General features: G+C 70.5%; 48 protein-coding genes and 1 pseudogene (1 of these 49 cut by a window edge). 32 read left to right on the top strand and 17 right to left on the bottom strand.

The features are described 5' to 3' along the window. The first annotated feature begins 31 nt into the window (after positions 1 to 31). Positions 32 to 667, top strand: coding sequence for a suppressor of fused domain protein (locus OG609_RS13800; RefSeq protein WP_327273072.1), 636 nt, complete (start codon positions 32 to 34; stop codon positions 665 to 667). 102 nt (positions 668 to 769) lie between these two features. Here OG609_RS13800 and OG609_RS13795 read toward each other — a convergent pair whose 3' ends face one another. Beyond that, positions 770 to 2002, bottom strand: coding sequence for an MFS transporter (locus OG609_RS13795; RefSeq protein WP_327273071.1), 1233 nt, complete (start codon positions 2000 to 2002; stop codon positions 770 to 772). Between the two features lie 157 nt (positions 2003 to 2159). Between OG609_RS13795 and OG609_RS13790 the strand changes: the two genes are divergently transcribed. The 3 genes from OG609_RS13790 to OG609_RS13780 all read left to right on the top strand — a co-directional run bounded on the left by OG609_RS13790 (position 2160) and on the right by OG609_RS13780 (position 4571). Beyond that, positions 2160 to 2798 carry a DUF6758 family protein gene (locus OG609_RS13790; RefSeq protein WP_114246494.1) on the top strand — a complete coding sequence of 213 codons (639 nt, stop codon included), beginning with the start codon at positions 2160 to 2162 and terminating at the stop codon, positions 2796 to 2798. Positions 2799 to 2925: 127 nt separating this feature from the next. Next, a complete protein-coding gene (locus OG609_RS13785) occupies positions 2926 to 3792 on the top strand; it encodes a PHP domain-containing protein (protein WP_327273070.1) in 867 nt (288 codons plus the stop codon). 173 nt (positions 3793 to 3965) lie between these two features. After that, entirely contained in the window at positions 3966 to 4571 is a 606-nt protein-coding gene (locus OG609_RS13780) for a MarC family protein (protein ID WP_093897497.1), read from the top strand. Between the two features lie 76 nt (positions 4572 to 4647). On the opposite strand, the gene OG609_RS13775 is transcribed toward OG609_RS13780, so the two are convergent. Beyond that, a complete protein-coding gene (locus OG609_RS13775) occupies positions 4648 to 4800 on the bottom strand; it encodes a hypothetical protein (RefSeq protein ID WP_168713692.1) in 153 nt (50 codons plus the stop codon). Positions 4801 to 5021: 221 nt separating this feature from the next. Here OG609_RS13775 and OG609_RS13770 point away from each other — a divergent pair, with 221 nt between their 5' ends. Further along, the gene (locus OG609_RS13770) at positions 5022 to 5909 is read left to right on the top strand and encodes an NYN domain-containing protein (protein WP_093897496.1); all 888 of its coding nucleotides are present in this window, start codon (positions 5022 to 5024) and stop codon (positions 5907 to 5909) included. A 17-nt stretch (positions 5910 to 5926) separates the two neighbouring features. Here the strand turns inward: OG609_RS13770 and OG609_RS13765 are convergent, their stop codons facing one another. Both OG609_RS13765 and OG609_RS13760 read right to left on the bottom strand, forming a co-directional pair. Beyond that, on the bottom strand, positions 5927 to 6775 hold the full coding sequence (locus OG609_RS13765; protein ID WP_327273069.1) for an alpha/beta fold hydrolase: 849 nt from the start codon (positions 6773 to 6775) through the stop codon (positions 5927 to 5929). Between the two features lie 132 nt (positions 6776 to 6907). Further along, a complete protein-coding gene (locus OG609_RS13760; RefSeq protein WP_327273068.1) occupies positions 6908 to 8749 on the bottom strand; it encodes a DEAD/DEAH box helicase in 1842 nt (613 codons plus the stop codon). Between the two features lie 471 nt (positions 8750 to 9220). Here OG609_RS13760 and OG609_RS13755 point away from each other — a divergent pair, with 471 nt between their 5' ends. Continuing rightward, positions 9221 to 9955 (top strand): ferritin-like fold-containing protein, encoded by a 735-nt coding sequence (locus tag OG609_RS13755; protein ID WP_327273067.1) that lies wholly within the window; start codon positions 9221 to 9223, stop codon positions 9953 to 9955. A 53-nt stretch (positions 9956 to 10008) separates the two neighbouring features. Here OG609_RS13755 and OG609_RS13750 read toward each other — a convergent pair whose 3' ends face one another. The 4 genes from OG609_RS13750 to OG609_RS13735 all read right to left on the bottom strand — a co-directional run bounded on the left by OG609_RS13750 (position 10009) and on the right by OG609_RS13735 (position 11894). After that, positions 10009 to 10278, bottom strand: a complete 270-nt coding sequence (locus tag OG609_RS13750; protein ID WP_327273066.1) for a hypothetical protein — start codon at positions 10276 to 10278, stop codon at positions 10009 to 10011. 220 nt (positions 10279 to 10498) lie between these two features. After that, entirely contained in the window at positions 10499 to 10726 is a 228-nt protein-coding gene (locus tag OG609_RS13745) for a DUF3107 domain-containing protein (protein ID WP_218105578.1), read from the bottom strand. 142 nt (positions 10727 to 10868) lie between these two features. Then, positions 10869 to 11510 (bottom strand): TetR/AcrR family transcriptional regulator, encoded by a 642-nt coding sequence (locus OG609_RS13740; protein ID WP_030915445.1) that lies wholly within the window; start codon positions 11508 to 11510, stop codon positions 10869 to 10871. Positions 11511 to 11678: 168 nt separating this feature from the next. Then, positions 11679 to 11894: a hypothetical protein gene (locus OG609_RS13735; RefSeq protein ID WP_327273065.1), complete on the bottom strand. Its 216-nt coding sequence runs from the start codon at positions 11892 to 11894 to the stop codon at positions 11679 to 11681. Between the two features lie 109 nt (positions 11895 to 12003). Here OG609_RS13735 and OG609_RS13730 point away from each other — a divergent pair, with 109 nt between their 5' ends. The 12 genes from OG609_RS13730 to moeZ all read left to right on the top strand — a co-directional run bounded on the left by OG609_RS13730 (position 12004) and on the right by moeZ (position 26995). Beyond that, on the top strand, positions 12004 to 12966 hold the full coding sequence (locus OG609_RS13730; RefSeq protein ID WP_327273064.1) for an alpha/beta fold hydrolase: 963 nt from the start codon (positions 12004 to 12006) through the stop codon (positions 12964 to 12966). 8 nt (positions 12967 to 12974) lie between these two features. After that, on the top strand, positions 12975 to 14231 hold the full coding sequence (locus tag OG609_RS13725) for a DUF3152 domain-containing protein (protein ID WP_327273063.1): 1257 nt from the start codon (positions 12975 to 12977) through the stop codon (positions 14229 to 14231). Between the two features lie 167 nt (positions 14232 to 14398). Beyond that, entirely contained in the window at positions 14399 to 14494 is a 96-nt protein-coding gene (locus tag OG609_RS13720) for an Ms4533A family Cys-rich leader peptide (RefSeq protein ID WP_327273062.1), read from the top strand. Positions 14495 to 14722: 228 nt separating this feature from the next. Then, positions 14723 to 16447 (top strand): ABC transporter substrate-binding protein, encoded by a 1725-nt coding sequence (locus OG609_RS13715; RefSeq protein WP_327273061.1) that lies wholly within the window; start codon positions 14723 to 14725, stop codon positions 16445 to 16447. Positions 16448 to 16449: 2 nt separating this feature from the next. Then, positions 16450 to 17433 (top strand): ABC transporter permease, encoded by a 984-nt coding sequence (locus tag OG609_RS13710; protein WP_327273060.1) that lies wholly within the window; start codon positions 16450 to 16452, stop codon positions 17431 to 17433. Next, entirely contained in the window at positions 17430 to 18419 is a 990-nt protein-coding gene (locus tag OG609_RS13705; RefSeq protein ID WP_327273059.1) for an ABC transporter permease, read from the top strand. Before OG609_RS13710 ends, OG609_RS13705 begins: the two co-directional genes overlap by 4 nt. Beyond that, complete coding sequence (locus tag OG609_RS13700; protein ID WP_327273058.1) at positions 18416 to 20035, top strand: ABC transporter ATP-binding protein; 1620 nt, start codon at positions 18416 to 18418, stop codon at positions 20033 to 20035. The genes OG609_RS13705 and OG609_RS13700 overlap by 4 nt, the downstream gene beginning before the upstream one ends. A gap of 190 nt (positions 20036 to 20225) precedes the next feature. Beyond that, positions 20226 to 22103 carry a DUF3492 domain-containing protein gene (locus tag OG609_RS13695; protein WP_327278041.1) on the top strand — a complete coding sequence of 626 codons (1878 nt, stop codon included), beginning with the start codon at positions 20226 to 20228 and terminating at the stop codon, positions 22101 to 22103. Between the two features lie 265 nt (positions 22104 to 22368). After that, a complete protein-coding gene (locus OG609_RS13690) occupies positions 22369 to 23772 on the top strand; it encodes a hypothetical protein (RefSeq protein WP_442818074.1) in 1404 nt (467 codons plus the stop codon). Positions 23773 to 23954: 182 nt separating this feature from the next. After that, entirely contained in the window at positions 23955 to 24920 is a 966-nt protein-coding gene (locus OG609_RS13685) for an NAD-dependent epimerase/dehydratase family protein (RefSeq protein ID WP_327273057.1), read from the top strand. Continuing rightward, positions 24908 to 25732 carry a spherulation-specific family 4 protein gene (locus OG609_RS13680; protein ID WP_327273056.1) on the top strand — a complete coding sequence of 275 codons (825 nt, stop codon included), beginning with the start codon at positions 24908 to 24910 and terminating at the stop codon, positions 25730 to 25732. The genes OG609_RS13685 and OG609_RS13680 overlap by 13 nt, the downstream gene beginning before the upstream one ends. A gap of 84 nt (positions 25733 to 25816) precedes the next feature. Then, the gene (gene moeZ / locus OG609_RS13675; protein ID WP_114246509.1) at positions 25817 to 26995 is read left to right on the top strand and encodes an adenylyltransferase/sulfurtransferase MoeZ; all 1179 of its coding nucleotides are present in this window, start codon (positions 25817 to 25819) and stop codon (positions 26993 to 26995) included. A 70-nt stretch (positions 26996 to 27065) separates the two neighbouring features. On the opposite strand, the gene OG609_RS13670 is transcribed toward moeZ, so the two are convergent. The 3 genes from OG609_RS13670 to OG609_RS13660 all read right to left on the bottom strand — a co-directional run bounded on the left by OG609_RS13670 (position 27066) and on the right by OG609_RS13660 (position 33250). Continuing rightward, entirely contained in the window at positions 27066 to 28649 is a 1584-nt protein-coding gene (locus OG609_RS13670; RefSeq protein WP_327273055.1) for an alpha/beta hydrolase, read from the bottom strand. Between the two features lie 78 nt (positions 28650 to 28727). Continuing rightward, positions 28728 to 30329 (bottom strand): alpha/beta hydrolase, encoded by a 1602-nt coding sequence (locus tag OG609_RS13665; protein WP_327273054.1) that lies wholly within the window; start codon positions 30327 to 30329, stop codon positions 28728 to 28730. A 140-nt stretch (positions 30330 to 30469) separates the two neighbouring features. After that, positions 30470 to 33250, bottom strand: coding sequence for a lysylphosphatidylglycerol synthase domain-containing protein (locus OG609_RS13660; protein WP_327273053.1), 2781 nt, complete (start codon positions 33248 to 33250; stop codon positions 30470 to 30472). 221 nt (positions 33251 to 33471) lie between these two features. Here OG609_RS13660 and OG609_RS13655 point away from each other — a divergent pair, with 221 nt between their 5' ends. Together OG609_RS13655 and OG609_RS13650 are read left to right on the top strand one after the other, a co-directional pair. Next, the gene (locus OG609_RS13655; protein WP_327273052.1) at positions 33472 to 33897 is read left to right on the top strand and encodes an MGMT family protein; all 426 of its coding nucleotides are present in this window, start codon (positions 33472 to 33474) and stop codon (positions 33895 to 33897) included. 212 nt (positions 33898 to 34109) lie between these two features. Continuing rightward, the gene (locus tag OG609_RS13650; RefSeq protein WP_327273051.1) at positions 34110 to 37556 is read left to right on the top strand and encodes an ATP-dependent helicase; all 3447 of its coding nucleotides are present in this window, start codon (positions 34110 to 34112) and stop codon (positions 37554 to 37556) included. 43 nt (positions 37557 to 37599) lie between these two features. On the opposite strand, the pseudogene OG609_RS13645 reads toward OG609_RS13650, so the two are convergent. Then, positions 37600 to 37755 (bottom strand): annotated as a pseudogene (locus OG609_RS13645) (SAM-dependent methyltransferase); the annotation flags it as partial. Between the two features lie 172 nt (positions 37756 to 37927). Between OG609_RS13645 and OG609_RS13640 the strand changes: the two are divergent. From OG609_RS13640 to nudC, 3 genes are read left to right on the top strand one after another with little or no spacing between them, the layout of a single operon-like run. Then, positions 37928 to 41419 carry an ATP-dependent DNA helicase gene (locus OG609_RS13640; protein ID WP_327273050.1) on the top strand — a complete coding sequence of 1164 codons (3492 nt, stop codon included), beginning with the start codon at positions 37928 to 37930 and terminating at the stop codon, positions 41417 to 41419. A gap of 10 nt (positions 41420 to 41429) precedes the next feature. Further along, positions 41430 to 42824 carry a dipeptidase gene (locus tag OG609_RS13635; protein WP_327273049.1) on the top strand — a complete coding sequence of 465 codons (1395 nt, stop codon included), beginning with the start codon at positions 41430 to 41432 and terminating at the stop codon, positions 42822 to 42824. A 44-nt stretch (positions 42825 to 42868) separates the two neighbouring features. After that, entirely contained in the window at positions 42869 to 43816 is a 948-nt protein-coding gene (nudC, locus tag OG609_RS13630; protein ID WP_266358136.1) for an NAD(+) diphosphatase, read from the top strand. A 99-nt stretch (positions 43817 to 43915) separates the two neighbouring features. Here nudC and OG609_RS13625 read toward each other — a convergent pair whose 3' ends face one another. Continuing rightward, positions 43916 to 44170 carry a mycoredoxin gene (locus OG609_RS13625; protein WP_093897475.1) on the bottom strand — a complete coding sequence of 85 codons (255 nt, stop codon included), beginning with the start codon at positions 44168 to 44170 and terminating at the stop codon, positions 43916 to 43918. A 158-nt stretch (positions 44171 to 44328) separates the two neighbouring features. On the opposite strand from OG609_RS13625, the gene OG609_RS13620 reads away from it, so the two are divergent. The 4 genes from OG609_RS13620 (at position 44329) to OG609_RS13605 (ending at position 47977) form a co-directional block, all read left to right on the top strand. Next, positions 44329 to 46581, top strand: coding sequence for an ATP-dependent DNA helicase UvrD2 (locus OG609_RS13620; RefSeq protein ID WP_327273048.1), 2253 nt, complete (start codon positions 44329 to 44331; stop codon positions 46579 to 46581). A gap of 165 nt (positions 46582 to 46746) precedes the next feature. Further along, complete coding sequence (locus tag OG609_RS13615; protein ID WP_093897473.1) at positions 46747 to 47079, top strand: hypothetical protein; 333 nt, start codon at positions 46747 to 46749, stop codon at positions 47077 to 47079. A 173-nt stretch (positions 47080 to 47252) separates the two neighbouring features. Continuing rightward, entirely contained in the window at positions 47253 to 47621 is a 369-nt protein-coding gene (locus OG609_RS13610) for a WhiB family transcriptional regulator (protein ID WP_327273047.1), read from the top strand. A 32-nt stretch (positions 47622 to 47653) separates the two neighbouring features. Then, positions 47654 to 47977, top strand: coding sequence for a hypothetical protein (locus tag OG609_RS13605; RefSeq protein WP_327278039.1), 324 nt, complete (start codon positions 47654 to 47656; stop codon positions 47975 to 47977). Positions 47978 to 48463: 486 nt separating this feature from the next. Here OG609_RS13605 and OG609_RS13595 read toward each other — a convergent pair whose 3' ends face one another. Together OG609_RS13595 and OG609_RS13590 are read right to left on the bottom strand one after the other, a co-directional pair. After that, positions 48464 to 49858 (bottom strand): ABC1 kinase family protein, encoded by a 1395-nt coding sequence (locus tag OG609_RS13595; protein WP_327273045.1) that lies wholly within the window; start codon positions 49856 to 49858, stop codon positions 48464 to 48466. Positions 49859 to 49899: 41 nt separating this feature from the next. After that, positions 49900 to 51045, bottom strand: a complete 1146-nt coding sequence (locus OG609_RS13590) for a ThiF family adenylyltransferase (RefSeq protein WP_327273044.1) — start codon at positions 51043 to 51045, stop codon at positions 49900 to 49902. Positions 51046 to 51265: 220 nt separating this feature from the next. On the opposite strand from OG609_RS13590, the gene OG609_RS13585 reads away from it, so the two are divergent. The 4 genes from OG609_RS13585 to OG609_RS13570 all read left to right on the top strand — a co-directional run bounded on the left by OG609_RS13585 (position 51266) and on the right by OG609_RS13570 (position 55062). Beyond that, positions 51266 to 51889, top strand: a complete 624-nt coding sequence (locus OG609_RS13585; RefSeq protein ID WP_327273043.1) for a M48 metallopeptidase family protein — start codon at positions 51266 to 51268, stop codon at positions 51887 to 51889. 107 nt (positions 51890 to 51996) lie between these two features. Beyond that, positions 51997 to 53595, top strand: a complete 1599-nt coding sequence (locus OG609_RS13580) for a TerD family protein (protein WP_327273042.1) — start codon at positions 51997 to 51999, stop codon at positions 53593 to 53595. Positions 53596 to 53606: 11 nt separating this feature from the next. Beyond that, positions 53607 to 54287, top strand: coding sequence for an AIM24 family protein (locus OG609_RS13575; RefSeq protein WP_327273041.1), 681 nt, complete (start codon positions 53607 to 53609; stop codon positions 54285 to 54287). A 19-nt stretch (positions 54288 to 54306) separates the two neighbouring features. Then, entirely contained in the window at positions 54307 to 55062 is a 756-nt protein-coding gene (locus OG609_RS13570) for an AIM24 family protein (protein WP_327273040.1), read from the top strand. Positions 55063 to 55144: 82 nt separating this feature from the next. Here OG609_RS13570 and OG609_RS13565 read toward each other — a convergent pair whose 3' ends face one another. Continuing rightward, a complete protein-coding gene (locus OG609_RS13565) occupies positions 55145 to 55690 on the bottom strand; it encodes an NUDIX hydrolase (protein ID WP_327273039.1) in 546 nt (181 codons plus the stop codon). After that, positions 55687 to 57138 (bottom strand): zinc-dependent metalloprotease, encoded by a 1452-nt coding sequence (locus OG609_RS13560; RefSeq protein WP_327273038.1) that lies wholly within the window; start codon positions 57136 to 57138, stop codon positions 55687 to 55689. Before OG609_RS13560 ends, OG609_RS13565 begins: the two co-directional genes overlap by 4 nt. A 192-nt stretch (positions 57139 to 57330) precedes the next feature. On the opposite strand from OG609_RS13560, the gene OG609_RS13555 reads away from it, so the two are divergent. Further along, positions 57331 to 57671, top strand: the 5' end (the start) of a protein-coding gene (locus tag OG609_RS13555) for an SDR family oxidoreductase (protein WP_327273037.1). 802 nt of this gene lie beyond the right edge of the window; only the first 341 of its 1143 coding nucleotides appear in the window; it begins with the start codon at positions 57331 to 57333; the stop codon falls past the right edge of the window.

Here is a 57671-nt window from a genome sequence, read left to right as displayed (position 1 = left end):
GCCCGTTCCATACGCGTCCTATGCTCGCAGGATGGGAGAAATTCTTGCTCTGGTCGAGGCCCGGCTGCTGACGGCCCTCGGCGAACCGGACGCGCGCGCTGCAGTGACGTTTCTCGGGACGGACCGCATCGAGGTGCTCCGCTTCGCCGACCGCGACGTGGTGCGCTACGCCACGCTCGGCATGTCCGCACAGCCGATGGCCGACCCGACCGCGGCCCTCGCGGACCCGGTGAAGGGCCCGCGCGCCGAGCTGGTCCTCTCCGTGCGCGCCGGACTCGCCGACACCGACAAGGTGCTGCGTCCGCTGGCCGTGCTGGCTGCCACCCCGCAGGTCGAGGGGTTGGTCGTGGCGCCCGGCGCCTCGCTGGACCTCGGCGAACCTCTGTGGCCCGGGGCGCCGTTCAGCTCCGTACTGGTTGCCGAGCCGGGCGGTCTGGTCGAGGACCTCGAACTGAATGAGCCTGCGCCGCGCAGCGGCTCCGTGGGGGGCGGTGGTCGGGAGACGGGCGGGCCGATGGAGCCGGTGCGGTTCCTGCCCCTGCTGCCGATGACGCACAACGAGGCCGCGTGGAAGCGGGTCCACGGCGCGCAGGAGCTCCAGGAGCGGTGGCTCTCGCACGGTACGGATCTGCGTGATCCGCGACGTGGCTCCGTGGCGCTGGACTGAGACGTAACACCGGCCGGCTGAGTCATGCCGGGCGTAGGGGAAGCCCCGCCGCGCGGCCAGGAGGGGGAGCCGCGGGCGGGGCAGAACCGGGTTGCGTCGTGGTCAGTTGGCGAAGACTGTGACGCCGTCCTCGCCGGCGTGCTCGGGCTCCAGCTCCGCTGCCTCGTGGGTCAGCGCCGTACGCCGGATCCAGACGACGACCGCACCCACGACGGCCGCGATCGCGGCGACCACGAACGGGATGTGGATGTTGCTCCACTCCTCGATCTTCGGTGCGAGGTACGGGGCGGCGGCCGCGGCGAACCAGCGGACGAAGTTGTAACCCGCGCTCGCCACCGGGCGCGGCGCGTCCGACACACCGAGCGCCAGTTCCGTGTAGACGGTGTTGTTCATGCCGATGAAGGCGCCGGAGACGATCGTGCAGACGATGGCGGTGGTGTGGTTGCCGTATCCCAGGATCACGAGGTCGACGGCGAGCAGCACCAGCGAGGCGCCGAGCACCTTCAGCGACCCGAAGCGCTTCTGCAGCCGCGGGGCGACGAGCACCGAGAAGATCGCGAGCAGCAGACCCCAGGCGAAGAAGACCGCGCCCGACTTGTACGGCGTCATGTTCAGCACGAACGGTGTGAACGCCAGGATCGTGAAGAACGCGTAGTTGTAGAAGAACGCCGAGGTCGCGACGGAGGCCAGGCCGCCGTGGCCGAGCGCCTTGATCGGGTCGAGCAGCGAGGTCTTCCTGGCGGGCTTGGGCTGTTCCTTCAGGAATGCCGTGATGCAGATGAAGCCGATCGCCATCAGCGCGGCCGTGCCGAAGAACGGGTAGCGCCAGCTGGCGTCACCGAGCAGGGCGCCGAGCAGCGGTCCGCAGGCCATGCCGAGACCGAGCGCCGACTCGTAGAGCAGGATCGCCGCCGAGCTGCCGCCGGCCGCCGCACCGACGATCACGGCGAGCGCGGTCGATACGAAGAGCGCGTTGCCCAGCCCCCAGCCGGCCCGGAATCCGACGAGTTCGGCGACGGACGACGAGGTGCCGGAGAGCGCGGCGAAGACGACGACGAGCGCGAGGCCGGTCAGTAGCGTCTTGCGGCCGCCGATCCGGCTGGACACGAAGCCGGTGACGAGCATCGCCACGGCGGTGATCAGGAAGTACGAGGTGAAGAGCAGTGACACCTGGCTCGGCGTCGCCTCCAGGCCCTTGGCGATGGAAGGGAGAATCGGGTCCACCAGGCCGATTCCCATGAATGCGACAACAGAGGCGCCCGCCGTGGCCCAGACGGCCTTCGGCTGGCGCAGGATGCTGCCCGCTCCCTGATCGAACGGATCCTCTCCCTGCATGGGTCTTCTCGCTCTCCACTAGATGGTTGCGTTATACACAGAATAAGTTAGAGGAGCTAATGAATGCAAGTTACATCTAATTCTGCTGGTGGGAGCCACGCTGCGGACGGGTGATCATCCTTGACGCGGCGACGGTCCTGGAGGACCGTTGGACGCTATGAGGGGCGAACCCAGTTGCCCGAAGTGCGGAGGCCGGGTCAGGGCGCCCGGTCTCTTCTCCGACACCTGGCAGTGCGCGGTGCACGGCAGCGTGCAGCCGCTGCAGCCGGTCGTCCCGCCCAGCGTCGAGGCGCTGAGTGTGGTGGTGCAGCGAGCCCAGGTCCCGGTGTGGATGCCCTGGCCGCTGCCGGTGGGCTGGCTGTTCACCGGTGTGGCGAGCGCGGGTGACGACCGCAGTGGCGGTCGCGCCACCGTCGTCGCCTGTTCCGGCCCCGGTCCCGTCGGCGGCATCGGCGAGCTGCTGCTCGTCACCGAGGAACTCGGCGTCGGACTCGGGGCGCGCTACGCCGGGATCGACGGCCTCGACCCCGGCCCGTATCTGCACGTCGACGGCCCGCCGGACGTGAAGATGCTCGCCGCCGGCCGCCCCACCCCGCTCTGGAACGTCAAGGGAGCGCCCGAGGACCGGGCGGTCTTCGCGGGCGAGGCGCGCGGGCTCTGGCTCTGGGCGATCGTCTGGCCCGAGCAGTCGGGGCTTCTGATGTACGACGAGCTGGTGCTCGCCGATCTGCGCGAGGCCGGTGGTGAGATGGACCTCGTACCGTGCGGGGCGCTCACACCGCGCCTGCTCAACTAGGACCTGTCCGGCGGACCGGCTCTGGCACCCCGGGTGCCCGCAGGGCCTTCGGCCCGGCCGGGCACCGCTCGAATGCCGGTTATCCTTGGATGTCCCCTTATCCGGCCCGAGCAGTGGAGTACGCGTCGTGCGCATCGACCTGCACACCCACTCCAGCGCGTCGGACGGTACGGACACCCCCGCCGAGCTGGTGCAGGGTGCAGCCGCTGCAGGCCTCGACGTCGTCGCCCTCACCGACCACGACACCGTGCGCGGCCACGCCGAGGCGATCGCCGCCCTTCCGGAGGGGCTCACTCTCGTCACCGGCGCCGAGCTCTCCTGCCGGATCGACGGCGTGGGCCTGCACATGCTGGCGTACCTCTTCGACCCCGGTGAGCCCGAGCTGGCACGCGAACGCGAGCTGGTACGGGACGACCGGGTGCCGCGCGCCCGGACCATGGTGGGCAAGCTCCAGGCGCTCGGCGTTCCGATCGCATGGGAGCAGGTCGCGAGGATCGCCGGGGACGGATCGGTCGGCAGGCCGCACATCGCCACCGCGCTCGTCGAGCTGGGCGTCGTCGAGACAGTCTCCGACGCCTTCACGCCCGAATGGCTCGCGAACGGCGGACGCGCGTACGCCGAGAAGCACGAACTCGACCCCTTCGACGCGATCCGGCTGGTCAAGGCCGCCGGTGGCGTCACCGTCTTCGCCCACCCGCTCGCCGTCAAGCGCGGCGAGGTGGTGCCCGAGTCGTCGATTGCGCGGCTCGCCGCCGCAGGCCTCGACGGCATCGAGGTCGACCACATGGACCACGACGAGCCGACCAGGGCCAGGCTGCGCGGGCTCGCCCGGGAGCTGGGGCTGCTGACGACCGGGTCCAGCGACTACCACGGCAGCCGCAAGACCGTCGGGCTCGGCGAGTACACCACCGACCCCGAGATCTACGGCGAGATCACCCGGCGCGCCACGGGAGCCTTCCCGGTGCCGGGCGCGGGCGGACCCCGTCCCGCGTAACGACGCACGCGTCGCTGCCGGGGCGTGAAGCCCCTCGCTGCCCTGCCGGACGCGTACCGCCACTCGTCCCACTACTGCGTTCCACTTCTGCGCACCCGGCCGTCAGGCCGCCGTCATGGCTTCGGGGTGCGCTCCTTCAGGCCGTTTCTCGCTCTCTTCTCGCAAGGCTCACTGTGTTCGACGTCGCTGTCTTCGGATCCCTTTTTCTCACGCTTTTTGTGATTATGGATCCCCCCGGGATCACCCCGATCTTTCTTGCCCTCACCGCCGGCCGCCCCGCAAAGATGCAGCGCAGGATGGCGCTGCAGGCGGTGGCCGTCGCCTTCGGTGTGATCGCCGTCTTCGGTGTGCTCGGCCAGCAGATCCTCGACTATCTGCATGTCTCCGTGCCCGCCCTGATGATCGCGGGCGGACTGCTTCTGCTGCTGATCGCGCTCGATCTGCTGACCGGCAAGACCGACGAGCCGACGCAGACCAAGGATGTCAATGTGGCGCTCGTACCGCTGGGCATGCCGCTGCTCGCCGGGCCCGGTGCGATCGTGTCGGTGATCCTTGCGGTGCAGCACGCCGACAGCGTGGGAAGCCAGATCTCGGTCTGGTCGGCGATCATCGCCATGCACATCGTGCTCTGGCTGACCATGCGCTACTCGCTGCTCATCATCCGGGTCATCAAGGACGGCGGTGTCGTGCTGGTGACCAGGCTCGCCGGAATGATGCTCTCCGCCATCGCCGTACAGCAGATCATCAACGGGGTCACCCAGGTCATCCAGAACTCCTGACGGTGCTCGCGGACACCACAGCGCCCCCGTACGGACCTTCCGTACGGGGGCGCTTCTCTTCGAGCGTCGTAATGCGTTACGAAGCCGAGTTTTCGGCCGGGCGGATATAGATGCGCTGGCCTATGGCTGCGGCCTGCTGCACGATCCGGTTGACGGAGGCGGCGTCCACGACGGTGCTGTCCACGGCGGTACCGTCGACATCGTCGAGTCGCATGATCTCGAAGCGCATAAGGCTTCCCTTCGTCCGATCCTCCTGCTGGAGAACTACTGGGAGGACGGGTGACCCGTCCGCAAGGATGAGAGCGCCCGACACCTGTGTCTTGCGCTCCACGAGGTGTACAACGGCTTGCCTCCTGCAAACATTCCCTACGCTAAGGAAATTTTTTGGATGTCTAAGTACCAGCAGGTCACCGAGCGCGATCCGGCTACGAGGCCCACGACGAGGCCCGAATGAACGAGGCAGAGATCCGCGAGCGCCTGGACCGCACCAATGAGCTGCTCCAGCGCGTGCTCGCCGAGGTGTCGAAGACCCCCTCGACCCACGCGATCTTCGTGGACGCGGGCTATGTGTATGCCGCGGCCGGACTGCTCGTCACCGGCACCGAGGACCGCCGCTCCTTCGACCTCGACGCGGAAGGGCTGATCGAGGCCTTCATCGACAAGGCCCGCACGATCTTCGCGGACAGCAGGCTGCTGCGCGTGTACTGGTACGACGGAGCCAGGCGACGCATCCACACCGTCGAGCAGCAGTCCATCGCCGAACTCCCCGACGTCAAGGTCAGACTCGGCAACCTCAACGCCAACAACCAGCAGAAGGGTGTCGACTCACTCATCCGCACCGACCTCGAATCGCTCGCCCGGCACCGCGCCATCAGCGACGCGGCACTGGTCGGCGGTGACGAGGACCTGGTGTCGGCAGTCGAGGCGGCGCAGGGGTACGGGGCCCGGGTGCACCTGTGGGGCATCGAGGCGGGGGAGGGGCGCAACCAGGCCGAACCGCTGCTCTGGGAGGTCGACAGCCAGCGCACCTTCGACTTGGACTTCTGTCGCCCGTACGTCACCAGACGCCCCGTCACCACCTACGAGGACGACACCCCCGCGCCCTCGCGCGAAGACGTCCGCTTCGTCGGTGCGCAGATCGCCGCTGCCTGGCTGGCCGCCCGGGGCCGCGAGTCCCTCGCGGATCTGCTGCCCGGACATCCGTACCTGCCGGGCTCCGTCGACCAGGACCTGCTGGTCGAGGCCGAACGGCTGCTGCAGCACTCGCTGCGCGGCCACGCACATCTGCGGCGGGCGCTGCGTGACGGTTTCTGGCAGCACCTGCAGGCGCAGTACTGAGTTCCGACGCCCGTCGCCTACAGGCTGTCCCAGAAGGAGACGAGCGCGGCCGCCGTCTGTTCCGGACGGTCCGTATTGGGGGAGTGCTCGGCGCCCGCGATCCGGGTATGGCGCGCGCCCAGCCGCTGGGCCATCTCGTCGAGCAGTGGCACCGGCCAGGTGTCGTCGCGCTCGCCGGAGAGCACATGGAGGGGCAGAGGTGCGGCGGCGAGTTCGGCCACCCGGTCCGGCTCGGTCGCCAGCTGGCGGCCGGTGGCGATCAGCTGGGCGGGCTGGTGGCGCAGCCAGCGCCGGCGCAGAGCCTCGCCGTCCGTCGCCGCGTCCTCGGGCGGGTCGAGGGCGCGCATCGCCTCCCACACCTCGGCCATGCTCAGCGTCGCGAGCGCGTCGCCGAGCAGCTTCACCTTGAGCTGCTGGGCCTCGGTGACCTGTGCCGGTCCGGACGACATGAGGGTCAGCGAACGGAACGGCGAGGCGTCCAGCAGCACGGCGGCGCGGGCGATCTGCCCGCCCAGCGAGTGCCCGACCAGATGCACGGGGCCCTCGCCGCCGACGCCGGGAGCGGTGGCCTGCGCGAGCACATCGCGGGCCAACTCGCCCTGTGCGTAGTCCGCTTGACGGGTCGTCCCCTCGGTCTCGTACTGCCCGCGACCGTCCACGGCGACGGTCCGGTATCCGGCGGCACAGAGCGGTTCGAGGAGTGCGATGAAGTCCTCCTTGCTGCCTGTGTAACCGGGCAGCAGGAGGGCGGTACCGCGCGGCGCGGTGCGCGGCGAGGCGTCCAGCACGGCGAAGTCCCCGCGCGCGGTGCGGAGCTGGCGGGCGTGGGCGCAGGCGGGCGGGGCGAAGGTGGGCGGCCGACTCATGGGACGAGGTTATGTCCTCGAACGCCGGACGGGCTTGAGGATGCCCTCAAGCCCGTCTGGCGAAATCAAGCCCCTCAGGCGTTCGAGGAGCGGGGTCCAAGGCGGAGCCCCGGATCAATCAGCGCTCCGTGCTCAGCCCTCGGTCTTGGCGGCAGCCGCACGAGGCGCCCGCCGCCTCCGCGGCTTCGCCTCGCCCTCGGCGGCCGGGGCCTGGGCCACAGCCTCCGTCTTCGGCTTGGCTGCCGCACGGGTGCGGCGACGGGGCTTGGTCTCCGGGTTGGGCTCGGAGATCGGCGCGATCTGGAAGTCGACCTCGTCCTCGGCCGGCTTGATGACGCGGGCGCGGCGACGCGGCTTGGTCACCGTCCTCGCCTCGGGCACCGGCTCGGCGATGGGCGCGATCTGGAAGTCGACCTCGTCCGCGGCCGGCTTCACGACGGCGGCCCGGGTGCGGCGGCGCGGCTTGGTCTCGGTCGCGGGCTCGGCCTCGACCTCGGTCTTCGTGGCGACGGTGGCGGCCGGAGCCTCCACCGTGGTCACAGCGGCCTCGGCTGCGACGTCCGGGGCACCGACGCGGGTACGACGGCGGCGGCGCGGCGTACGCGGCTCCGACGGGGCGTCGTCCACCTCGGTGGACGGGGCCGGCACCGTGGCGGTGGCGGCGGCCTCCTCGACCGCGGAGCCGCCCCGCGTACGACGACGCTGACGCGGCGTACGCGGCGCACGCTCCTCACGGACGGCGGGCGCCGAGGACGCGGCGGAGGACTTGCGACCGCGGCCGCCCGTCTCGCCCAGGTCCTCGATCTCCTCGGCCCGCAGACCCGCACGGGTCCGCTCGGTGCGCGGCAGGACACCCTTGGTGCCGGCCGGGATGTCGAGCTCCTCGAAGAGGTGCGGAGAGGTGGAGTACGTCTCGACCGGGTCAGGGAACTTCAGGTCGAGCGCCTTGTTGATCAGCTGCCAGCGCGGGATGTCGTCCCAGTCGACCAGCGTGATCGCGATGCCCTTGGCGCCCGCACGGCCGGTCCGGCCGATGCGGTGGAGGTAGGTCTTCTCGTCCTCCGGCGACTGATAGTTGATGACGTGGGTCACACCCTCGACATCGATACCGCGGGCCGCCACGTCGGTGCAGACGAGCACGTCCACCTTGCCGTTGCGGAACGCGCGCAGTGCCTGCTCGCGCGCACCCTGGCCGAGGTCGCCGTGGACCGCGCCGGACGCGAAACCGCGCTTCTCCAGCTGCTCGGCGATGTCGGCGGCCGTGCGCTTCGTACGGCAGAAGATCATCGCGAGTCCGCGGCCGTTGGCCTGCAGGATGCGGGAGACCATTTCCGGCTTGTCCATCGAGTGGGCCCGGAAGACATGCTGCGAGATGTTCGCGACGGTCGCGCCCTCATCGTCGGGCGAGGTGGCGCGGATGTGCGTCGGCTGCGACATGTAGCGCCGTGCGAGGCCGATGACGGCGCCCGGCATGGTCGCCGAGAACAGCATCGTCTGCCGCTTCGGCGGAAGCATGGTGATGATCTTCTCGACGTCGGGCAGGAAGCCCAGGTCGAGCATCTCGTCGGCCTCGTCGAGCACGAGTGCGCGGACGTGCGAGAGGTCGAGCTTGCGCTGCCCGGCGAGGTCGAGCAGTCGGCCCGGGGTGCCGACGATCACATCGACGCCCTTCTTCAGGGCCTCGACCTGCGGCTCGTACGCGCGGCCGCCGTAGATGGCGAGAACGCGGACGTTACGCACCTTGCCGGCGGTCAGCAGGTCGTTGGTGACCTGCTGGCAGAGCTCGCGGGTGGGGACGACGACCAGCGCCTGCGGCGCCTCGGTCAGCTGCTCGGGCTCGGCCCGGCCCGCCTCGACGTCCGCGGGGACGGTGACGCGCTCCAGCAGCGGCAGACCGAAACCGAGGGTCTTGCCGGTGCCGGTCTTGGCCTGCCCGATGACATCGGAGCCGGAGAGCGCGACGGGGAGCGTCATCTCCTGGATGGGGAACGGGGACACAATGCCGACGGCCTCAAGGGCCTCGGCCGTCTCGGGAAGAATCCCGAGGTCTCGGAACGTAGTCAGGGTGCTGCCTCTTCTGTGAGACGCGGTCCGAGGCGAACGCTGGGGGTCGTACCGTGCCGGGGTTGGTCATCCGGCCGTGGATGGGCCGGGTGGCGCGGGACCACTGCCGTCGCTCGAGCGCTCGTGCCGCTGAGGGGGCCCCTCATCTGCGGTCGTACGTGGCGTACGCCCCGCGTGGAGGGCTGTCGGGTCGGAGCCGATCGGGCCACCGACCGGGCATCCTCATTCAATTTCGCGCCACCAGCCCAAAATACTGAGTAGACGCAATACCACTGTACCCCGGATTCGCGCATGTGTGTTGGGCGAATTCATCGGAACGGTGTGATGTCACTGGCTGGCCAGGCCCTTCCATCCCCCGTCGGTCGGGCTATTCTGCGGTTCATGGAGACGCCTGACAACGCCAATGAAGCCCCCGTGCTCACCGGAATCGCCGCCCAGGACTGGGCCACGGCATCCGTGGAGCCGCAGTACCGAGCAGCGGTCGTGGACCTGCTGGGAGCACTTGCGTACGGGGAGCTGGCGGCCTTCGAGCGGCTCGCCGAGGACGCCAAACTCGCGCCGACGCTGGCCGACAAGGCGGAGCTGGCAAAGATGGCCTCCGCCGAATTCCATCACTTCGAGCGGCTGACGGACCGGCTGACCGCGATCGAGGTGGAGCCGACGGGCGCGATGGAGCCGTTCGCCAAGGCGCTCGACGACTTCCACCGCCAGACCGCGCCGTCGGACTGGCTGGAGGGCCTGGTCAAGGCCTACGTCGGCGATTCCATCGCCAGCGACTTCTACCGCGAGGTCGCCGCCCGGCTCGACTCGGACACCCGCTCCCTCGTCCTCGCCGTGCTCGACGACACGGGGCACGGCAACTTCGCCGTCGAGAAGGTGCGCGCCGCGATCGAGGCCGACCCGCGTGTCGGTGGGCGGCTCGCGCTGTGGGCGCGCCGGCTGATGGGCGAGGCGCTCTCGCAGGCACAGCGGGTGGTGGCCGACCGCGACGCACTGTCGACGATGCTCGTCGGGGGAGTGGCCGACGGGTTCGACCTGGCGGAGGTCGGGCGGATGTTCTCGCGGATCACCGAGGCGCACACCAAGCGGATGGCCGCGCTCGGGCTCGCCGCGTAGTCGCGGTTTCACCGCGGCCGTCCGGCGTCCGTTCGCGCGGGTGCCGGACGGCTTCAGGCCGCCGCTGATCGGCTCAGGCGGTGGCTACCGGGGCGGACCAGTAGCGAGAGCGTCACGGCCCCGATCAGCACCGCGCCGATCAGCGTGGCCACGGCGTGGTCCGGGCCCAGCACCGAGTGCATGAGAAACGCACCGAACACCGCTCCCAGAGCGCCGGTGGCGAAGACGGCCCGGCGGGACGGGAGCCGGTGCGGCAGCGCGCGGAGCGCCACCCAGGCGAGGGCGAGTCCGAGCACGACGGAGCCGAGGAATTCCAAGATCACAGATGATCACCTCGCGAGTTGCGGGGCGGGTAAAACGGTCGTTAGCGGTACTACCCGAGGGTTGCGGAACGCAACCCTCCTTGAACAGGGTTCGCTCAGGAATCGCCCGGCTGACGGAAACGCGGACGCGGACCGATATAACGGGCCGGAAGAACGGAAAGCGGCCCGGTGGGGAATTCCCACCGGGCCGCTGCCACGGTCACCGCTTCGAGCGTGCTGCCTACAGCGCGCCGAACCCCACGCGGCGCGTGCTCGGCTCGCCGATCTCCACGTACGCGATCCGGTCGGCCGGCACCAGCACCTTGCGGCCCTTCTCGTCCGTGAGGCTGAGCAGCTGCGCCTTACCGGTGAGAGCCTCGGCGACCGTGCTCTCGACCTCTTCGGCGGAAAGCCCGCTCTCCAGAACGATCTCCCGGGGCGTGTGCTGCACCCCGATCTTGACCTCCACGGCTATGTCCCTCCGACGGTCAGTCCCTGCGCGGTGAACCGCGCCGTACGCAGCACACATTAGCCCGCTGAGGGGATCCGCCAGCGGTCGGCGGGCAACGCCCGCAGCGAACACGGGCGCCGGCCGCACCCGGCGGCTTCCGTCAGTGCTGATCGATGCCGTGCAGCGGGAAGCCCGCGATGCCTCGCCAGGCCAGCGAAGTGAGCAGCTGCACCGCCGTGTCCCGGGGAATGGCGGACTGGCTGGAGAGCCAGTAACGGGCGACCACCTGGGAGACACCGCCCAGACCCACCGCGAGCAGCATGGACTCGTCCTTGGACAGTCCCGTGTCACCGGCGATGACGTCGGAGATGGCCTCCGCGCACTGCAGCGATACCCGGTCGACGCGCTCGCGCACCGCGGGCTCATTGGTCAGGTCCGACTCGAAGACCAGCCGGAAGGCGCCGCCCTCGTCCTCGACGTATGCGAAGTACGCGTCCATCGTCGCGGCGACGCGCAGCTTGTTGTCGGTCGTCGACGCCAGCGCCGTACGGACCGCCTGGAGCAGCGACTCGCAGTGCTGGTCGAGCAGGGCCAGATAGAGCTCCAGCTTGCCCGGGAAGTGCTGATAGAGCACCGGCTTGCTGACCCCCGCCCGCTCGGCGATGTCGTCCATCGCGGCGGAGTGGTAACCCTGCGCCACAAATACTTCCTGCGCGGCGCCCAGCAGCTGGTTGCGTCGGGCGCGGCGGGGCAGTCGAGTGCCCCGCGGGCGCGCCGCCTCGGTCTGCTCGATGGCTGTCACGCCGCCTCCCAAATTTGTGATCGGACACAGCCTTTCCATGCACGCTGCGCCGTACAGCCATCGTACTTTTGGGTAACCCGGGTATGCGCGGCGCGGACGCAGAATTTCACGGACCGGACGGCTGCGGTAGCCATAGATTCGTCGACCGATGGGGCAAAGCGGGGCGTATCAGCGGTAATCATCTTCATCCTGTGTGACAACACGAGCCTGCTCCGCCGCATCCGCCTCATTGGCACTGTTCCGGTCGATGTCCGTGAGCGGTTCGTCCTGCCGCTGCTGGAGATCGGCCTGCTGCTCGGCGGCGTCCGCCCGGGGCGTCTCCTGGTCCGGTTCGTCCGGCTGGATGTTCTCGAAGGTCTCCGGGTCGCTGGGGTCGACCGTCATGGTGACTCCCTTCCTTGCTTCGAGCCTAGGAGCTACCCCTGCAAGCCGCTATGCGGTGTGTGACCGCGAACACATGAACCACGGTGTGATCGTCTCGTAACATTGCCGCATGTCTTCGACCGAGCTGCCGGGAGTCCGCGCCGCCACCGCGGTGGCCCCCATGGTGAGCACCGTCAGGGTCGCGGAGGGGGAGAAGCTGCGCTCCGCCGCGCTGCCCGGACTGACGCTGACCGTCCGATCCCGGCCGCCGGAGCGGACCGGGCTGCCGCCCGCGCTCTATGTGCACGGGCTCGGTGGCTCATCGCAGAACTGGTCGGCGCTGATGCCGCTGCTCCAGGACCTGGTGGACGGAGAGGCGGTCGACCTGCCCGGTTTCGGCGACTCGCCGCCGCCGGACGACGGCAACTACTCGGTCACCGGGCATGCCCGTGCCGTGATCCGGTTCCTCGACGCGGGGGAGCGCGGGCCCGTCCATCTGTTCGGCAATTCGCTCGGCGGCGCCGTGGCCACCCGGGTTGCCGCGGTCCGACCCGACCTGGTGCGCACCCTCACCCTCATCTCGCCCGCGCTCCCCGAGATCCGGGTGCAGTGGCCCGCTGTACCGACCGGACTGCTCGCCGTTCCGGGCGTCGCGAGCATGTTCGCCAGGATGACCAGGGACTGGACCGCGGAAGAGCGCACGCGCGGCGTCATGGCACTCTGTTACGGCGATCCGGCGCGCGTCTCCGAATCGGGCTTCCGTGAAGCGGTGGCCGAAATGGAGCGCCGGCTGGAGCTGCCGTACTTCTGGGACGCGATGGCGCGCTCGGCACGTGGCATCGTCGATGCGTACACGCTGGGCGGGCAGCACGGACTGTGGCGCCAGGCCGAGCGGGTGCTCGCGCCGACCCAGCTCGTGTACGGCGGACGGGACCAGCTGGTCTCGTACCGGATGGCACGCAGGGCGTCCGCGGCCTTCCGTGATTCGCGGCTGCTGACACTGCCCGACGCGGGGCACGTGGCGATGATGGAGTACCCGGAGGCGGTCGCCCAGGCCTTCCGGGAGCTGCTCGACGAACGCGGCGGGAGCTGATCCGGGGCGTGGGACGACATAGTCGAAAGGGCCCCAAACCCGCGGGGTCCGATATCGAGGCCGCCGTCGCGAATACAGGCGGTGACCGTGAGGCCATACGTCCGGGGCCCGGCAGTGGGCGGCGCCGGAGGCAGGCCGACACACCGGCCGGTGCGGATGGACACGCCCCGTTCCGGCAGACCGGCCACGTCCGCGGCGGCCACCCCGAACAGCGTGAACCCGGCGGCGGCTGGGGGACCGGGCCGCAGCAGACGGTGCCCCGGCGTGAGCAGCAGGTCGGTACCCGGCCACAGGTACCGGGTCCGCGGCGCGAGTTCGTCGAGGCGTTCGGCACGCCCCCCGCACCCCGTGGGCCTTCCGCCCCGCCGGTGCCGACGGCCGATCCGTACAGCTCGGTCGGCGAGTGGGACGAGCAGCCGCCGCACGGCGACGCCGACGCGCCGACGCCCGCCAAGGACGGCAAGGGCGCCAGGGGCCGTACCTTCACCGGCATCGCGGCCGCCGCGGTGACCACCGTGCTCGCGGTGGTCGTGGCCGGGCAGGTCGCCCACGACGGTGGCGGGACCAGTGCCGCGCAGCCCGCGGGTGTCGACCGGGACGGCACCGACGGCGCCTCTCGCTCGGACGACCGGCCGACCCCGAAGGTGGCGCAGGTCAAGGCTCTTTCGTACGCGGAGAAGATGGCCAAGGCATATCCGCTCTCCCCAAAGCTCCATGGGTCCGGGAAGTTCGAGGCGGTTCCGGGGACGGCGAAGGCCCCGGGCAGGGGCCACAAGTACCGCTACCGGATCGATGTCGAGAAGGGTCTCGGGCTCGACGCCTCGCTCTTTGCCCGTGCCGTCCAGGAGACGCTCAACGACGACCGCAGCTGGGCGCACGCCGGCGCCATGACGTTCGAGCGGATCTCCTCCGGCGACCCCGATTTCGTGATCACCCTGGCCAGTCCAGGAACCACCGGGGACTGGTGCCGGAAGTCGGGTCTGGACACGACCGAGGACAACGTCTCGTGCGACTCCGCGGCGACCGAACGCGTGATGATCAACGCCTACCGCTGGGCGCAGGGGTCGTCGACGTTCGGCCCGGACAAACTCTTCGCCTACCGTCAGATGCTGATCAACCATGAGGTCGGTCACCGGCTGGGGCACGACCATGTGAGTTGTCGCACGCCGGGAGCCCTCGCTCCGGTGATGCAGCAGCAGACGAAGTCCCTGAACATCAACAAGATCAAGTGCCGGCCCAACGCCTGGGTGTATCCGGGCAGTTGAATCAGAAAGGGCCGGGCCGGGGGTGTGCCGGGCCGTCCCGTCGATCGAGGCCGGGCTCCGCCGTCATCTGCCGACCGGGGCGTCCTCACCCGGATGCTGTCCGCATATTGAGATGATCGTCTCATTCTGCGTTGACATCCCCTGGGCGGTGATCCATATTTCTCGGCATGTCACGCAGCCCCGTCACCTCCGAACGCGCCGCCATAGAGCTGGCGCTCATCGGCGTGACCGGGCACAGCGTCGCCGACATCCACTGTTGCTGACGCCTGCCCGAGCGCGCGTCGGCCCTCTGCCCGAGCCCTGAAACGGCCCGGACAACCATGCACGACTGTCGCGCCTGGGCGCACTCCGTCCGCAGGCGCGACAGTTTCAGTGTTCCGGTCATCTTTTTCCATGTGCCGATCGGTTGTGTGCACTCGCTCTCGTTGCTGCCTGCACGGAAATTCCCTCCGTTCTTTTCTCCAGGCAGTACTCCGAGAGGTCACCTTCCGATGCGTCAACCGTCCGTCATATCGCGCCGCGTGGCAGCGGCCGCCGCAGTACTCGTCGTGGCTGCGGGTGCCGCGGCCTGCGGGCCCCAGGACAGCAAGGCCAGCGACGGCAATTCCGGCGCAGCGGGCACGCCCAAGAAGGGCGGCACGCTCACCGTCCTCAACAGCAAGCCGCAGGAGGACTTCGACCCCGCCCGGCTCTACACCTCCGGCGGTGGCAACGTCCCGTCCCTCGTCTTCCGTACGCTCACCACCCGCAACCGGGAGGACGGCGCGGCGGGCGCGAAGGTCGTCCCCGACCTGGCGACCGACCTGGGCACGCCCAGCAAGAACGCCACCGTGTGGACGTACACCCTCAAGGACGGCCTGAAATACGAGGACGGCGCCGCGATCACGAGTGCCGACATCAAGTACGGCATCGAGCGCTCCTTCGCCGCGGAGCTCTCCGGCGGTGCGCCCTACCTGCGCGACTGGCTGATCGGCGGGGCCGACTACCAGGGCCCGTACAAGGACAAGAAGGGCCTCGACTCGATCGAGACGCCCGACGCGAAGACGATCGTCTTCCACCTCAACAAGCCGGAGGGTGAATTCCCCTTCCTGGCCACGCAGACCCAGACGACCCCGGTGCCGAAGGCCAAGGACAAGGGCACCAAGTACGAGGAGCACCCGATCTCCTCGGGGCCGTACAAGGTCGTCAAGAACGAGGGCGACGGCGAGCGCCTCGTCCTGGAGCGCAACCCGCACTGGTCGGCCGCGACCGACGAGGAGCGCAAGGCCTACCCCGACCGGATCGACGTGCGCTCCGGGCTCGACTCCGCCGTCATCAACCAGCGCCTCTCCGCATCGCAGGGCGCCGACGCGGCCGCCGTCACCACCGACACCAACCTGGGCCCCGCCGAGCTTGCCAAGGTCACCGGCGACAAGAAGCTCGCCGCACGCGTCGGCACCGGCCACTTCGGCTACACCAACTACATCGCCTTCAATCCGAAGGTGAAGCCGTTCGACAACCCGAAGGTGCGCCAGGCGATCTCGTACGCCGTCGACCGCTCCTCCGTGGTCAACGCGGCCGGCGGCTCCTCGCTCGCCGAGCCCGCCACCACCTTCCTCCCCGACCAGAAGGCCTTCGGATACACCCCGTACGACCACTTCCCGGCCGGGAAGTCCGGCAACGCTGCCAAGGCCGAGGAACTGCTGAAGGAGGCCGGCTACCCCAAGGGGCTGACCGTCACCCTCACGCACTCCAACGACAAGGACTTCGCCACCAGCCCGGAGATCGCCACCGCGCTCCAGGAGGCGCTGAAGAAGGCCGGCATCACCGTCAAGCTCCGGGGCCTGGAGAGCAACGACTACTCCGACACGGTCTACAACGTGAAGAGTGAGCCCGGCTTCTTCCTCGGCGGCTGGGGTGCCGACTGGCCGTCCGGCGGGCCCTTCTTCGCACCGATCTTCGATGGACGCCAGATCGTCAAGTCCGGCTACAACTTCAACTCCGGCCAGCTGAACGACTCTGCGGTCAACAAGGAGATCGACGAGATCAACAAGCTGACCGACCTGAACGCCGCCGCGAAGCGCTGGGGCGCGCTCGACGAGAAGGTCGGTGAGCAGGCACTGACCGTGCCGCTGTTCCACCCGGTCTACAAGCGCCTGTACGGCGAGTCCATCAAGAACGTCGTGATCAGCGACTGGACCGGTGTGCTCGACATCTCGCAGGTCGCGGTCAAGTAACCATGGCCGAAGCTCTACTGGCCGAGGAGGCGGGGGCCGTCAAGGCCCCCGCCTCCGGGGCCCATCCGTTCTGGCGGCGGCTGCGCGCCCGGCGCGCGGCCCTCGTGGCGGCCGTCGTCGTCGCCCTGCTGGTCCTGATCGCGCTCGCCGCACCGCTGCTCGCGGGCATCGAGGGCCAGGACCCCACCACGTACCACCCGGAACTCGTCGACTCCGCCACCGGCGGGGTGCCGCTCGGCTCCTTCGGCGGGATCAGCGCCGAGCACTGGCTCGGCGTCGAACCGCTCACCGGACGCGACCTGTTCGCACGCGTCGTCCACGGGGCACGGGTCTCGCTCGGCGTCGCGCTCGCCGCCACCCTGCTCCAGGTGATCATCGGGGTCGGCGTCGGCCTCGCGGCCGGGCTCGGCAACCGCTTCGTCGACCAGGCGCTCAGCCGGGTCACCGACGTCGTGGTCGCGTTGCCCGTCATGGTGATCGCGCTCGGCGCGCTCGCCGTCGTCCCCACGAGCTTCCCGCGCCCGGTCCTGATCGCCGTGATCATCGGCCTGGTCGGCTGGTCCGGCATCTCGAAGATCGTGCGCGCCCAGACGCTCGCGCTGAAATCGCTCGACCACGTCTCCGCCGCCCGGCTCAGCGGCTGGGGCTCCTGGCAGATCGCCAAGCGGGAACTGCTGCCCGCGCTGGCCGCGCCCGTCATCACGTACGCCGTGCTGCTCTTCCCGGCCGACATCGTCGTCGAAGCGGCTCTGTCCTTCCTCGGCGTCGGCATCAAGCCGCCCACACCCTCCTGGGGGCAGATGCTCAGCGACGCCGACACCTGGTACCAGGCGGCGCCCACCTATCTGCTGATCCCGGCCCTGCTGCTCTTCGTCACGGTGCTGGCGCTGACCGTCCTCGGTGAGGGCGTACGCACCGCACTCGACCCGCGCGCCGAATCCCGGCTGCGGATCGGCACCGGCCGGAAGAAGGAGACCGACGCATGACGTGGTTTTTGCTCAGGCGCCTCGGCGGGGCGCTCTTCGTGCTGCTCGCGCTCAGCATCGTCGTCTACGCGGCCTTCTACGTCGCCCCCGGCAACGTCGCACAGATCGCCTGCGGTCCGCGCTGCTCGCCCGCGCAGGTGGCACAGGTAAGCGAACAGCTGCACCTGGGCGACCCGTTGTACATGCAGTACGCGCACTTCCTCCAGGGCCTCTTCGCCGGCCGCGACTACTCGACCGGAACCGGGGTGCTGCACTGCCAGGCGCCCTGCCTGGGGCTCTCGTACCAGAGCGACCAGCAGGTCACCGAGCTGATCCTGGCCAAGCTCCCGGCGACCGCCTCGCTCGCCGTCGGCGCCTTCGTGCTGTGGATGCTGCTCGGTGTCGGCACCGGGCTGCTCTCGGTGTGGCGGCGGGGGCGGCTGACCGAGCGCATCCTCACCGGGATCACCCTGGCCGGCATGGCCACGCCGGTCTTCGTCATCGGCCTGCTGCTGATCATCATCCTGGTCACGGCGCTCCAGATCCTGCCGTTCCCGGACTATGTGCCCCTCACCGAGAGCCCCGAGCAGTGGGCCTGGAACCTGCTGCTGCCCTGGATCTCGCTGGCGCTGGTGTCCGCGGCCCCGTACGCCCGGATGACCCGGGCCTCGATGCTGGAGACCCTGGCCGAGGACCATGTGCGCACCTTCAGGGCGTACGGGGTCAGCGAGCGGGCGCTCGTCGGGCGGCACGCGCTGCGCGGTGCGCTGGCGCCGGTGATCGCGCTCGGCGCACTGGACATCGGCTCGATGTTCGGCGGCGCCGTACTCACCGAATCCCTCTTCGGGATCCCGGGGGTCGGCCGCGAACTCGTCGACGCCGTGAAGCACGTGGACCTTCCGGTGGTCGTCGGTCTGGTGCTCGTCACCGGATTCTTCGTCGTCCTTGCCAATGCCGTCGCGGACATTCTGCAGGCGATGGCCGACCGACGGGTGGTGCTGGCATGAGCCTGGTCGAAGTCTCCGATCTCTCGATCTCGTTCGGTGACGTACGAGCGGTGGAGAAGCTGTCGTTCTCACTGGAGGCCGGCGGCGCACTCGGCGTCGTCGGTGAGTCCGGCTCCGGCAAGAGTGCGTCGGCGTACGCCCTGCTCGGACTGCACCGGGGGACCGGGGCCCGGGTCGGCGGCTCGATCCGGGTCGCCGGGGTGGACGTGACCGCGGCGGACGACGCGGAACTGCGCGCCCTGCGGGGCGCGAAGGCGGCGATGGTCTTCCAGGACCCGTTGTCCTCGCTGGACCCGTACTACGCGGTGGGCGACCAGATCGCCCAGGTGTACCGGGTCCACAACCGGGCCTCCCGGCGGGTGGCGCGGGCCCGGGCCGTCGAGGTGCTGGACCGGGTCGGGATTCCCGACGCGATACGGCGCTCCCGGTCCCGGCCGCACGAGTTCTCCGGCGGGATGCGGCAGCGGGCACTGATCGCGATGGCCCTGGCCTGCGAACCCCAGCTGCTGATCGCCGACGAGCCGACGACCGCCCTGGACGTCACCGTCCAGGCCCAGATCCTGGATCTGCTGCACAATCTGCGGCGGGAGACGGGCATGGGGTTGCTGCTGGTCACGCATGACGTGGGCGTGGCGGCCGAATCGGTCGACGAGGTACTGGTCATGCAGTCGGGGCGGGCGGTGGAACGGGGGCCGGTGGGCGAGGTGCTCGTGGCGCCGCGCGAGCCGTACACGCAGGCGCTGCTGGCGGCGGTGCCACGCATTCCGGCCCGCCCGGCGGCCTCGGACGACAAGCCGGCCGCGGGCGAGGGCGAGGCATCGGTCGATGGTGAGGAACTCGTCGGGAGTGAGCCGCTTGTCGAGGCCGTCGACGTCCGGCAGGTGTTCGGCAGGGGCAAGTCCGCCCTCGCCGCTGTCGACGGTGTCTCCCTCACAGTCCGGCGCGGCGAAACCCTCGGCATCGTCGGCGAGAGCGGCAGCGGAAAGACCACCCTCGGGCGGATGCTCGTAGGACTGCTGGAGCCCACCTCCGGGCGGCTCACCCGCCGGGCCCGGGTGCAGATGGTCTTCCAGGACCCCGTCTCCTCCCTCAACCCGCGACGCTCGATCGGTGAATCGGTCGCCGACCCGCTGCGGGCTTCCGGGGAGCGCGACGAGGTCGTGATCCGGGCCCGGGTACGGGATCTGCTGAAGCGGGTCGGGCTCGACCCCGAGCAGTACGACCGCTACCCGCACGAGTTCAGCGGCGGACAGCGCCAGCGCGTCGGGATCGCACGGGCGCTGGCCGCCGAGCCGGAACTGATCGTCTGCGACGAGGCCGTCTCCGCACTCGATGTGACGACCCAGGCCCAGGTGACCGCCCTGCTGGCGCAGTTGCAGCGGGAGCTGGGGCTCGCCCTGGTCTTCATCGCGCACGACCTCGCCGTCGTACGGCAGGTCAGCGACCGGGTCGCCGTCATGCGGCGGGGCCGGATCGTCGAGGAGGGTGAGGTGGACCAGGTGTACGGAGACCCCCGGGACCCGTACACCAAGCAGCTCCTGGCGGCCGTTCCCGCGCTCGATCCGGCGCTCGCGGCAGTGCGCCGCGCAGCCCGCAAGGAACTGGCCGCAGCCTGACCGTGCGTGACCGGCCACTCCCATAGCGCGACAGAACGCCACCGGGGTGGGAAAGTTACGACGGTTCACCCCTTTCGGTGGCGCGACGGACAACCGTCCGTCGCGCCACCGGCGTATCCGCTTACGGTCGTCCCGCTGTGAGTCGCCGTTCCAACGGTGGCCGACCACAAGGGAGATCGGGGGTGTGCTCGTGCGGATCGGACTCCTCACCGACGGTGGTTATCCGTATGCGACCGGTGAGTCCAGACTCTGGTGCGACCGTCTGGTGCGCGGACTCTCGCAGCACGAGTTCGATCTCTTCGCGCTCAGCCGCTCCGCCGAACAGGAAGCGCAGGGCTGGGTCCAGCTTCCGGCAGAGGTCAGCCGGGTACGGACGGCGCCGCTGTGGACGACCGACGAGGACATCCTGGGCACCCACGCCTCCAAGGGGCTGCTCGCCCGGATGGTGACGGGCGGGGGCGGACGCTCGTACGGACGGCGCGAACGACAGCGCTTCACCGCGTACTTCACGGCTCTCGCGGCCTCTGTCTGCACGGCGGATACGACGAGCGGCGAGGACGATGCCGCAGGCGCAGGCGCAGGCGCAGGCGCAGGCGCGAGCGCGAGGCCGAGCGGGGGCGGGGGCGCGGGCTTCGGCGAACGGAGCGAAGACGGGCGTACAGGGCGTACGACCGCCGGCGTCGCGGACACGCAGTTCACGGAGGGCCTGTACGGCCTGGCCGAACTGGCCCGCGAACACGGGGGGCTCCCAGCGGCGCTCCGCTCCGAAACCGCCGTACGCATGCTCGAAGCCGCCTGCCGTGCCCCGGGCACCGGGCGCACCGTCCAGACCGCCACCGTCCCCGACTTCCTCGCCTTCGCCCGGGAACTCGACCGGGTACTGCGCCCGCTCTCCCTCGACTGGTACGACGAGGAGAGCCTCGGCGCGGTCGACCTCTGCCACGCCACATCCGGTGGTGCCGCGGCGCTGCCGGGGCTGCTGGCCAAACGCTTCTTCGGGGTACCCCTGCTGGTCACCGAGCACGGCGTGCAACTGCGGGCGCACTACCTCGCAGCGGCCGACACCCCCCTGAGCGCGCCGGTGCGCGCCCTGCTCTCCAACTTCCACGGACGGCTCGCCACCGAGGTGTACCGGCAGGCCGCGATCGTCACCCCCGGCAACACCCACGCCCGCCGCTGGCAGGAACGGTGCGGCGCCGAGCGCGAGAAGCTGCGCACAGTCCACCCTGGCATGGAGTCCGGCAGGTTCACGGCCCTGGGGGAGAGCGGCGACAGCGGTCCCGACGACACGCTGGTCTGGGTCGGCCGGATCGAGCCCGCCAAGGACCTGATCGCGCTGCTGCACGCCTTCGCGGAGGTGCGGAAGGCCGAACCGGACGCCCGGCTGCGGATCATCGGCGCTCCGGCCCAGGGCCCGGAAGGCAGCACCTATCTCGCGCACTGCCGGGCGCTCGCCGCCCAGCTGTTCCCCGACGAGGCCACGGATGCACACGCCGTCGGCGACAACCCGGTCTCCTTCGAGGACATCGGAGGAGCCGAGGTGCCGGATCTGTCGGAGGCCTATGCGGCGGGCGGGGTCGTCGTCCTCTCCAGCGTTGTCGAAGGCTTCCCCATCAGCCTCGTCGAGGCGATGTTCTGCGGCCGGGCCACGGTGTCGACGGACGTCGGCGCGGTGGTCGAAGTCATCGGCGGTACCGGGCTCGTGGTGCCCCCGCGCAATCCCCGGGCGCTCGCCGACGCCTGCCTCGCACTGCTGCGCGACCCCGAGCGCCGCGCGCGGCTCGGAGCGGCGGCGCGCGCCCGCGCGCTCGAACTCTTCACCGTCGAACAGAACCTCGCGGCATTTCGCGGCATCTACCTGGAGCTGATCTCGCACGCCCCGGTGCGAAGGGAGGCAGACACGGTGAATGCCGACGGCGAACCGCGCCCGTTCGCCACCCCGCCCGAGGCGCATGTCCAGGGCCCGTGGACGGCCTCGGGCCCCGCCCCGGCAGGCGCGGTCGACCGCACACCCAGCTGGGCCGCCGTCTGCGCGGGAGCTCGGGGAGCGGGTGGCGGCGATGTGTGAACAGCAACAGGGAACAGCCGGGCGGGGCCGCAGCGGCGGGCCGGGACGGCCCGACGCAGTCGGCGACGATCACGGAGGAATCACCATGGGCGGCCCGACCGAGGTGCCCGACGCACCCGCCACACCGACCACCGGCGGAAGCTGGGACCTCCGCTCGTGGGCGCTCGTCTCCGAGACCCTCGGCTCCGAGATCTCGGAGCCGGTGTGGGGCTCGCCGGACCCGGACCAGGCAGCGGTGGCGGCAGCTGCGGGCGAGCCCGTGGGCGTGCCGGACGATGCCGCCCGGAACGAGGCTTCTCGGGTCGTCGAGGCCGGTGACGTATCGGCCGAGGCCGGTCGCCCCCTTACGGCTCCGGACGCCGAGCCCGCCTCCGCACCGAAAGCCACAGAGAAAGCAGCCCCGGAAGAAGCGGCCACAGAGAAAGCGGCCACGGAGAAAGCCACCCCGGAGAACACCGCCGCAGAGCAGGTTCCCGCAGAGCAGACCTTCGCGGAGCGGACCTCCGCAGAGAGGGCCGCGACTCCCCGCGCCCCCGAGATCGCGCGCGCAGCTCCGGCGCGCAAGCTCAACGCCTCGCGCCGCGGTCCCGCCGACCCCGTGAAATCGCTGATGCACCGCCATCGCGAGCTGTGCGAGCGGGCCGTCGATCCGCTGGAGATCGCCGCCGGGCTCGAAGCCCATGGCGTCACCGACCGCGCCGCCGCCCGCTACCGGCACCGCGATGTCTTCTCGCTCGCCGAGGAGCTCTTCGCCCGGGTACCCGCCGTGACGGGCGAGCCCGCGACAGCGCTCCGCGCGACGGAGCGCGACACCGAGACACGCGCCGCCTGGTCGCTCCGCGCACTGGTGCCGGGCGCGGCCTGCATCGCGACCGCCGGCGCACTGAGGGTTACCGAGGGGGTGCTCGGAGGCCAGGGACGGCTTGCGATCGCCCTCATCGGAGCGCTCGTCGGCATTGTCGGACTCGCCCTCAGCCTGCGCAGCGGCCCCCTGCGCGCCGAAGGCCGGTCCTCGGGCCCCGCCCATGTGTACGGCTGCTGGCTCCTCGGCTATGTCCTGTACGGCGAAGCACTGCTCGACCAGGTACTCAGCGGCGGCCCCGAAGGCCCCTGGACGCTCACCCCCGCACCGCTGCTGGGGCTGGCCCTCTCCGTCGCCCCGGCCGCTTGGTGCGCGCACCTCTTCTCCGTACACGCACACCGCAAACTCATCGTCAGCCGCGCACTGGAGGAGTTCGCCGCAGGTGTGCGCCCCCTGCTGTTCGGAGCCGTCGCACTCCACCTGTGCGTCCTCGCCGGGCTGCTCTACGTCGCGCATCTGGGGTACGGGGGCGGCGGCGCCTTCGTCGGGGCGGCCGCGCTCGGTGTGCTGCTCCTGCTGGCCCGGCTGCTGACCGTGCACGGCTTCCCGGAACCCGCCGCCGTCGGACTCGCCGCCGCCTGCGTCCTCGAAGCGCTGGCACCCGCACTGGTCCTGGCCGGGCGGCTGCCCGGTCTGCACTTCCTCGCCCGTCCCGTCGACGCCCTTGTCATGGCGGCCGGCACCGGAGCCGTACCCGCCGTCGCCTGTGGCGCAGCCGCGCTCGGGCTGCTGATCAGCGCCACTGTCGCCCTCTCCCGGGCATCCGCCCACACCACACCCGGTGACGAAACCCGCACCACCGCGTAACCCGCGCGACCGAAGCCGCACCACCGATCCACCCCCACATACGAACCACCCGCACGCCCCCCGCGGAGCCGACGTTGCGGGTCCTTTCCCCGTACCGCACCACACTTCCTGAAGGAGACACCGGACATGACCCCCCAATCCCCCGCACCGGCAGCCCGCCGTCGGCACCGAGGGGGCGCGCGATGAGGGTGCTGCTGCTCGGAGCCAACGGATTCCTCGGCCGGTTCGTGGCCGACCGCCTCCTCGCCGACCCCGCCGTGCACCTCACGGCGCTCGGCCGCGGCGACGACGCCGACGTGCGGTTCGACCTCGCCGGCGGCAGCCCCGGCGCGCTGACCCGCTTCCTGGACGCCGTCCACCCCGGAGTCGTCGTCAACTGCGCGGGCGCCACCCGCGGTGGGGCCCGCGATCTGACCCGCCACAACACCGTCGCCGTCGCCACCGTCTGCGAGGCAATGCGACGCAGCGGCTGTACGGCCCGTCTCGTCCAGGTCGGCTGTTCGTCGGAGTACGGGCCCTCGCAGCCCGGCTCATCGACCGCGGAGGACGCAATTCCGCGCCCCGGCGGCCCGTACGGCGTCAGCAAGCTCGCAGCCACCGAACTCGTCCTCGGCTCCGGCCTCGACGCGGTCGTACTGCGGGTCTTCTCCCCGGTCGGCCCCGGCACCCCGGCCGGTTCCCCGCTCGGCAGGCTCGCCGAGGCGATGCGCCGGGCCATGCAGTCCGGCGACGGCGAGCTGAAGCTCAGCGGCCTCGGAGTGCAGCGCGACTTCGTCGACGTACGCGATGTCGCGCGCGCCGTGCACGCCGCCTCTCTCTCCGCCGCGCAGGGCGTCGTCAACATCGGCACCGGCCGCGCCGTGCGGCTCCGGGACGCGGCCGCCGTCCTTGCCAGGGTCGCCGGATACGCGGGCGCACTCCACGAACTCGACGCGCCCCCGCCCCGGCTGCCCATCGGCGCCCCGCGCACCTCCACCGAGTCGGTCATCGAGCATCTCTCGGCGACCCCCTCCCCGTACCCGGACGGCTGCGGTGCCTGGCAGCAGGCCGACGTCCGCACCGCCAGGGACCGGCTCGGCTGGCGCCCCCGGATCAATCTGGAGGAGTCCCTCGCCGACATCTGGATGGAGGCGGCGTGCCGTATCTGACCTCCACCGAGACCGCCCGCCGGACCAGCGGGGCCGAACAACTCGGCTTCGGCGTCCCCGGTTACGCGCATCCGCTGCTCGCCCCCACCGAATGGGCCGAGCTCGCCCGCCCCGGCACCCCGCTGCACTGGGCGGTCCTCAACATCGACAACGGCCCCGGCGCCCGCCCCGACCCGCACTGTCTGGAGGCCGCGGGCCGGCTCCGCAACGCGCGGGAGCGGGCCGTGCACGGCGAGGTCCCGCAGGACTCCATCCGGGCGGCGGGCGGCCGGCTGCTCGGCCACCTCGATCTGGCCTTCGGCAGCCGCTCTTTCGGGGAGCTGATCAGCGACGCGCAGTCCTTCCTCGACTGGTACCGCGTCGACGGCTTCTATCTCGGCCGATGCCCGGCCGGGCGTGCCGACCTCGCGGCGGTGCGCCGTCTCACCAGCACACTCGCCACGCTTCTCGAGCACGGCGACTACGGGGAGGAGCACGGGCTGCTGGTGCTGGGCCTGGGCACCCATCCGCATCCGGGCTATGCCGAGGCCGCCGACCAGCTGGTCACCTTCTGCGGACCGTGGACCGACTACCGCTGGTCGCAGGTGGCGGAGTGGACCGCCGCCTATCCGCCGGAGAGGTTCGCGCACTTCGTCCACGGCGTTCCGCGTACCCACCTCGAAGAGGCCATGCGCATCGCCCGCTGGCAGGGCGCGGGCACGATCTTCTTCACGGACCGGGACAGCCGGCACGGACAAATGGACCCGTTCGCGGCGCTGCCCAGGTACTGGGACGAAATCGTCTCGCGGATCGGACCTGGTATCTCGGAATGAGGAGGGGCGTGGCAGTGTTACGGGTGAACAACCGTACGTAGATGAAGTACGTAGAAACCGACCACCTGCATTGTTGAGGTTCCTGTGTCGCTGCCACCCCTGGTCGAGCCAGCTGCTGAGCTCACCGTCGACGAGGTCCGCAGGTACTCCCGCCACCTGATCATCCCGGATGTCGGGATGGACGGACAGAAGCGGCTGAAGAACGCAAAGGTGCTCTGTGTCGGCGCCGGCGGTCTCGGTTCGCCGGCCCTGATGTACCTGGCCGCCGCCGGTGTCGGCACGCTCGGCATCGTGGAGTTCGACGAGGTCGACGAGTCGAACCTGCAGCGCCAGATCATCCACAGCCAGGCCGACATCGGTCGCTCCAAGGCCGAGTCCGCCAAGGACTCGGTGCTGGGCATCAACCCGTACGTGAATGTGGTCCTTCACGAGGAGCGGCTCGAAGCCGACAACGTGATGGACATCTTCGCCCAGTACGACCTGATCGTGGACGGCACGGACAACTTCGCCACCCGCTATCTGGTCAACGACGCAGCCGTACTGCTGAACAAGCCGTACATCTGGGGCTCGATCTACCGGTTCGACGGCCAGGCGTCCGTCTTCTGGTCCGAGCACGGCCCCTGCTACCGCTGCCTCTACCCGGAGCCGCCCCCGCCGGGCATGGTCCCCTCCTGCGCCGAGGGCGGCGTGCTCGGGGTTCTCTGCGCCTCGGTCGGCTCCATCCAGGTCACGGAGGCCATCAAGCTGCTCGCCGGTATCGGCGACCCGCTGGTCGGCCGACTGATGATCTACGACGCCCTGGAGATGCAGTACCGCCAGGTCAAGGTCCGCAAGGACCCCGACTGCGCGGTCTGCGGCGAGAACCCGACCGTCACCGAGCTCATCGACTACGAGGCCTTCTGCGGCGTCGTGTCCGAGGAGGCCCAGGAGGCGGCGCTCGGCTCCACGATCACTCCCAAGCAGCTCAAGGAGTGGATCGACGCGGACGAGAAGATCGAGATCATCGACGTCCGTGAGCCGAACGAGTTCGAGATCGTCTCGATCCCCGGCGCCCGGCTGATCCCGAAGAACGAGTTCCTGATGGGCAACGCCCTCCAGGACCTCCCGCAGGACAAGCGCATCGTCCTGCACTGCAAGACCGGTGTCCGCAGCGCCGAGGTCCTCGCAGTTCTCAAGTCGGCGGGCTTCGCCGACGCGGTGCACGTGGGCGGCGGCGTGATCGGCTGGGTCAACCAGATCGAGCCCGAGAAGCCGGTGTACTAAACGCTCAGCATGCCGAAGGGGCCGGTCCGCGCACTGCGGACCGGCCCCTTCGGCATGCACACGTCCCGTGTCACGAGCAGGTCTTGCCGTCCGCCGGGACCTTCCCTTCGAGGAAGTACGCGTTCACGGTCGACGTCACACATGTGCTCTCGCCGTACGCGCCGTGCCCCTCACCCTTGTTGGTGAGCATGATGCCGACGCCCTTGCCCAGCTCGTCCGCCATCTTCTGCGCACCCTCGTACGGCGTCGCCGGGTCACCGGTCGTACCGACCACCAGGATCGGACCGGCGCCCGGAGCGCTCGCCTCCGGGGTGTCGTGCTCACCCTTCACCGGCCACTCGGCACACCAGCCGGCCGTGTCCCACGCCAGGAACGGGCCGAAGACCGGGGACAGCTTCCGGAACTCGGGCAGCATGGCCCTGGCCTCGGCCGCCGTCGGCCGGAGCTTGCTGTCCGCGCAGGAGATGGCGCGCTGCGAGTGGTTCTGGGTGTCGTAGTGCCCCTTCTCGTCACGGCCGTTGTACGCGTCGGCCAGCTGGAGCAGTGTGTTGCCGGTGCCGCTCTTCTCGGCCTCGTCCAGCGCCTGGGTCAGATACGGCCAGCTGCTCCTGGAGTAGAGCGGCATGACGATGCCGGTGGTGGCAAGCGACTCGTTGAGCTCGCGGCCCGAGGTGGTCGGCAGCGGCTTCTTGTCGATCCGTTCCAGCAGCCGGGCGATGCGCTGCGTGCCCGCCTTCGGGTCCTGGCCGCGGTCCTTGAGGTAGTTCTCCAGCGCCCGCTGGAAGCCGGTCGCCTGGTTGCGGGCGTGCCCGATCGTGTCCGCGGTCGGGTCGACGACGGCGTCCAGGACGGTCCGGCCGACGTTCTTGGGGAAGAGGTGTGCGTAGGTGCCGCCGAGCTCCGTGCCGTACGACACGCCGAAGTAGGTGAGCTTCTTGTCGCCGAGCACCTCACGGATCAGATCCATGTCCCGGGCGGCGTTCGTCGTACCGACGTATGGCAGGACCTTGCCGGAGCGGCGCTCGCAGCCGGCGCCGAAGTCCGCGCCGTCCTTCATGAACGCCGCCTCCTCCGCCGCCGTGTCCGGGGTCATGTCGACCTTCCGGTTGGCGTCCTCCGTCTCCTTGTCGGTACGGCAGTTCACCCCTGCGCTGCCCGCGACCCCGCGCGGGTCGAAGCTCACCAGGTCGTAGCGGGCGTTGAGCATCTTGTACGAGTCGGCGGCGCGCGGCAGTATCGAGACGCCCGAACCGCCCGGGCCGCCGAAGTTGAACAGCATCGCGCCGAGGCGCCGGCCTTCGTCCCGGGCCTTCTTGCGGATCAGCGCGATCCCGATGGTGTCGCCTTCCGGCTTCGCGTAGTCCAGCGGCACCTTGACCGTCGCACACCGCCAGTCGCCACCGGGTGCGCTGCCGCCCGCGGGGGCTTTGCAGCTGTTCCAGTCCGGCCGCTGGGAGGTGAGCGCGGTGGGCAGCCCGGGCATGCCGGGCTGCCCACCGCTCGGCGTGGCGGACGACTGGCCGGGCGAGGACGCCGCACTGTGGTCCGTCCTGTCGGCCGGCTTGTCGTCCGTACCCCCGTCACAGCCCGCGACCAGCCCCGTCAGCAGAAGTGCGGCGCCTGCCAGAGCCCCGGCACGTGCGTGTCCGACCACGTGTACGTCCCTCCCCGATGTGCCTGTACATACGACGTACAGAAAGTGCGCCCATGCTAGGCGGTCCGGGACGGTGAATTACTTGCAGACCGTCCCGGCCGCCGGAACCTTGCCATCCAGCAGATAGTCGCCCACGGCGTTCTGCACACAGGCATTGCCGCTGTTGTACGCGCCGTGTCCCTGGCCCTCGTACGTCAGCTCCACACCGACGCCCTTGCCCAGCGCGTCGGCCATCGCCTTCGCTCCCTTGTACGGGGTCGCCGGGTCGCCGGTGTTGCCGATGACGAGGATGGGCGCCGCGCCCGGGGCGCTGACGTCCGGGGTCTCCCAGACGCCCGCCACCGGCCAGCCGGTGCAGGCGAGCAGACCCCAGCCCAGATAGTCACCGAAGACCGGCGAGGCGGACTGGAACTCCGGGAGCTTCGCCATGGCCTGGTCCGCCGTGAACCGCTGCTTGGAGTCGGCGCAGTTGATGGCGGTGTTGGCGGCCATCAAATTGTTGTAGTGACCGTCGGCCTCACGGCCGTTCAGCGAGTCCGCGAGAGCGAGGAGCAGCGCGCCGTTCCCGCCGTCGGCCTCATCCACTCCCTGCTCCAGCAGCGGCCAGGTCTCCTTGGAGTAGAGGGCGGCCGCGATGCCGGTGATGGCCAGGGACTGCGTCAGCTGCCGGGACCCGAGCCCCGGGATCGGCTTCTTCTCCAGCCGGGTGAGAAGGCCGGAGATCCCCTGTTCGACCTCCTTCCCGGTGGAACCGGGGAGCTTGCAGGCGGCGCCGCGGTCCACGCAGTCCTTGGCGAAGTTGTCCAGCGCGAGCTGGAACCCCTTGGCCTGGCCGAGCGAGGACTGCACGGAGTCCAGGGTCGGGTCGACCACCCCGTCCAGTACCGACCTGCCGACGTTCTTCGGGAACAAGTTGGCGTAGACGCCGCCCAGTTCGGTGCCGTACGAGATGCCGAAGTAGTACAGCTTCTTGTCTCCGAGCACCTGACGCATCAGATCCATGTCGCGGGCGGCGTTGGTGGTGCCGACGTAGGGGAGCTCCTTGCCGGAGTTCTTCTCGCAGGCCGACGCGAACGTCTTGATGTCCTTGACGAAGGCATTCACATCGGCGCTGCTGTCCGGGGTGGCGTCGGTCTCGTAGCGGGCGTCGAGCTGCCGGTCGGTCTCGCACTCCACGCCCGCACTGCGACCGACCCCGCGCGGGTCGAAGCTGACCAGGTCGTAGCGGGTGCGGAGCTTGTCGTAGTCGGTGCCGAACGCGGGCAGGGTGGCGACACCGGAGGCCCCGGGACCGCCGAAGTTGAAGATGAGGGAGCCGATCCGCTTGTCCGGATTCTTGGCCCTGGCCCGGATGAGTGCCAGCTCGATCGTCTCGCCGCCCGGATTCGCGTAGTCGAGCGGGACCTTCATGAAGGAACACTCCCAGGGGGTGCCACCGGGCAGGGGCGACGGGGCCTTTCCGCCGCCCTGTGCCGTGGACGGGGCCGGGCAGGGCTTCCACGTCAGCTTCTGGGAGGCGAGCTGGCCGGAGCTGCTCGCCTCGGCGGCATTCGCCGCAACCGGAGAGCGCGGCGGCCCGTCCGGGTCGTCCTTGGTGCCGCTCTCCGAGCAGGCGGTGATGGGCAGGAGCACGGTGACGGCGGCAGCGAGAGCGGCGGCACGCAGGGTGGAGGTCCTCATGGCCCCATCGTGTGGCGGGAACCGGACCCGTGCACGAGGCACCGGTCCAAGCGGGTGGCCGCGGCTCGCTCCGGTCGCCCGACCGGCCCTATGGACAGGCGTGTGCTACGGCTGAGGAACCGTCAGCTCGGCCTTACGGGTCAGAGCTCGCCCTTGCGGGTCAGATGGTTGAAGCAGAGCCAGCCGGGAAGCACCGGCAGCCACAGTGTCAGCAGTCGGTACAGCAGAACGGCCGGTGCCGCGACCTCCTTCGGCAGGCCGACCGCGATCAGCCCCAGCGTCAGCGCGCCCTCGACCGCGCCCATCCCGCCCGGTGTGGGCGCCGCCGAGCCCAGCGCGTTACCGGCCAGGAAGACCACCGCGATGCTCGCGTAGCTGAGATGCGGCACATCCGGGCCGCTGAACGCCCGGACCGACGCGTCCAGACACATCACGAACAGGCCGGTCAGCAGCAGCATTCCGCCGATGCCCGTCAGCAGCTTCTGCGGCCGCTGCACCACGTCGAGCATGCGCGGCACGACTCCGGCGAACAGTGACCGCACCCGCGTCACCACGAACTTCCGCAGGAACGGAACCGCCGTCACCACCAGCACCAGCACCGCGACCGTCAGCAGCCCGGCGATCACGGTCCTGGAAGGAGTGAGCGAAGACGGGGTCTTCTCGGTACCGGTCAGATAGCCGAACGCCGCCAGCAGCAGAATGTGGCAGCCGAGACCGAACAGCTGCGAGGCGCCGACACTCGCCACGGCGAGGCCCGGACGCACCCCGGCGCGCTGCAGGAAGCGGGTGTTCAGCGCCACACCGCCGACCGCGGCCGGGGCGACGATCTTCACGAAGGACCCGGCGACCTGTGCCAGTACGGTCTTGCCGAACGGCACCCGCTCCGGCACGAAGCCCAGCAGGCTCATCGCCGCCGCGACATAGCTGAGGGCCGAGAAGCCGACCGCGGCCGCCACCCAGCCCCACTCCGCCTGCTCGACGACCGCACCGAAGTCGGCCTGGGTGACCTGAGAGATGAGGAAGTACGCGGCGATGGCGCCGGCGATGCAGCTGACCAGGGTGCGCGCCTTGATGCGCTCCAGCCGTACCGGTTCGACCGGTGCCTGTGGCCGGATCAGCAGCACCTGCTGCCGCATCTGGGAGAGCAGATCCTCCTCGCGCGCCTCTTCCAGCGCGTCGTCCATGGCCCGCTTCTCGGCCTGCTTCTGGTTGCGCAGCGACTTGCGGGCGGCTTTGTGGTCCGGCACCGGACCGGCGGTGGAGGTCTCCTGAGCCGCCTCGTGTTCGAGCGCCCTGGCGCGCTTGGCCGCGTCCGACGCATCGAGCACCGCCTCGCGCTCGCGCTGCGAGCGTTCCCGGGCGAGCCGGCGCAGGGTCGCCCGGGTGGAGCGGCTCAGCGCGATCGGCTGGAGCAGCGGCAGACAGTCCGCGACGGCATCGGGGCCGAGCACCTCCAGAGCACCGGCGACGGCCCGCTCGGCGCCCACCCGCAGACCCGTGGTGGTCAGCAGCTGAGCGACATCCATCCGCAGGACCAGATCACCGGCCGCGATCTCGCCGCCGCGCAGATCGGTGACGAACACCTTGCCGGAACGATCGACCAGGATGGCGTCGCCGGTGAGCCTGCGGTGCGCGATCCGCCGCGACTGGAGCGCCTTCACCTGGCGCCAGGCGCCGCGCACCAGCTCGTCGGTGATCTCCGAGTCCTCCAGCGCGTCCAGGGAACGGCCGCCGATGTGCTCGTACACCAGCATCACGGCGTCGGGCCCGAGCTCGGAGGTGGCGATCAGCTTGGGTGCGTTGGCCCCGGCGGCGATCGCCGCGTACGCGAGCAGCGCCTCCTGCTCCAAAGCCTGACGCAGCGACTGGATGGAGCGGCGCTGGGTGATGCCGCGCAGAGTGAGCCTGCGCCACACCCGGTAGAAGAAGCCCTGGGCCTGTTGCTCGCGGTCGACGACCGTCACATCGAGTGGTGGCCCGTCCTCCAGGGTGACCAGGTAGCGGCGCCCGCGATCGTTCTGATCGCCGGAGTCGGGTGCGTCCTCGGCGCGCATCGCGGTGACCGGGCGGAAGCCGACATGGCGCAGACCGGCCATCAGATGCTGACCGGTCGGCCGTACGTTCGGCGAGCCGACCGCGTACAGCGTGCCGTACGCCACGGTCCAGCCGATCAGCACGGTGAGGATGATCGAGAACGGGGTCGTGTATCCGCCGACCAGCATGGCGAACGCGTCGAGCAGCAGCACCACCCACAGCACGACCCGCCAGCGCGGCCGTCTCGCCATCCCGACCGCCGTCATATAGGCGATCACGGGGGCGAGATAGCCGTGTACGGGATCGGTGAGCGCGTCACCGGGCTGCGGCTGGGTCAGGGCGTCCTGAATGGTGCCGGGGGCGGAGTTGGCCACCCAGAGGTCGGTGGCGAGTGTGACGCCGTGCGCCAGTACGGCGGCGAGCACGCCGTCCGCGATCCGTAGTCCGTCGCGTTTGATCAGCCGCTCGATGGCGAACGCGACCGGAACGAGCAGCACGGCGATGCTGGAGACCAGACCGGCGGTCTTGATCAGGATGTCGGGTGCCTGGCCGGTTCCCTTGCTGATGTCCTGTTCGAGACCGGTGGTCGTGCCGTGGGCGAACGCGGCGACCGAGAGCAGGACGACGATCGCCAGGACCCCGATGAGGAGCCGCATGAGATCGGAGGGGCGGTGCACCCGGGCCGCGAGCAGCGGTTCGTCTCCCGAGACACGCTCGGCCTGTTCCGCCGCGGCGGACGAGAGCGTCGAGCCGACCAGGTGCTCGGGGACCTTCCCCTGCTCCGCACCGGACTTTTCCTGCTCCGCAGCGGGCTTCTCGGCGGGTCCGTCCGAAGCGTCCGGATACGGCTCGGCGTCAGGGGCGTCCGCCGCCTTCGGTGGCTGCACGCCCTGCTCCTTCGTCGCCTCTGATTGGTCTTCGTGTTCTCGTATCACCGGTCACCGCCCGCACGATGGTGGCACGGCCCGGCGACAGAGGAGGGCATCAGGGTGCACTGCGCGGACACGCGAAGCGCAACATACGCTCCTTTGCTCCCGCACGCACGCCCCGTGAAAGGGCGCACACGGACCGGGCCGGGCTGTCGGTGGCGTACGGCAGGATGGGCCGGATGAGCCAATACCGGACCAGCGGCGACGGGACGAGCGGCGACCGGACGATCGACGAGTTGCCGGAGTACGCGGAGCGGGTGCTCGATGTCGCCGAGCTGATTCCGCCCGGCCGTGTCATGACGTACGGAGATGTCGCCGAGTGGCTGGGCGACGGCGGCCCGCGCCAGGTCGGCCGGGTCATGGCGCTGTACGGGGCCGCGGTGCCGTGGTGGCGCGTGGTGCGCGCAGACGGGGCCCTGCTGCCCGGTCACGAACTGCGGGCGCTGGACCACTACCGCGAGGAGAGCACCCCGCTGCGCGAGGCGTCGCGCAGCGCGGAGGGCCATCTGCCGCGACTCGACATGAAGCGGGCACGGTGGGACGGCGTCACCGGCGGTGCGGGCGCGGACGCGGACAGGGACAAGGGCGGAGGTGCTCACATCTGACAGCTTCGGCCATTCGGGGGCGCAACGGGCGGCGCCGGGCCCGGCGCGTGATGCGGAACACGAAGCGATACGCGACGGCCCCCGTGACGCGGAACGTGACGAGGTACGCAGCGGACTCGCCCCGGACCGCGCCCCCGCTGGCGTAGCGTCGACAGTTCGCGGCACGCACCGCACCCTCAGCACCAGCACACCCACCAGGACCGGCGATCCACGTGAGCTCCTCCTCCTCCACCCGGCACAGTCCGCACCGTCAGGCACGGCAGGGGGTCCCCCCACGCCCGCAGGGGCGTAGGGAGAGGACCGCGGGCGCGTACCGACTGGTGCGTACCCCGCCGGGCTCCGTGGATCCCCCTCTCCTGGACGCGGCGCAACGTGCGGTGGTTGATCACCCCGGAGGCCCGCTCCTGGTGCTCGCCGGACCGGGTACCGGCAAGACGACCACGCTCGTCGAGGCGGTCGCCGCACGTGTCGCAGGGGGCGGCGACCCGGCCCGCATCCTGGTCCTCACCTTCAGCCGCAAGGCCGCCGTGGAGCTGCGCGACCGGATGGCCGCCCGGCTCGGTGCCGCCCGCGGTCCGCAGGCCACCACATTCCACTCCTTCTGTTACGCACTGGTCCGCGCCCATCAGGACGCCGACCTCTTCGCCGAACCGATGCGGCTGCTCTCCGGACCGGAGCAGGACGTCACGGTCCGCGAGCTGCTCGCCGGCCAGCTCGAACTGGAACAGGACGGCTTCGCGCACATCCGCTGGCCGGACGAGCTGCGGGCCTGTCTGACCACGCGCGGTTTCGCCGACGAGGTACGGGCGGTGCTCGCCCGCAGCCGCGAGCTGGGCCTGGGCCCGGACGCGCTGACCGACTTCGCCCGCCGCACCGGCCGACCGGACTGGGGCGCCGCCGCCGAATTCCTCGCCGAGTACCTGGACGTGCTGGACGCGCAGGGGGTACTGGACTACGCGGAGCTGGTGCACCGGGCCGTGCTGCTCGCGGAACGCCCCGAGGTGTCGGCGCTGCTGGCCGGGCAGTACGACGCGGTGTTCGTGGACGAGTACCAGGACACGGACCCGGCGCAGGTACGGCTGCTGCACGCGCTGGCCGGCAACCGGGGGAGCGGGCCGGGCGCCGGGGGCGGCCGGGACCTGGTCGCCTTCGGTGACCCGGACCAGTCGATCTATGCGTTCCGGGGCGCCGATGTGAACGGCATCCTCGACTTCCCGGAGATGTTCCGGCGGGCGGACGGCGCCCCGGCACCGGTCGGCGTCCTCACGACCTCGCGTCGCTCCGGCGGACAGCTGCTGGCCGCCACCCGGCTGCTCACCCGGCGGATGCCGCTGACCCGGCTGCCCTCGGCGAAGGTCCGCGCCCACCGGGAGCTCGCCGCCGTCCGCGAGGGCGGAAGCGTGGAGACGTACACCTACCCGACCGCCTCCGCCGAACTCGACAACATCGCCGATCTGCTGCGCCGGGCGCATCTGGAGGACGGCGTCCCATGGAACGAGATGGCGGTGCTCGTACGGGCCGGAGGCCGCACGATCCCCTCGGCGCGCCGGGCCCTGACCTCGGCGGGCGTCCCCGTGGAGGTCGACGGCGACGACCTCCCCCTGCGCCATGAACCGGCGGTGGCCCCGCTGCTGACGGCGCTCCGCGCGGTCGCCGCAGCGGCGCTGCGCCGGGGTGCGCCGGGTGCGGAGGCGGAGGCCCCGGCTCCTCCTGGCCGGGAGCCCGATCAGGCTGCCGGCCAGGACCCCGAAAAGGCTCCCGGCCGGGAATCCGCCCCCGAAGCGCCCTGGCTGGACACCGAGACGGCCCTGACCCTCCTCACCTCCCCCCTCGGCTCCATGGACGCGGCCGACCTGCGTCGGCTCGGCCGGGCCCTGCGCGACGAGGAGCGGGCCGCCGGGAATCGCGTACCGGCGCCCTCCGGCGACCTGCTGGCCCGCGCGCTCACCGAGCCCGAACGGCTCGTCGCGCACGATCCGGCGTACGCCCGCGGCGCCCAGCGACTCGGCGCGCTTCTGCGCAAGGCGCGCGAGCTCCTCGAAGGCGGCGGTACCGCGGAAGAAGCCCTTTGGGAGCTGTGGGCCGGCACCCCGTGGCCGGGGCGGCTGGCGCGTGCCGCGCTGCGCGGCGGTGCGGGTGGCCGCAACGCCGACCGCGACCTCGACGCCGTCTGCGCGCTCTTCGACACCGCGGCCCGCGCCGAGGAACGCACCGGCGGGCGCGGCGCGCTCAACTTCCTGGAGGAGGTCGACGCCCAGGACATCGCCGCCGACACCCTCTCCAGGCGCGCGGTGCGACCCGACGCCGTACGGCTGATGACCGCGCACAGGTCAAAGGGCCTGGAGTGGCGCCTCGTCGTCGTCGCTGGGGTGCAGGAGGGGCTCTGGCCCGACCTGCGCCGCCGCGGTTCGCTCCTCGAAGCGGACCGGATCGGCCGCGACGGCCTGGCCGAACCGCTCACCCCCGGCGCCCTCCTCGCCGAGGAACGCCGCCTCTTCTACGTCGCTGCGACCCGCGCCCGCGAACGTCTCGTCGTCACCGCGGTCAAGGCGCCCGCCGACGACGGCGATCAGCCGTCCCGCTTCCTCACCGAGCTCGGCGTCGAACCGCGCGACGTCACCGGCCGGCCGCGCCGACCGCTCGCCGTCGCCGCGCTCGTCGCCGAACTCCGCGCCACCACCGTCGACCCCGATGCCTCGGACGCCCTGCGCGAGGAGGCCGCCCACCGCCTCGCCCGCCTCGCCGCGCTCACCGACGACGAGGGCCAGCCGCTCGTACCCGCGGCCCATCCCTACCGCTGGTGGGGCCTGTACGAGCCCACCCGCTCCGCCGTTCCGCTCCGCGACCGGGACCAGCCCGTGTCGCTCTCCGGCAGCGCGCTCGACCAGCTCGCCAACACCTGCGCGCTCCAGTGGTTCCTCGGCCGCGAGGTGAAGGCGGACGCCCCGGCGACGGCCGCACAGGGCTTCGGCAACGTCGTCCACGTACTCGCCGACGAGGTGGCCTCCGGGCGTACCCCTGCCGATCTGGCTGTCCTGATGGAGCGGCTGGACTCGGTCTGGGACGGCCTCGTCTTCGACGCCCCCTGGAAGTCCCAGCAGGAGAAGGAACAGGCCAGGGCCGCCCTCGAACGCTTCCTGAGCTGGCACGTCATGGACCGCACCGGCCGCACTCCCGCCGCGAGCGAGCACGACTTCGACGTGACGCTCGAAGCGGGGGAGTACGAGGTACGGATCCGCGGTTCCATGGACCGCGTCGAACGGGACACCGACGGCCGGGCGTACGTCGTCGACTTCAAGACCGGCAAACAGTCCCCGACCAAGGACGAGGTCGCCCGCCACCCCCAGCTCGCCGTATACCAGCTGGCCGTCCGGGAAGGGGCGGTCGACGAGATCTTCGACGGCAATCGCCCCGTCCCCGGCGGCGCCGAACTCGTACAGCTGCGACAGCCCGCCCCGAAGAAGGAGGGCGGCGACGCCCTTCCCAAGGTGCAGGCCCAGGAACCGCTCTCCGGCGAGTGGGTCCCCGACCTGCTGGCCACGGCCGCCGGCCGGGTCCTGGACGAACGGTTCACCCCCACGACCGGCCAGCACTGCACACACTGCACCTTCCGTGCCTCGTGCAGCGCACAGCCGGAGGGCCGTCACATCCTGGAGTGAGAGCCTTCCGGCCGCTCGGTCAGGGCCTGAGGGCCACCACGACGTGGACGGCATTCGCGGTGGCCGCCGCCTCACAGTCGGCGGGGCAGTCGTCCTCGACACCGAGAAATACGTCATACACCCGGGCCGGATGCGCCTTGGCCGTATCGGTGCGCTGGTGCGGGCCGATACGGCAGGACCGGATACGGCGAGTGCTCATGAGGCCGCCCTCGCAAAGGAGTTGAGGTGATCAGCGCTCAAGGCGGTCGGGACCCGGACCGCCGGGCGATCCTGTTGCGCGCTGTCGGCCGGGCCTGTTGCGGGCCACCGGCCCGCCCGGACAGTCCGGCGGCCCCGGCACGTTGTCAGTGCGCGCGGTTAGCCTCTGTCGGGTGTCCTCACGCATCACCGATCCCGAGCAGCTGAAGGAGCTCCTCGGGATCCCGTTCACCCCGGAGCAGACGGCCTGCATCACAGCGCCGCCCGCCCCGCAGGTGGTCGTGGCCGGAGCCGGGTCGGGGAAGACCACGGTGATGGCGGCGCGCGTGGTGTGGCTGGTGGGGACCGGCCAGGTCGCCCCGGAGCAGGTCCTCGGACTCACCTTCACCAACAAGGCGGCGGGCGAGCTCGCCGAGCGCGTCCGCAAGGCCCTGATCGCGGCCGGGGTCACCGATCCGGACGCCATCGATCCGGACAACCCTCCGGGCGAGCCCAGCATCTCCACGTACCACGCGTTCGCCGGCCGGCTCCTCACCGAGCACGGGCTGCGCATCGGCCTCGAACCAACCACTCGCCTCCTCGCCGACGCCACCCGCTACCAGCTGGCCGCCCGCGTACTGCGCGAGGCGCCCGGCCCGTATCCGGCCCTGACGAGGTCGTTCCCCACGCTGGTCAGTGATCTGCTGGCCCTCGACGCCGAGCTGGCCGAGCATCTCGTACGCCCCGAACAGCTCGCGGAGTACGACACCGACCTGCTCCGTACGCTCGAATCGGCCCGGCTCACCAACGCCGAGCTGCGCAAGATCCCCGAGACGGCCCAGGCCCGCCGAGAGCTGCTGCAACTGACCCGCCGCTACCGCGAGGCCAAGAAGAGCCGCGACGTCCTCGACTTCGGCGACCAGATCGCCCTCTCCGCCGAGCTGGCCCTCACCCGCCCCGAGGTCGGCGCGATCCTGCGCGACGAATTCCGCGTCGTGCTGCTCGACGAGTACCAGGACACCTCCGTCGCCCAGCGTCTGCTGCTCTCCGCCCTCTTCGGCAGGGGCCCCGAGGACAGGGTCACGGAGGCGAAGACCGGGGCGGAGTCCGGCGCGACCACCGGGTCGGTGGCCACCGGTCATGCCGTCACCGCCGTCGGCGACCCCTGCCAGGCGATCTACGGCTGGCGCGGTGCGTCCGTCGCCAACCTCGACGACTTCCCGCGCCACTTCCCGCACGCCGACGGCACCCCCGCCACCCGATACTCCCTCAGCGAGAACCGCCGCAGCGGCGGCCGCCTCCTCCACCTCGCCAACGGCCTCGCCGCGCCCCTGCGCGCCATGCACGAAGGCGTCGAGGCACTGCGCCCCGCCCCGGGCGCCGAGCGAGACGGCATCGTCCGCTGCGCCCTGCTCCGTACCCACACAGAAGAGATCGACTGGCTCGCCGACTCGATCGCCCACCTCGTGAGGACCGGAAAGGCACCCGGCGAGATCGCCGTCCTGTGCCGCACCGCGGGCGACTTCCCGGAGATCCAGGCCGCGCTGGTGGCCCGCGACATCCCGGTCGAGGTCGTCGGCCTGTCCGGGCTGCTGCACCTGCCCGAGGTCGCCGACCTCGTCGCAGTGTGCGAGGTCCTCCAGGACCCCGGCGCCAACGCCTCCCTGGTCCGGCTGCTCACCGGCCCCCGCTGGCGGATCGGCCCCCGTGACCTGGCACTCCTCGGCCGCCGCGCCCGCCTCCTCGTCCACCGCGCCGCCCACGGCGACGAGGACGACTTCGACCCCGACCGCCGCCTTGCCGAGGCCGTCGAAGGCATCGACCCGGCCGAAGTGATCTCGCTCGCCGACGCCCTGGACACCTTCCTCGAATCGGGCGGAGGAGAGGACGACGGACTTCCGTTCTCCACCGAGGCCCGCATCCGATTCGCCCGCCTGGCCGCCGAACTGCGCGACCTGCGCCGCTCGCTGGCCGACCCCCTGATGGACGTGCTGCACCGCGTCCTCGCCACCACCGGCCTGGAGGTCGAGCTCTCCGCATCGCCGCACGCCCTGGCCGCCCGCCGCCGCGAGACTCTCGCCAACTTCCTCGACGTCGCGGCCCGCTTCGCCGCCGCCGACGGCGAGGCCACCCTCCTTGCTTTCCTGGGCTTCCTGCGCACGGCAGTCCAGTACGAGAAGGGCCTGGACAACGCCCTGCCCGGCGGCGAGAACACCGTCAAGGTCCTCACCGCCCACAAGTCCAAGGGTCTGGAGTGGGACGTCGTCGCGGTGCCCGGCCTGGTCACCGGACAGTTCCCCAGCAGCCAGTCCCGCGACGCCTGGACCTCCCAGCCCAAGGTCCTCCCGCACGCCCTGCGCGGGGACACGGCCACCCTCCCCGTCATCCACTCCTGGGACGCCAAGGGGCTCAAGGGTTTCAAGGAGGAGATGAAGGAGCACCAGCACACCGAGGAGCTCCGCCTGGGATACGTCACCTTCACCAGGCCCCGCACCCTGCTGCTCGGCTCCGGCCACTGGTGGGGCCCGACCCAGAAGAAGCCGCGCGGCCCGTCCGACTTCCTGCACGCGCTGTACGAGCACTGCGCGGCCGGACACGGCGAGATCGAGGCCTGGGCGGACGAACCGGCCGAGGGCGAGGAGAACCCGGCCCTCGCCGAGAAGGAGGCCGACCGGGCGTGGCCGCTTCCCCTGGACGACACCGCCCTGACCCGCCGCCGGGCCGCCGCGGACACGGTGATGGCGCATCTGGAGGCCCTGGCCGCGGCGGGGGGTGTTCCGGATGCGTACGAGGCGCCGTCCGACGCCCCGGATCCGTACGACGATCCGCACGACGCCCCTTACGACGACCCGTTCCCCGACAGCGAGGCGTACCCCGACGAGGCCGACGACTGGGACGCCCTGTCGACGGAGCCCCCGCCGGCCCCCGCTCCCACACCACACATCCCGGCGGCCCGCACGCCTCAGCCCGCCGGGGAACAGCGCCTCACCTCCGAGGAATCCCGCACACTCGCCTCCTGGGACCGCGACCTCGACGCCCTCACCGGCGAACTGCGCCGCGCCCGTGCCACCGTGCGCGATGTCCTCGTGCCCGCCTCGCTCTCCGCCACCCAGCTGCTGCGTCTCGCCGACGACCCCGACGGCTTCGCCCAGGAACTGGCCCGCCCCATGCCGCGGCCCCCACAGCCCGCGGCCCGCCGGGGTACCCGTTTCCACGCCTGGGTGGAGTCCCGCTTCGAGGAGCTGCCGCTGCCCATGCTCGGGCCGGACGAGCTGCCCGGCGGCGACGAGAGCGACGCCGAGATCGCCGACGAGCGCGACCTCGCCGCACTCAAGGAGGCCTTCGAGCGCACCCCGTACGCCCGCCGCACTCCGTACCGCGTGGAGACGCCGTTCCAGATCACTCTGGCCGGCCGGGTGATCCGGGGCCGTATCGACGCGGTGTACCGCACCGGGGACACGTACGAGATCGTCGACTGGAAGACCACTCGCACCAACACCGCCGACCCCCTCCAGCTCGCGGTCTACCGTCTGGCCTGGGCCGAGCTGCACGATCTGCCGCTCACCGAGGTCACCGCCACGTTCCTGTACGTACGCAGCGGAGAGACCGTCCGCCCCACCCGCCTCCCGGGCCGGGCGGAGCTGGAGCGGCTTCTGCTGGACGAGCCACCTCTCCCGGGCCGATAGGCTCAAGGCCATGAGCGACACCCCGGACAGCGCCGTCCGTACGTACACCGAACAGCACCGCACAGCCTTCCTCGACGACCTCGCCGACTGGCTGCGCATCCCGTCCGTGTCCGCCCAGCCGGTCCACGACGGGGACGTACGACGCAGCGCCGAGTGGCTGTCCGCCAAGCTCAAGGAGACCGGCTTCCCGGCCACCGAGATCTGGGAGACGCCCGGCGCTCCCGCGGTCTTCGCCGAGTGGCCGTCCGACGACCCGGACGCCCCGACCGTTCTCGTCTACGGGCACCACGACGTGCAGCCCGCCGCCCGCGAGGACGGCTGGGACACCGACCCGTTCGAGCCGGTGATCCGCGAGGGCCGCATGTACGGGCGGGGCGCCGCCGACGACAAGGGGCAGGTGTTCTTCCACACCCTCGGCGTCCGGGCCCACCTCGCCACCACCGGCCGCACCACCCCGGCCGTCAACCTCAAGCTGCTGATCGAGGGCGAGGAGGAGTCCGGTTCACCGAACTTCCGCGCCCTGGTCGAGGAGCAGGCCGCCCGGCTCACCGCAGACGCCGTGATCGTTTCCGACACCGGCATGTGGGACGAGACCACCCCCACGGTCTGCACCGGTATGCGAGGCCTCGCCGAGTGCGAGATCGAGCTGTACGGCCCCGAGCAGGACATCCACTCCGGCTCGTTCGGCGGCGCGGTCCCCAACCCGGCGACCGCCGTGGCCCGGCTCGTCGCCGCACTGCACGACGCGGACGGACGGGTCGCGATCCCCGGGTTCTACGACGGGGTGACGGAACTCACCGACACCGAGCGCGCGCTCTTCGCCGAGCTGCCCTTCGACGAGGCCACCTGGCTGCGTACCGCCAAGTCACGAGCGGCGTCGGGCGAGGCCGGCCACTCCACTCTGGAACGCATCTGGGCCCGCCCCACCGCCGAGGTCAACGGCATCGGCGGCGGCTACCAGGGCGCCGGAAGCAAGACGATCATTCCGTCCTCCGCCCTGGTGAAGATCAGTTTCCGGCTGGTCGCGGGCCAGGACCCCGACCACATCCAACAGGTGGTCAGGGCCTGGGCCGAGGCACAGGTCCCGGCCGGTGTCCGTCACCGGATCACCTTCGCCCCCGCCACCCGCCCCTGTCTGACCCCGCTGGACCACCCCGCTCTGCAGGCCGTGGCCCGCGCCATGGGGCGGGCCTTCGGCCAGAAGATCCTCTTCACCCGCGAAGGAGGCTCGGGACCCGCCGCCGACCTGCAGGACGTGCTCGGCGCGCCCGTCCTCTTCCTGGGCATCTCCGTACCGTCCGACGGCTGGCACGCCCCCAACGAGAAGGTCGAACTCGACCTCCTGCTCAAGGGCGTGGAGACAGCTGCCCACCTCTGGGGCGAGCTGGCCGCCGCACTCCGCTGAATCCTCTGAACACCCGATCCATCCCGGGGGAGTAGGAAGCACCTGTGAGCACCTTCGACAACGCCACCGCAGACCGGCCCATCGGACTCACGGCGCCCAGCGGCATCGACCGCGCGGCGCACCACCGCCTCGACGAGGCCTGGCTGTCCGCCGCGTGGAGCCACCCGACCACCCGTGTGTTCGTCGTCTCCGGCGGGCAGGTGCTGATCGACGACACGGCCGACGGCGGTACGGAGATCGTCATGACCCCGGCCTTCGAGGCCCCGGTCACCGAGACCCACCGCTACTTCCTCGGCACCGACGAGGACGGCGTCAGCTACTTCGCGCTCCAGAAGGACTCCCTGCCCGGCCGCATGGACCAGCCGGCCCGCCCGGCCGGCCTGCGCGAGGCCGGACTGCTGCTCGGCCCCCGCGACGCGGGCCTGATGGTGCACGCGGTGGCCCTGGAGAACTGGCAGCGACTGCACCGCTTCTGCTCCCGCTGCGGCGAACGCACGGTCATCGCGGCGGCCGGCCACATCCGCCGCTGCCAGGCCTGCGGCGCCGAGCACTACCCGCGCACCGATCCCGCGGTCATCATGCTGGTGACGGACGACCAGGACCGCGCCCTGCTGGGCCGCCAGGTGCACTGGCCCGAGGGCCGCTTCTCGACGCTCGCGGGCTTCGTCGAGCCGGGGGAGTCGATCGAGCAGTCCGTGGCCCGCGAGGTGTTCGAGGAGGTGGGCGTCACGGTCGGCGAGGTCGAGTACATCGCCAGCCAGCCATGGCCGTTCCCGTCCAGCCTGATGCTGGGCTTCATGGCACGGGCGACCTCGTCGGAGATCGACGTGGACGGTGAGGAGATCGAGGAGGCCCGCTGGTTCTCCCGCGAGGACCTGACGGCGGCCTTCGAGTCGGGCGAGATCATGCCCCCGTTCGGCATCTCGATCGCGGCCCGCCTGATCGAACTCTGGTACGGCAAGCCGCTCCCGAGGCCGGGAACAGTCGGCTGACGCACGGCGTACGGGCTGCGGCGCCCCCGGACGCGTACAGGAACGCCCTCTCCGGTGTTCGACCGGAGGGGGCGCGACTGTGCTGCGGGAGCAGCGGGATCAGGCGGCGAGCGCCTGCTTCACCTGGGCCAGGGACGGGTTCGTCATGACGGCCTCGACACCCGTGGAGCCGACCACCAGGACGGTGGGAACGGTCTGGTTGCCCCCGTTGGCCTTCTCGACGAAGGCCGCGGAGTCCGGGTCCTGCTCGATGTTGATCTCGTTGTACGCGATGCCTTCGCGGTCCATCTGGCTCTTGAGCCGACGGCAGTAGCCGCACCACGTGGTGCTGTACATCGTCACAGTGCCCGACATGTCTTCGCGCTCCTCTGTCTCGTCAGTCTTGTCAGACTCGTCTGTCTCATCCGTCTCATCCGGCACGCGGAAAAGCTGGAAAGTGCGTCGCCGCACGGAAAGGGAACGTACGTGAGCCGATCACCATTCCCGCCGCCACCCCCGCATTAGTACGACAGATGCGGCCCCCCTGTGGACAACCTCCGCGCCCGCCTCTTCCGACCTGGCAGCATGGCGGGGTGACAGCAGCAACGCATTCCTCCCTTTTCCCACAGGTTCCCGAGTCGGCCGACGCCGTGCTCGACGGCCTGGACCCCGAGCAGCGCGAGGTCGCCATGGCCCTGCACGGCCCGGTGTGTGTGCTGGCCGGAGCCGGTACGGGCAAGACGCGTGCGATCACACATCGCATCGCCTACGGGGTGCGCGCGGGGATACTCCAGCCGGCAAGTGTGCTTGCCGTCACGTTCACGAACCGGGCCGCGGGCGAGATGCGGGGACGGCTGCGCCAGCTCGGCGCGGGCGGGGTGCAGGCGCGGACGTTCCACTCCGCCGCCCTGCGCCAGCTCCAGTACTTCTGGCCGAAAGCGGTCGGCGGTGACCTGCCCCGGCTGCTGGAGCGCAAGGTCCAGCTGGTCGCCGAGGCCGCGGCCCGCTGCCGCATCCGGCTCGACCGCAACGAGCTGCGCGACGTCACCAGCGAGATCGAGTGGTCCAAGGTCACCCAGACCGTGCCCGCCGACTATCCGGCCGTGGTCGCCAAGACCCAGCGGGACGCCCCGCGCGATCCGGCCGAGATCTCCCAGATCTATGCGATGTACGAGCAGTTGAAGCGCGACCGCTCGTTGATCGACTTCGAGGATGTGCTGCTTCTCACCGTCGCCATCCTTCAGGACCGCCACGACATCGCCGACCACGTCCGCCGCCAGTACCAGCACTTCGTCGTCGACGAGTACCAGGACGTCAGCCCGCTCCAGCAGCGGCTGCTCGACCTCTGGCTCGGCGACAGGGACACCCTGTGCGTCGTCGGTGACGCCAGCCAGACGATCTACTCCTTCACCGGAGCCACCCCCGACCACCTGCTGAACTTCCGCACCCGTCACCCCAATGCGACGGTGGTCAAGCTGATCAGGGACTACCGCTCCACTCCCCAGGTCGTCCATCTGGCCAACGGGCTGCTGGGCCAGGCCCGCGGCCGCGCCGCCGAGCACCGGCTCGAACTGGTCTCACAGCGCGAGCCCGGCCCCGAGCCCGTCTATACGGAGTACGCGGACGAGCCCGCGGAGGCCGAAGGCACCGCTCGTCGCATCCGCGATCTGATCGCCGCGGGCGTCCCGGCCGGCGAGATCGCCGTGCTCTACCGGGTCAACTCCCAGTCCGAGGTCTACGAGCAGGCCCTGGCCGACGCGGGCGTGCCGTACCAGCTGAGGGGCGCGGAGCGCTTCTTCGAACGCGCGGAGGTACGGGAGGCGGGCATCGCCCTGCGCGGCGCGGCCCGCGCGGGGGGCAACGACTCCCTGCTCGACGACGCGGAGGGGCTGCCGGCGGAGGTGCGCGCGGTGCTCTCCACCAAGGGATGGACCACGGAACCGCCCGCAGGCTCAGGCGCGGTGCGCGACCGCTGGGAGTCCCTGGCCGCACTGGTCCGGCTCGCCGAGGATTTCGAACAGGCCAAGCCGGGGGCGACGCTCTCCGATCTGGTGGCGGAGCTCGACGAGCGTGCAGCCGCCCAGCACGCCCCCACGGTCCAGGGAGTCACACTCGCCTCGCTGCACTCGGCGAAGGGCCTGGAGTGGGACGCCGTGTTCCTGGTCGGGCTGAACGAGGGCATGATGCCGATCACCTACGCCAAGACCGACGAGCAGATCGAGGAGGAGCGTCGGCTGTTGTACGTCGGCGTCACCCGGGCGCGCTTCCATCTCTCGTTGTCATGGTCGCTGTCCCGCTCGCCCGGCGGCCGCGCCGGACGGCGCCCGAGCCGGTTCCTGAACGGACTGCGCCCCGGCTCGGTGGCCCTCGGTACGCGCGGCGCGGCCGGAGGCGGTGGGACCGAACGGGGCCCCGGACCGGTCGCCAAACGCGGCCGCCGCGGCCCTGCCCGGTGCCGGGTCTGCGGCAAGACCCTCACCGATGCGGGCGAGATGAAGCTGATGCGCTGCGACGACTGCCCCTCCGACATGGACGAGGCGCTGTACGAGCGGCTGCGCGACTGGCGGGCGGTCCGGGCGAAGGAGATCGGTCAGCCCGCGTACTGCGTATTCACGGACAAGACGCTGATGGCGATCGCCGAGGCGGTGCCGGGCAGCGCGGGCGAACTGGCCGGGATCTCCGGGGTCGGCGCGCGGAAGCTGGACCGGTTCGGGACCGCGGTCCTTGCCATTTGCGCAGGTGAGACGGTGGAAGAAGGGCTCGGGGCGGCCGTTGACGAGGTGTGAGAAAAACTCGTCGAAAAAATAGTTTGCGCCCGCCCCAGTCATCACCATAGGTTCTTAACCACGGGAACAGCGACTTCTCTGAAGCCCTGGTCCTGTGCTGTACTTATCCGAATACGCAGGACCGGCCCGCCGGTCCCCCCGAGACGCCGAGAGGAGGCGATTGAAGTGATCAGCATCATCGAGACCAACAAAATGACCGATCTCTCGGTCGTCTCCGCCTGCTCGCTCGGCCTCGCCTGCTCTTCGGAGTTCTCGCTGCGTGGCACCGGTCTGTCCGGCATTTCCGCCGTCAGCCCGCTGTCCCTGTCGAACCTCCCCGTGCGGGAGCGCAATGAGCGACCGACCCAGGCACCGGCAGCAGCAGTAGCGAAGGGACAGGCCCAGGCCTATGCCTTTGCGGCCGTCGGTGCAGGAGCGGAATCCGGCGCCAAGAAGCAGACGATGCACCACACGATGTGGGCCTTCCGTGGGCCTGAACCCTGGAGTGATCCAGCCTGATTCAGAATCAGGCCGGCGCCTTCAGGGCCGCGGAACCCCACTCGGGATCCGCGGCCCTTTTGTTTTGTCCAAACGGACGAGACAGCGCGAAGGAGCCTCGGGACAAGCACCACCCGGTACCAGCCGCCCCCCGGCCAACAGGCCGGAACGACCAGACGAGGACACCACCCACCGTGCAACTCGAAGCGCACGCCCCGTCCGTACCGCCTTCCGGAACGATCCCGCCGCCCGGCCTCACGGAGGACTCCACCTTGATCCCCCTCACTGCGCTCACCGCGCTCGACGACGCCATCGAGAACCTCGGCGTGCCCGTCCCCTGCCGCTCCTACGACCCGGAGGTCTTCTTCGCCGAGTCGCCGGCCGACGTCGAGTACGCCAAGTCCCTCTGCCGTACCTGCCCGCTCGTCGAGGCCTGCCTCGCCGGCGCCAAGGAGCGCCGCGAGCCGTGGGGCGTCTGGGGTGGTGAGCTCTTCATCCAGGGCGTTGTCGTTGCTCGCAAGCGGCCGCGTGGCCGTCCGCGCAAGAACCCGGTCGCGGCGTGACCGCCGGACTGGGGGTCACGGCCCCCAAACCCATGAAGCGCATCGGAACCATCGACCGTCCCCACACCCGCGATCCCCGAAATCAGGCACCAATGTCCGTCCCCACGAATGAGCCCGTCGGCTCCGCAACACCGAACGTCACGATCATCGGCGCGAACGACTCGCGTCAGAACAGGACCCGCGAGATGCAACTCATCCCAGAAGCCCTGGCTCGTGCTCATATGCACGACCGACTGAGGGAAGCCGACGCGCAACGCCAGGCCGTGCGCCTGGTTGCCGCGCGCCGGATGCAGCGCCGGGCCGAGCGCGCATCGATGCGCGCTCGCCGTGCGCTGGCCATGGCAGTCATGCACTAGTCAGGCCGAACACCAGCAGCACCCGCTGCCGGGCAGCCGCTCTGCCCAGCAGCAAATCAGTACCCATAGTCAGTACCCCTTCCGCGGGGCCGGTCCGAACGGGCCGGCCCCGCGGTCGTGCTGTGTGGTGCCGCGCGGTACAGCAGAGACGGAGTTATCGTCACGAGGTGGACGAGGAGACTCATCACCGGATTCAGCAACCCGCGCAGAGGGACGCCGCCGTGGTCGTCTGTGCCCTCTGCGGTACCTCCGCCGACAGCGGGAGCGCACCGCCGACCTGGATCTGCTCCGTGGAGAACGGCAGACACCAGTACTTCTGCGAAGAGTGCGCCCGCACTCATATCAGGGCGATCGAGAGCCGTCTCGATTCTGCCTGGTGGTGACGCTCCTGGTGGTGCCGCCCGGGCATGATGGCCCGGGGCGTCACGGCTCGGGGCACGACGCTCCGGGGCGGGAGTACAACCCGGGCCGGTCCCGAGGGTTTCCCTACGCACCGGCGGCCGCGTCGCCCGCCAACTCCTGTACCACGGACTCCTGCTGAGCCTCCATTAGGAAACCCGGTACCCAGGACTCCAGTTCGTCACGCAGCCGTACCGTCGCACCCAGCTGGCACAGCACCCCGATCGTGCTCAGTGTCACCCGGTGTATCAGCAGATAGGCGGGCGGCAGATTCAGCTGCTTGCCGAGCTGATGAGCGGGGGAGCGGGGATCCGCAATCCGGGCCGCCTGATTACGCATCCAGCTCCGGGTGAAGGTGAACTCTTCCACCTGTGCCGGTTCGATGATCGGGAGGAGATAGTCGAGCACCGCATCCGGGTCGAGGTCGATCGAGTCCTTGACGAACCCCTCCTCGCGCAACAGTTCGTACACCGCATCCGCATCACCCGACAGCGTCAGCCGCAGGGAGTCCCCGATCGGCCGCGGCAGACCACCCGGCAGCCGGTCAACCGTGCCGAAGTCCAGCACTCCGAGCCGCCATTGCCCGGCCTCGCCGGCATCGTCCTCCGGGGGCAGCAGCCGGAAGTTGCCCGGATGGGGGTCCGCGTGCAGCAGCCCGGTGCGCGCTGGGCCCGAGAAGAGAAAGCGCGCCAGCAACTGGCCGGCCCGGTCCCGCTGCTCCGGCGTGCCCTCCGCGATCACGTCGGCCAGCGGAACACCGTCCATCCACTCCGTCACCAGAACCTGGTCGGACTGGTGCACCACACCGGGGATTGCCACATCCGGGTCGGCCGCGAACTCCTCGGCGTGGTCCCGCTGCGACCGTGCCTCCTGCTCGTAGTCCAGCTCCTCCGAGACGCGGTCGCGCAGCTCCGTGATAAGCGGCTTGATGTCCATTCCGGGGATCAACGGACCGAGCAACCGGGCGAACCTGCTGAGTTGGGTCAGATCCGAGAGCAGCGCCTCGCCGGCGCCCGGATACTGCACCTTCACCGCGACTTCCCGCCCGTCGTGCCACACCGCCCGGTGCACCTGACCGATCGATGCGGCGGCCGACGGCTTGTCCTCGAATTCGAGGAACAGCTCCCGCCAGTCCTCGCCGAGCCGCTCCTCCAGCACCGCGTGCACGGTGCCGCTGGGCATGGGAGGTGCGGCTTCCTGCAGTTTGGTGAGCGCCGCCCTGTACGGTCCGGCGACCTCCTCGGGCAGCGCCGACTCGAAGACGGACAGGGCCTGCCCCAGCTTCATCGCCCCGCCCTTCAACTCGCCCAAGACCTTGAAGAGCTGATCCGCAGTGCGCTGCTGCACCTCCCGGGCGACCAACTCCGCCGACTTCCCGCCGATCCGCTTGCCCAGACCCCACGTGGCGCGGCCGGCGAAGCCCAGTGGCAGGGCGGCCAACTTGGCGGTACGGGTGACCGCTTTCCGGGGTAGATCAGACATGAGCCCCTCCAAATCCCAGACTGCCGTACCGCGTGCGGCGGTTACCCGGCCATTGTGTCGTGCGCCGCTTCGACCCCGGAGGCGTGCTCCCCCTCAGTGTGCCCAGCTGCTCCGCAGGAACAGCCGAGGTGCGCCCGGATCTGCTCGGACCGCCAGTCCAACAGCGGCAGCGCGGCCTCCCAGCGGGTCCCCGTACTGGCGGGCAGCTCCCCGTCCAGGAAGGACAGTGCGTGGGCGGCCGCCAGACCGGCCACCGCAGTCGCCAGCCCCAGGTCACAGGCCTGCACAGCGGTGCGCTGCCCGGACTGCCACTGAGACAGCATCCTTGGCCACTGCTCATCCCGGTCCGCACGCTCCAGCGCCAGACACCCCGCGCACGCCGTACCCCCGGGCAGGACCAGGGGGCCGACCACTCCCGTCGCCTCCATAACTCCGGCATAGAGATGGGGAGTCCCCGAAGCGATCCACGGTTCGGCCGGACGTGGGTCGGGGGCGTACACCCCTAGGCCGTCGCGAGGGGCGACCACGATCAGTGACAGCCCCGGCTCACCACCCGTCGAGGAACCCGCCGCCTCCGATGCCCGGGGAGCCGAACCCGCGGCGGACCTGCGCACCAACTGCCGGGCGGCGGTGTCCCTGCGCTCCCCGACGGCTGCTGGTGGTAGCCCGCCGGGTGAGACGTCCCACGGCTCGGTGCACCCGCCGTCCAGAACCTCCACCCGGCCCACCCCGGCTCCGGACAGCACCGCCGCGATCGCGGCACCGACCCGGCCGGCCCCTCGCACCTGGACCCGCATCGCCCGACGGGCCGCCAGCCGCCGCATCCCGCCGCCCGGCTCGGGATGGACGACGGAGAGCGACGCAAGATCGGGGCGGTGCCGCTCCAGGGCGCCGGGCCGGTTCCGTAACGCATCGGTCTCCGGGCCGACAGCCCGCACATCGTCGATCAGGCCCGCATCCGTCAATCGGCCCACCAAGGTGTCCACTTGAAGGTCCGACAGATCCAAAGCACGGGCTTCCTCGCGCAGCAGCGGCAGGCCGCGCGTACCGTCGAGCAGTTCCAGAAAACAGCCCGTTGCGATATCCATCGGACCGAGCTTCACCGCATGAGCGGGGGTCACCCCGAATTGCACGGTGCCCCGGCCGCGCCACGCACGGCGCAGTGCGGGCTTCAACATCGGATACACGGCGTTCCCCCGGTCTGTGTTCCATGATCTCTGTGCGTGGGCTGTGGCCCGGATCTCCGCGAGATCCGTTGTCAGAATGCAGGCCGGCGTCGAAGTTTGCAGAAAGTTATCCACAGGCGTGGGGTATTAGTCGTTCAAATGGTGCATGCCGTGGAGCGGATCAAGCGCGAACCGTCCCGGAGGCGGGACTTCCCCCACCGACACCGGGTAACGTCATGGCGTGCCCGCCGACCCGTCATCCGGATTCGCCGGGGAGACCCCCGCGCGCAGCGCCGGAACCCATCAGCGCAGCGCGGCGGGCCGTCCGCCCCGCGCCTCGGCAACGAGCGCGGTCGAGGTCCGCAGGAGCAATCGCCGCAGCAGAACGGTCTCCGCGTACCGCGAGGGAGACCGCACCATCGTGCTCATCCCTGCCCGGATGTCGGAGGCCGAGGAGCAGCGCTGGGTGAACGTGATGCTCGACAAACTCGCTGCCCAGGAGAGCAAACGCATCCTCGGTGACAGCGAACTTGCCGAGCGGGCCGCACGGTTGTCCGCCCAGTATTTTCAGGGCCGGGCAAGACCCGCGTCGGTGCGGTGGGTGACCAATCAGAACACCCGATGGGGGTCCTGCACCCCGGCTGAGGGCAGCATCCGACTGTCGCACCGGCTGCAGGGCATGCCCGAGTACGTTGTCGACTACGTGCTCGTCCATGAGCTCGCGCATCTGCTGGTCCCCGGTCATGGTCCGCGATTCTGGCGGCTGCTGGAGGCGTATCCGCGGACCGAGCGGGCTCGCGGCTACCTCGAAGGGGTGGTGGCGGCCGACCGGCTGCCGCATCTGCCTGCTGCGCGCGGTGAGTGACGTTCGGCGATTCTGTACCGGGTGTGTACCGACTTAGCTCAATGTCGGAGTTTGCGGTTAGCCTGGCGCGACGCATTCACATTCGGGATGGGGGACGGTCGTTACGCATGGCCAGGGAATTCCAACGCGGCCACAAGGCCAAGATCAGCGATCTCACGCCGGGGACGGACCTGTACGTAGGTGTGCAGATCGCCGGCCCGGGACTGACCTTTGACATCAGCTGCTTCGGCCTCGATGCCAATGAGCAGCTCTCCGACGACCGGTATTTCATCTTCTTCAATCAGCCTAAATCGCCCGAGGAGTCCATTCAGCTCCTCGGCGCCCAGGCCGGTGACACCGAGTCGTTCCGCGTCACTCTGGACCGCATTCCGGCGAACATCCACAAGCTGTCGTTCACGGCGACGGTCGACGGCGCCGGGCAGATGTCCCAGGTCGGCCCCGGATACATCCGGATCGTCGCGGGTGGCGAGGAAGTCGTCAGGTACGCCTTCAACGGTTCGGAGTTCACCACTGAGCGTGCGGTGATGCTGGGCGACTTCTACCTGAAGGACGTCTGGCGGTTCGCCGCCGTCGGCCAGGGCTTCGACGGTGGCCTCGACGCGCTGCTGAAGAACTTCGGGGGCGAGGTCGCCGAGGAGGAGCCCGCCGCACCTCAGCCGCAGGCAGCCGCCCCGTCGTTCGCCCCGCCCGCGCAGGCGGCGGCACCGGCGCCCGCCCCGCCCTTCGGCGCGCCGGCCGCACCGCAGGCACCCCAAGCCCCGCAGCCGGCCCCGTCCTTCGGCGCCCCGGCCCCCACGCCGCAACAGCAGATGCATTCCGCGCCGACGATGGCAGCCCCGATGGCGCCGCTCGGTGGCATGGTGCCGCCGCCCGCCCCCGCCCCGGCTCCGTACGGGCAGCCGGGCCAGCCGTCCCAGCAGCCGCAGTTCGGGCAGATCCCCGGCCAGCAGCCCGCCGCCCCGTACGGGCAGCAGGCCCCCGCTCCCTACGGCCAGCAGTCTCCCGGAATGCCCCAGGGAGTACCGCAAGGCGTGCCGCAGGCCGGGGCCGGTCTTCAGGCCGCGCTCCAGCCGTACAAGGAGACGGCCACCGGGCAGCGTTGGACCCCGCAGAACCAGCAGCTCATGCGGGTCGACCTCACCATGGGCGGCACGCCCGTGCTCGCCCGTCAGGGCAGCATGGTGATGTACCAGGGCAAGGTCGACTTCAGCTACAAGGGTGCCGGTTTCGCGGGCCGCATCGTCGGCAATTCCACCGGCCAGGAAATGCAGCTGATGCGCTGCACCGGCCGCGGACAGGTCTTCCTGGCCGAGGACGGCTCCCATCTGCACGCCATCGAGCTGCAGGGCGACGGCATCTGCGTCTCGGCGGAGAACGTCCTCGCCTTCGACGAGTCGCTGCAGCACGAGGTCCGCAGGATCGAGGGCCACGGCATCCCCGGCGGCGCCCTGTTCACCATGCAGTTCCAGGGCACCGGCACGGTCGTCGTCAAGACTCACGGCGTCCCTGTCGTCCTGCCCGTCACCCCGACCACCTTCGCCGACTGCAATGCCGTCGTGGCCTGGTCGTCGGCGTCGCAGGTGATCATCTCCAGCCAGGTCCGGCTGCGCCGCAACGCGTACCCGGGACACAGCGGAGAGACCGTGAACCTTCAGTTCCGGGGCGCCCCCGGCAACTTCATCGTCGTCCAGCCCTACGAGGTCTGAGGGAGCCCGTCATGAACCAGCAACTCGCGGGCTACGCCCCGACCCCCGTCACGGCTCGTATGGAGAACCACGGCCGTACGATGCTCAAGGTCGCCATGGCCACCGGCCAGGACCTCTACGCACGTACCGGCTCGATGGTCTCGTACGAGGGCTTCATCCAGTACGAACCCAACCCGCCCGCCGTACGCCAGATCGCCTCCCAGTGGATCACCGGCGAGGGCGCACCGATCATGAAGTGCTCCGGCGACGGACTGCTCTACCTCGCCGACTACGGCGCCGATGTGGTCGTCATCAACCTCAACAACGACTCCCTCTCGGTCAACGGCACCAACGTCCTCGCCTTCGACGGCCATCTCACCTGGGGCGTGGAGCGGGTCAAGGGCCTCGCGAAGTTCGCCGGGCAGGGCCTGTGGAACGTCTGCATCTCGGGCACCGGCTGGGTCGCCATCACCTCGCGCGGCACACCGATCGTCGTCGACTGCGGACGCGGCGAGGACGAGACCTACGTCGACCCGGACGCCCTCGTGGCGTGGTCCCCGAACCTCAAGGTGAAGGGCAAGCGCAGCTTCAAGGCATCCTCACTCATCGGGCGCGGCAGCGGCGAGGCGTACCAGATGGCTTTCTCCGGCCAGGGCATCGTCGTCGTACAGCCGAGCGAAGACAGCACCGACCGCCTGCGGGTCCGGAACTGAGGGGGAGGGAGAACACACCATGCAGAGTCCGCTTTTCAGCTACACGGAACAGCAGTCCCAGGACAGGTACACCGTCCAGAATCCGCAGCTCCTGCGGGTCTCGCTGACCGGCCAGGACGACGTCCTCGCCCGCAAGGGCGCCATGGTCGCCTATCAGGGACTGATGGAGTTCGACGGCGAGTACCAGTCGCACGGGCAGCGCCGCGCCCGCGCGAGCACCGGTGAGGGCCTCGACCTGATGCGCTGCTCCGGGCAGGGCACCGTCTATCTCGCCAACCTCGCGCAGTACATCCATGTCGTGGACGTCGACCACGACGGGATGACGGTGGACAGCGCCTACGTCCTGGCGCTCGACTCCTCGCTGCACACCGAGGTCATCGCGGTGGACAGCCAGTACGGCATTTCGGGCACCGGCAAGTACCAGCTCAACATCTCCGGCACCGGCAAGGTCGCTCTGATGACCTCTGGCCAGCCGCTGATGATGCAGGTCACGCCGGACAAGTACGTCAATGCCGATGCCGACGCGATCGTCGCCTGGTCCAGCTCGCTGCGCGTGCAGATGCAGGCCCAGACGCACTCCTCGGGCGTCTGGCGGCGGCGTGGCAACACCGGCGAGGGCTGGGAGCTCAGCTTCCTCGGCCAGGGCTTCGCCCTGGTCCAGCCGAGCGAGGTGCTGCCCCCGCAGAACCACGAGATCGGCCAGGGCGTCCGGGCCCAGTACGGAATGGGCCAGCACGGCGCCCACGGCCAGAACCAGAACAACTCCTGGAACTGAGCCGCACCGCGCCGGCACGGACAACACTGCTGAGGGTCGGTCTCCCCGGAGACCGACCCTCAGCAGTGCCGCATGTCGATCCCTAGCCGCGCTGCTCCAGGGCTGCGCGGACGCGCGTCATCAGCCGCACGACCGATGTATCGGCCACCGACGCGACCTCGTCGTACGCGAACCAGCGCAGGTCCAGCGACTCGTCGCTGATCTGCTCCCTCGCGCCCGACGGCGCCAGCGCCGCGTACTGCACATCCAGATGCCAGTGACAGGGCGCGGGGATCGGGTGGCGGTCCAGCGTCACCGGTCCGCCCGCGAGCAGGGTCAGGCCGCTGATGCCGGACTCCTCGGTGGCCTCACGCAGCGCCGCGGCGGCCAGTGTGGCGTCCTGCGGCTCGCAGTGGCCACCCATCTGCAGCCACATCTGCAGCTTGCGGTGGAGGGTGAGCAGGACCCGGCCGCGCTCCGGATCGATCACCAGTGCGCTTGCCGTCAGATGTCCGGCTTCGCAGGCCTTCCACATGCCGTCGGGATGCCGGACCAGGTGGTCCAGATAGACCTGGCGCAGTTCCTCCTGGGCCGGGTCCAGGTTCTCGTACCCCTTCAGTGCGAGAACGGCGTCGTCGTACAGGCTCACTGGTCGGTTTCGCCCTTGCCGTCGCTCTTCCGGTCGTCGGCTTCCTCGGAGCCCGCGTCGCCCGCTTCGGCCCGGGGCTTCTGCGCACCCTTCGCGGCCTCTCCGAGCATCTTGTCCAGCTCGGAGAAGTCCAGCTGCTCGTGATGCACAAAGCCGTCCGGATCGTCCAGGTCCTGGGCGGTCGGCAGCATGTCGGGGTGCTCCCACAGGGCGTCGCGCCCGTCGAGACCGCGGGCGTCCGTGAGCGACGCCCACAGGCGCGAGGCGTCACGAAGCCGCCGCGGACGCAGCTGAAGGCCGATGAGCGTGGCGAACGTCTGCTCGGCCGGCCCGCCGGAGGCGCGGCGCCTGCGCATGGTCTCGCGCAGTGCGTCCGCCGAGGTCAGACGAGACTTCGCCGCCTCGTGCACCACCGCGTCCACCCAGCCCTCGACCAGTGCGAGCGCCGTCTCCAGCCTGGCCAGAGCGGCCTTCTGCTCCGGCGTGTCCTCAGGCTGGAACATGCCCTGCTGAAGGGCGTCCTGCAGCTGCTCCGGCTGCGACGGGTCGAACTGGCCGACCACATCCTCCAGCTTGCTCGTGTCGACCTTGATGCCGCGCGCATACCCCTCGACGGCGCCGAACAGATGCGAGCGCAGCCACGGAACATGAGCGAAAAGCCGCTGGTGGGCGGCCTCGCGCAGGGCCAGATACAGTCGCACCTCGTCCTGCGGCACGCTGAGGTCCTTGCCGAACCTCTCCACATTCAGCGGAAGGAGCGCGGCCTTGCCCGCCGGGCCCAGCGGCAGCCCGATGTCGGTCGAACCGACCACCTCGCCCGCCAGCACACCGACGGCCTGCCCGATCTGCTGGCCGAACATCGCGCCGCCCATGGACCGCATCATGCCGATCAGCGGGCCCGCCATGGCCTGCATCTCCTCAGGCAGCACATCGCCCATGGCCAGACCGACGCGCTCGGCCACCGGGTCGACCAGCTTCTGCCAGGCGGGGAGGGACGCCTCGACCCACTCCGCACGGCTCCACGCCACGGTGGAGACCGAACCGGAGGGCAGCGACGTCACGCCGTCCAGCCAGAGGTCGGCAAGCCGCAGCGCCTCGTCGACCGCGGACCGCTCGGACTGGCCGACGCTCGCGTCCTTGGTGCCGTCCGGCGTGCCCTGCGAGACCGTCTGGCGGGCGATCTGCTTGGCCATGTCCCAGTTCACGGGGCCGCCCTCGTAGCTCAGCATCTGGCCGAGCTGCTGGAAGGCCGCACCCAGGTCGTTGGGGTTCATCGTGCCGAACATCGCCGCGAACGGGTTGTCCCCGCCCGCACCGGGCCCGAAGCCGAACGGGTTCGCCGGCCCGCCGGAACCCTGCCCACCTCCGGTGGGGTCCTTCTTCTTGCCCTCGTCGCCGTTCTCCGGCTCCTCCGGCGGAAGGCCGAATCCGAATGGGGTGTCACTCACGGGTTTCCTCGGCTCGTAGGGCCGCCGGCTCGAACCGACGGCGACTGCCCGACATCACCATCCAGCGTAGACACCAAAAGTCCGCTTGGGGCCTCAGTGCTCCGCCGGCTCCCGGCCTGCGGCAGGATGGACGCCACCTGGTACGTACGCGTCATTCGGGTACGTACTGAAGACAACCGCTGGAGACGCCCGGTGAGTTCCCCAGATCCTCAGGTTCGCGCAGCGCGAAACCTGTCCGACCCCGCGACCGAGAACAAGCTCGCAAAGAGCCGCTCCAGGAACCGTGGCCCCGTCGTCGCGGTCACCGGAGCCGCGGGGGGCGTCGGTGAGCTGCTCCTCGCACGCCTCGCGGCGTCCGAGGAGATCAAGCAGGTCATCGCCATCGACGAACGCCGAGGAGAAGTCACCGAGGTGACCTGGCACATCCTCGACGTACGGGATCCCGCCATCGCGGAGAAGCTGCGTGGCGCAGATGTCGTCGTGCATCTGGCACTCGATCTCGACCTGGAGACCGACCCCGCCGCCCGCACCGC

The sequence above is a fragment of the Streptomyces sp. NBC_01224 genome (genome assembly GCF_036002945.1).
In the GTDB taxonomy this organism is placed as follows: domain Bacteria; phylum Actinomycetota; class Actinomycetes; order Streptomycetales; family Streptomycetaceae; genus Streptomyces.
The sequence above is the reverse complement of the archived record's forward strand: the minus strand, read 5'-3'. Positions and strand labels throughout refer to the sequence as shown.

Excerpts from the sequence above, each read along its gene's own strand:
- OG609_RS13570 (WP_327273040.1), top strand. The coding sequence starts at position 54,307 with ATGCAGAGTCCGCTTTTCAGCTACACGGAACAGCAGTCCCAGGACAGG.
- OG609_RS13760 (WP_327273068.1), bottom strand. The coding sequence starts at position 8,749 with ATGACGCTCCCCGTCGCGCTCTCCGGCTCCGATGTCATCGGGCAGGCC.
- OG609_RS13795 (WP_327273071.1), bottom strand. The coding sequence starts at position 2,002 with ATGCAGGGAGAGGATCCGTTCGATCAGGGAGCGGGCAGCATCCTGCGC.
- OG609_RS13755 (WP_327273067.1), top strand. The coding sequence starts at position 9,221 with ATGGAGACGCCTGACAACGCCAATGAAGCCCCCGTGCTCACCGGAATC.
- OG609_RS13775 (WP_168713692.1), bottom strand. The coding sequence starts at position 4,800 with ATGCGCTTCGAGATCATGCGACTCGACGATGTCGACGGTACCGCCGTG.
- OG609_RS13800 (WP_327273072.1), top strand. The coding sequence starts at position 32 with ATGGGAGAAATTCTTGCTCTGGTCGAGGCCCGGCTGCTGACGGCCCTC.
- OG609_RS13735 (WP_327273065.1), bottom strand. The coding sequence starts at position 11,894 with ATGACGGTCGACCCCAGCGACCCGGAGACCTTCGAGAACATCCAGCCG.
- OG609_RS13700 (WP_327273058.1), top strand. The coding sequence starts at position 18,416 with ATGAGCCTGGTCGAAGTCTCCGATCTCTCGATCTCGTTCGGTGACGTA.
- OG609_RS13580 (WP_327273042.1), top strand. The coding sequence starts at position 51,997 with ATGGCCAGGGAATTCCAACGCGGCCACAAGGCCAAGATCAGCGATCTC.
- OG609_RS13715 (WP_327273061.1), top strand. The coding sequence starts at position 14,723 with ATGCGTCAACCGTCCGTCATATCGCGCCGCGTGGCAGCGGCCGCCGCA.
- OG609_RS13730 (WP_327273064.1), top strand. The coding sequence starts at position 12,004 with ATGTCTTCGACCGAGCTGCCGGGAGTCCGCGCCGCCACCGCGGTGGCC.
- OG609_RS13635 (WP_327273049.1), top strand. The coding sequence starts at position 41,430 with ATGAGCGACACCCCGGACAGCGCCGTCCGTACGTACACCGAACAGCAC.
- OG609_RS13720 (WP_327273062.1), top strand. The coding sequence starts at position 14,399 with ATGTCACGCAGCCCCGTCACCTCCGAACGCGCCGCCATAGAGCTGGCG.
- OG609_RS13790 (WP_114246494.1), top strand. The coding sequence starts at position 2,160 with ATGAGGGGCGAACCCAGTTGCCCGAAGTGCGGAGGCCGGGTCAGGGCG.
- OG609_RS13605 (WP_327278039.1), top strand. The coding sequence starts at position 47,654 with ATGAAGCGCATCGGAACCATCGACCGTCCCCACACCCGCGATCCCCGA.
- OG609_RS13665 (WP_327273054.1), bottom strand. The coding sequence starts at position 30,329 with ATGAGGACCTCCACCCTGCGTGCCGCCGCTCTCGCTGCCGCCGTCACC.
- OG609_RS13620 (WP_327273048.1), top strand. The coding sequence starts at position 44,329 with ATGCGGCCCCCCTGTGGACAACCTCCGCGCCCGCCTCTTCCGACCTGG.
- OG609_RS13770 (WP_093897496.1), top strand. The coding sequence starts at position 5,022 with ATGAACGAGGCAGAGATCCGCGAGCGCCTGGACCGCACCAATGAGCTG.
- OG609_RS13575 (WP_327273041.1), top strand. The coding sequence starts at position 53,607 with ATGAACCAGCAACTCGCGGGCTACGCCCCGACCCCCGTCACGGCTCGT.
- OG609_RS13655 (WP_327273052.1), top strand. The coding sequence starts at position 33,472 with ATGAGCCAATACCGGACCAGCGGCGACGGGACGAGCGGCGACCGGACG.
- OG609_RS13765 (WP_327273069.1), bottom strand. The coding sequence starts at position 6,775 with ATGAGTCGGCCGCCCACCTTCGCCCCGCCCGCCTGCGCCCACGCCCGC.
- OG609_RS13685 (WP_327273057.1), top strand. The coding sequence starts at position 23,955 with ATGAGGGTGCTGCTGCTCGGAGCCAACGGATTCCTCGGCCGGTTCGTG.
- OG609_RS13625 (WP_093897475.1), bottom strand. The coding sequence starts at position 44,170 with ATGTCGGGCACTGTGACGATGTACAGCACCACGTGGTGCGGCTACTGC.
- OG609_RS13710 (WP_327273060.1), top strand. The coding sequence starts at position 16,450 with ATGGCCGAAGCTCTACTGGCCGAGGAGGCGGGGGCCGTCAAGGCCCCC.
- OG609_RS13705 (WP_327273059.1), top strand. The coding sequence starts at position 17,430 with ATGACGTGGTTTTTGCTCAGGCGCCTCGGCGGGGCGCTCTTCGTGCTG.
- OG609_RS13595 (WP_327273045.1), bottom strand. The coding sequence starts at position 49,858 with ATGTCTGATCTACCCCGGAAAGCGGTCACCCGTACCGCCAAGTTGGCC.